Annotated in this window: 41 protein-coding genes and 3 pseudogenes; 20 read left to right on the plus strand and 24 right to left on the minus strand. The window is 67.3% G+C overall.

From position 1 onward, the window contains the following. Both WA944_RS21150 and WA944_RS21155 read right to left on the minus strand, forming a co-directional pair. Positions 1 to 251, minus strand: a 251-nt coding sequence (locus WA944_RS21150; RefSeq protein ID WP_526373861.1) for an SRPBCC family protein, incomplete at its 3' end; no start/stop codon positions are given. After that, positions 251 to 1,099 (minus strand): 1-acyl-sn-glycerol-3-phosphate acyltransferase, encoded by an 849-nt coding sequence (locus tag WA944_RS21155; RefSeq protein WP_526611090.1) that lies wholly within the window; start codon positions 1,097 to 1,099, stop codon positions 251 to 253. The genes WA944_RS21155 and WA944_RS21150, both read right to left, overlap by 1 nt. A 202-nt stretch (positions 1,100 to 1,301) precedes the next feature. Here WA944_RS21155 and WA944_RS21160 point away from each other — a divergent pair, with 202 nt between their 5' ends. Then, positions 1,302 to 2,303 (plus strand): glycosyltransferase family 4 protein, encoded by a 1,002-nt coding sequence (locus WA944_RS21160; protein WP_526373862.1) that lies wholly within the window; start codon positions 1,302 to 1,304, stop codon positions 2,301 to 2,303. A 33-nt stretch (positions 2,304 to 2,336) separates the two neighbouring features. Here WA944_RS21160 and WA944_RS21165 read toward each other — a convergent pair whose 3' ends face one another. Beyond that, entirely contained in the window at positions 2,337 to 2,696 is a 360-nt protein-coding gene (locus WA944_RS21165; RefSeq protein ID WP_526373863.1) for an Rv2640c family ArsR-like transcriptional regulator, read from the minus strand. Between the two features lie 97 nt (positions 2,697 to 2,793). On the opposite strand from WA944_RS21165, the gene WA944_RS21170 reads away from it, so the two are divergent. From WA944_RS21170 to WA944_RS21190, 5 genes and pseudogenes are all read left to right on the plus strand, one after another. Then, entirely contained in the window at positions 2,794 to 3,261 is a 468-nt protein-coding gene (locus tag WA944_RS21170) for an ArsI/CadI family heavy metal resistance metalloenzyme (RefSeq protein WP_526369740.1), read from the plus strand. A 119-nt stretch (positions 3,262 to 3,380) separates the two neighbouring features. Continuing rightward, positions 3,381 to 4,264 (plus strand): annotated as a pseudogene (locus tag WA944_RS21175) (SDR family oxidoreductase). Positions 4,265 to 4,493: 229 nt separating this feature from the next. Beyond that, complete coding sequence (locus tag WA944_RS21180; RefSeq protein ID WP_526647321.1) at positions 4,494 to 5,180, plus strand: EamA family transporter; 687 nt, start codon at positions 4,494 to 4,496, stop codon at positions 5,178 to 5,180. After that, a complete protein-coding gene (locus tag WA944_RS21185; RefSeq protein ID WP_526611084.1) occupies positions 5,177 to 6,229 on the plus strand; it encodes a phosphotransferase in 1,053 nt (350 codons plus the stop codon). Before WA944_RS21180 ends, WA944_RS21185 begins: the two co-directional genes overlap by 4 nt. Before the next feature lie 21 nt (positions 6,230 to 6,250). Continuing rightward, a complete protein-coding gene (locus WA944_RS21190) occupies positions 6,251 to 7,675 on the plus strand; it encodes an SDR family NAD(P)-dependent oxidoreductase (RefSeq protein WP_526611082.1) in 1,425 nt (474 codons plus the stop codon). A gap of 132 nt (positions 7,676 to 7,807) precedes the next feature. On the opposite strand, the gene WA944_RS21195 is transcribed toward WA944_RS21190, so the two are convergent. Both WA944_RS21195 and WA944_RS21200 read right to left on the minus strand, forming a co-directional pair. Next, the gene (locus tag WA944_RS21195; RefSeq protein ID WP_526373929.1) at positions 7,808 to 8,050 is read right to left on the minus strand and encodes an acyl-CoA thioesterase family protein; all 243 of its coding nucleotides are present in this window, start codon (positions 8,048 to 8,050) and stop codon (positions 7,808 to 7,810) included. Beyond that, positions 8,047 to 8,283, minus strand: a complete 237-nt coding sequence (locus tag WA944_RS21200) for a hotdog family protein (protein WP_526373930.1) — start codon at positions 8,281 to 8,283, stop codon at positions 8,047 to 8,049. The genes WA944_RS21195 and WA944_RS21200 overlap by 4 nt, the downstream gene beginning before the upstream one ends. A gap of 90 nt (positions 8,284 to 8,373) precedes the next feature. On the opposite strand from WA944_RS21200, the pseudogene WA944_RS21205 reads away from it, so the two are divergent. Further along, positions 8,374 to 9,334: pseudogene (locus WA944_RS21205) on the plus strand (LmeA family phospholipid-binding protein). A gap of 81 nt (positions 9,335 to 9,415) precedes the next feature. Here the strand turns inward: WA944_RS21205 and WA944_RS21210 are convergent. Then, positions 9,416 to 9,889: an Lrp/AsnC family transcriptional regulator gene (locus WA944_RS21210; RefSeq protein WP_163888970.1), complete on the minus strand. Its 474-nt coding sequence runs from the start codon at positions 9,887 to 9,889 to the stop codon at positions 9,416 to 9,418. A 140-nt stretch (positions 9,890 to 10,029) separates the two neighbouring features. On the opposite strand from WA944_RS21210, the gene WA944_RS21215 reads away from it, so the two are divergent. After that, positions 10,030 to 13,485 carry an indolepyruvate ferredoxin oxidoreductase family protein gene (locus WA944_RS21215; RefSeq protein WP_526375188.1) on the plus strand — a complete coding sequence of 1,152 codons (3,456 nt, stop codon included), beginning with the start codon at positions 10,030 to 10,032 and terminating at the stop codon, positions 13,483 to 13,485. On the opposite strand, the gene WA944_RS21220 is transcribed toward WA944_RS21215, so the two are convergent. Further along, positions 13,468 to 14,151 carry a cutinase family protein gene (locus WA944_RS21220; protein WP_526375210.1) on the minus strand — a complete coding sequence of 228 codons (684 nt, stop codon included), beginning with the start codon at positions 14,149 to 14,151 and terminating at the stop codon, positions 13,468 to 13,470. The two genes, WA944_RS21215 and WA944_RS21220, sit on opposite strands and share 18 nt — an antisense overlap. Before the next feature lie 88 nt (positions 14,152 to 14,239). Continuing rightward, a complete protein-coding gene (locus WA944_RS21225; RefSeq protein ID WP_526375190.1) occupies positions 14,240 to 14,461 on the minus strand; it encodes a hypothetical protein in 222 nt (73 codons plus the stop codon). Positions 14,462 to 14,713: 252 nt separating this feature from the next. On the opposite strand from WA944_RS21225, the gene WA944_RS21230 reads away from it, so the two are divergent. Together WA944_RS21230 and WA944_RS21235 are read left to right on the plus strand one after the other, a co-directional pair. Beyond that, a complete protein-coding gene (locus WA944_RS21230) occupies positions 14,714 to 15,601 on the plus strand; it encodes a universal stress protein (protein WP_526375192.1) in 888 nt (295 codons plus the stop codon). Continuing rightward, positions 15,601 to 16,479, plus strand: coding sequence for a universal stress protein (locus WA944_RS21235; protein WP_526375194.1), 879 nt, complete (start codon positions 15,601 to 15,603; stop codon positions 16,477 to 16,479). Before WA944_RS21230 ends, WA944_RS21235 begins: the two co-directional genes overlap by 1 nt. A 14-nt stretch (positions 16,480 to 16,493) precedes the next feature. Here WA944_RS21235 and dosR read toward each other — a convergent pair whose 3' ends face one another. After that, positions 16,494 to 17,141, minus strand: a complete 648-nt coding sequence (gene dosR / locus WA944_RS21240; RefSeq protein ID WP_526375196.1) for a hypoxia response regulator transcription factor DosR/DevR — start codon at positions 17,139 to 17,141, stop codon at positions 16,494 to 16,496. A gap of 91 nt (positions 17,142 to 17,232) precedes the next feature. Beyond that, positions 17,233 to 18,228: an Acg family FMN-binding oxidoreductase gene (locus WA944_RS21245; RefSeq protein ID WP_526375212.1), complete on the minus strand. Its 996-nt coding sequence runs from the start codon at positions 18,226 to 18,228 to the stop codon at positions 17,233 to 17,235. Positions 18,229 to 18,353: 125 nt separating this feature from the next. On the opposite strand from WA944_RS21245, the gene WA944_RS21250 reads away from it, so the two are divergent. Together WA944_RS21250 and WA944_RS21255 are read left to right on the plus strand one after the other, a co-directional pair. After that, positions 18,354 to 19,817 (plus strand): bifunctional aminoglycoside phosphotransferase/ATP-binding protein, encoded by a 1,464-nt coding sequence (locus WA944_RS21250; protein ID WP_526375198.1) that lies wholly within the window; start codon positions 18,354 to 18,356, stop codon positions 19,815 to 19,817. Between the two features lie 46 nt (positions 19,818 to 19,863). Then, positions 19,864 to 20,664: an HPF/RaiA family ribosome-associated protein gene (locus WA944_RS21255; RefSeq protein WP_526375200.1), complete on the plus strand. Its 801-nt coding sequence runs from the start codon at positions 19,864 to 19,866 to the stop codon at positions 20,662 to 20,664. 13 nt (positions 20,665 to 20,677) lie between these two features. Here WA944_RS21255 and WA944_RS21260 read toward each other — a convergent pair whose 3' ends face one another. Further along, entirely contained in the window at positions 20,678 to 21,556 is an 879-nt protein-coding gene (locus WA944_RS21260) for a universal stress protein (RefSeq protein WP_526375202.1), read from the minus strand. A gap of 198 nt (positions 21,557 to 21,754) precedes the next feature. Here WA944_RS21260 and WA944_RS21265 point away from each other — a divergent pair, with 198 nt between their 5' ends. Continuing rightward, complete coding sequence (locus WA944_RS21265) at positions 21,755 to 22,351, plus strand: Rv1733c family protein (protein WP_526375204.1); 597 nt, start codon at positions 21,755 to 21,757, stop codon at positions 22,349 to 22,351. A 28-nt stretch (positions 22,352 to 22,379) separates the two neighbouring features. On the opposite strand, the gene WA944_RS21270 is transcribed toward WA944_RS21265, so the two are convergent. From WA944_RS21270 to WA944_RS21295, 6 genes are read right to left on the minus strand one after another with little or no spacing between them, the layout of a single operon-like run. After that, complete coding sequence (locus tag WA944_RS21270) at positions 22,380 to 22,628, minus strand: acyl carrier protein (protein WP_526375206.1); 249 nt, start codon at positions 22,626 to 22,628, stop codon at positions 22,380 to 22,382. Between the two features lie 9 nt (positions 22,629 to 22,637). Further along, a complete protein-coding gene (locus WA944_RS21275) occupies positions 22,638 to 23,819 on the minus strand; it encodes a 2-oxo acid dehydrogenase subunit E2 (protein ID WP_526611078.1) in 1,182 nt (393 codons plus the stop codon). After that, on the minus strand, positions 23,816 to 24,793 hold the full coding sequence (locus tag WA944_RS21280) for an alpha-ketoacid dehydrogenase subunit beta (RefSeq protein WP_526373806.1): 978 nt from the start codon (positions 24,791 to 24,793) through the stop codon (positions 23,816 to 23,818). The genes WA944_RS21275 and WA944_RS21280 overlap by 4 nt, the downstream gene beginning before the upstream one ends. Further along, positions 24,790 to 25,785 carry a pyruvate dehydrogenase (acetyl-transferring) E1 component subunit alpha gene (gene pdhA / locus WA944_RS21285; protein WP_526373805.1) on the minus strand — a complete coding sequence of 332 codons (996 nt, stop codon included), beginning with the start codon at positions 25,783 to 25,785 and terminating at the stop codon, positions 24,790 to 24,792. The genes WA944_RS21280 and pdhA overlap by 4 nt, the downstream gene beginning before the upstream one ends. Further along, positions 25,782 to 27,608, minus strand: a complete 1,827-nt coding sequence (gene acsA, locus WA944_RS21290; RefSeq protein WP_526373804.1) for an acetate--CoA ligase — start codon at positions 27,606 to 27,608, stop codon at positions 25,782 to 25,784. Before acsA ends, pdhA begins: the two co-directional genes overlap by 4 nt. Then, positions 27,605 to 27,865, minus strand: a complete 261-nt coding sequence (locus WA944_RS21295) for a hypothetical protein (RefSeq protein ID WP_526373803.1) — start codon at positions 27,863 to 27,865, stop codon at positions 27,605 to 27,607. The genes acsA and WA944_RS21295 overlap by 4 nt, the downstream gene beginning before the upstream one ends. A 200-nt stretch (positions 27,866 to 28,065) precedes the next feature. Here WA944_RS21295 and WA944_RS21300 point away from each other — a divergent pair, with 200 nt between their 5' ends. Continuing rightward, positions 28,066 to 28,470, plus strand: coding sequence for a nitroreductase family deazaflavin-dependent oxidoreductase (locus WA944_RS21300; RefSeq protein WP_526373802.1), 405 nt, complete (start codon positions 28,066 to 28,068; stop codon positions 28,468 to 28,470). Between the two features lie 11 nt (positions 28,471 to 28,481). Here WA944_RS21300 and WA944_RS21305 read toward each other — a convergent pair whose 3' ends face one another. Both WA944_RS21305 and WA944_RS21310 read right to left on the minus strand, forming a co-directional pair. After that, positions 28,482 to 29,303 carry a universal stress protein gene (locus WA944_RS21305; RefSeq protein WP_526373801.1) on the minus strand — a complete coding sequence of 274 codons (822 nt, stop codon included), beginning with the start codon at positions 29,301 to 29,303 and terminating at the stop codon, positions 28,482 to 28,484. A 171-nt stretch (positions 29,304 to 29,474) separates the two neighbouring features. Further along, entirely contained in the window at positions 29,475 to 31,814 is a 2,340-nt protein-coding gene (locus tag WA944_RS21310) for a heavy metal translocating P-type ATPase (RefSeq protein WP_526373800.1), read from the minus strand. Positions 31,815 to 31,927: 113 nt separating this feature from the next. On the opposite strand from WA944_RS21310, the pseudogene WA944_RS21315 reads away from it, so the two are divergent. Beyond that, positions 31,928 to 32,912, plus strand: a pseudogene (locus WA944_RS21315) (magnesium transporter). A 114-nt stretch (positions 32,913 to 33,026) separates the two neighbouring features. Continuing rightward, positions 33,027 to 33,284, plus strand: coding sequence for an Rv2628 protein family (locus tag WA944_RS21320; RefSeq protein ID WP_526373799.1), 258 nt, complete (start codon positions 33,027 to 33,029; stop codon positions 33,282 to 33,284). A gap of 5 nt (positions 33,285 to 33,289) precedes the next feature. Here WA944_RS21320 and arcC read toward each other — a convergent pair whose 3' ends face one another. The 5 genes from arcC to WA944_RS21345 all read right to left on the minus strand — a co-directional run bounded on the left by arcC (position 33,290) and on the right by WA944_RS21345 (position 38,450). Continuing rightward, positions 33,290 to 34,198, minus strand: a complete 909-nt coding sequence (arcC, locus tag WA944_RS21325) for a carbamate kinase (RefSeq protein WP_526373798.1) — start codon at positions 34,196 to 34,198, stop codon at positions 33,290 to 33,292. Positions 34,199 to 34,204: 6 nt separating this feature from the next. After that, positions 34,205 to 35,209 (minus strand): ornithine carbamoyltransferase, encoded by a 1,005-nt coding sequence (locus tag WA944_RS21330; RefSeq protein WP_526373797.1) that lies wholly within the window; start codon positions 35,207 to 35,209, stop codon positions 34,205 to 34,207. A gap of 12 nt (positions 35,210 to 35,221) precedes the next feature. Then, the gene (locus WA944_RS21335) at positions 35,222 to 36,481 is read right to left on the minus strand and encodes an arginine deiminase (protein ID WP_526647320.1); all 1,260 of its coding nucleotides are present in this window, start codon (positions 36,479 to 36,481) and stop codon (positions 35,222 to 35,224) included. After that, on the minus strand, positions 36,478 to 37,959 hold the full coding sequence (gene arcD / locus WA944_RS21340; protein ID WP_526374019.1) for an arginine-ornithine antiporter: 1,482 nt from the start codon (positions 37,957 to 37,959) through the stop codon (positions 36,478 to 36,480). Before arcD ends, WA944_RS21335 begins: the two co-directional genes overlap by 4 nt. Positions 37,960 to 38,099: 140 nt before the next feature. Further along, a complete protein-coding gene (locus tag WA944_RS21345; RefSeq protein WP_526374020.1) occupies positions 38,100 to 38,450 on the minus strand; it encodes a cupin domain-containing protein in 351 nt (116 codons plus the stop codon). Between the two features lie 143 nt (positions 38,451 to 38,593). Here WA944_RS21345 and WA944_RS21350 point away from each other — a divergent pair, with 143 nt between their 5' ends. The 4 genes from WA944_RS21350 to WA944_RS21365 all read left to right on the plus strand — a co-directional run. Then, on the plus strand, positions 38,594 to 40,405 hold the full coding sequence (locus WA944_RS21350; RefSeq protein ID WP_526374021.1) for an NAD(P)H-dependent oxidoreductase subunit E: 1,812 nt from the start codon (positions 38,594 to 38,596) through the stop codon (positions 40,403 to 40,405). Continuing rightward, on the plus strand, positions 40,402 to 41,115 hold the full coding sequence (locus WA944_RS21355; RefSeq protein ID WP_526374022.1) for a 2Fe-2S iron-sulfur cluster-binding protein: 714 nt from the start codon (positions 40,402 to 40,404) through the stop codon (positions 41,113 to 41,115). The genes WA944_RS21350 and WA944_RS21355 overlap by 4 nt, the downstream gene beginning before the upstream one ends. Next, the gene (locus WA944_RS21360) at positions 41,112 to 41,729 is read left to right on the plus strand and encodes an NADH-quinone oxidoreductase subunit B family protein (RefSeq protein ID WP_526374023.1); all 618 of its coding nucleotides are present in this window, start codon (positions 41,112 to 41,114) and stop codon (positions 41,727 to 41,729) included. The genes WA944_RS21355 and WA944_RS21360 overlap by 4 nt, the downstream gene beginning before the upstream one ends. A 14-nt stretch (positions 41,730 to 41,743) precedes the next feature. Next, on the plus strand, positions 41,744 to 42,603 hold an 860-nt coding region (locus tag WA944_RS21365), incomplete at its 3' end, for a Ni/Fe hydrogenase subunit alpha (protein ID WP_526374024.1).

A 42,603-nucleotide genomic window follows, 5' to 3' on the forward strand; every position in this document is an offset into this window, starting at 1 on the left:
ACCCCGGTGATGCTGACCCATGCCAGATCGCGCGCGGGGTCGAACTCGACGAGCTCGATCACTCCGCCCACCGGTGCCGCGCCGATCTTCCAGTGCACGGTGTAGCGGGACCCGATGCCGGCGGGACCGTCGGTGACGGTCTCCCAGCGTTCCAGGTTCGGCATGAAGTTCGGGTAGTGGTCGGGGTCGCTGACAAGCGACCACACAGTGTGGCGGTCGGCCCGCAGGATCCGGTGGCGTTCGACGCGCATCAGCCGATCACCGGGAACCTGCGCTCGGCCGCCAGTCGGTCCACACCGGCCTGCAGGCTGGCTCGGACCGCCTCGTCGACCGTGTCGTCGTCCGCGTCGACATCGATCGGATCCTGGACCTCGATGGTGATCTTCGCGGGCAGCGGCACATGCCCGGCCAGATCACTGATGTTCAGACCCCACGGAAGGGCCAGCGAGATCGGCACGCTCTTGAGCCGCAGCCGCTTGTCCACCCCCAGCAGTCTGGCCAGCCATTGTCCGCGGTCCAGGAACAGCGCGGTCTCCTGGCCGCCGACGCTGGCCACCGGGACGATCTGCACCCCCGCTTCACGGGCGAGCTGGACGTAGCCTTTGCGGCCGTCGAAGTCGACGACGTTGCGCTGCCACGACGGGCGGAAGACCTCGTAGTCACCACCCGGGTAGACCAGCAGCGCACTGGCCTGCCCGGCTTGCAGCGCCAGGCGGGCGTTCTCCGGGGTTGCGGCCACGGTGCCGAACTTCCGGAGCCAGCCCAGCCCGGGGGCGGACACCACCAGATTGTGGGCGAGCTGGAAGAACGGCCGCTCCACGCCGAAGTAGGAGCAGAAGGCCAGCGTGAACACAAAGGTGCCCGGCGGGACGTTGCCGCCGCTGTGGTTGCCAACCAGCAGTACCGGTTTGTCGGCCGGAATCCGGTGCAGGCCACGAACATCGGCCCGGAAGTACAGCGATGCGAGCAGCCAGGTCCCGGGCAGTCGGTCGCGGATGTAGTCGGGATCGCGATGGTCGAGGTCCGCCTCGGGGACTTGTGGCGTGACCTGCTTTTTCGCCCATCCGACCGCATCGTCGATCAGGGAACGCGCCGACATCGTCACGCGGCTCCGGTGACTGCGACAACCATCCTGGCGAACCCCCTCATCCCTTGCCCCTCTCATCGCGACGCACCGGCGGCGCACCTCAGTACTGCCCCGATATTTCCGGCGTCAAACTGGCGGCGGCGCGACGACCGGTGGCGGGTAGCCTGAGGCCATTGCCATCCCACGTGAGCCCGGCGGCCCGATCCGCGTTGCGGTGCTGGCACCGATCGCGTGGCGGACGCCGCCGCGGCACTACGGGCCGTGGGAGCAGTTCGCCTCCCTGCTGACCGATGGTCTGGTGGCGGCCGGTCACCACGTCACCCTGTTCGCGACCACGGACTCGATCACCACCGCGGCCCTGCACGCGACCGCGCCAACCGGATGGTCCGAGGACGAGACGATCGACCCCAAGGTCGCCGAGTGTCTGCACATCGCGTCGGTCTTCGAACGCGCCGCCGAGTTCGACGTCATCCACAACGGGTTCGACTTCCTGCCGCTCACCTACAGCGCCCTGGTCGCGACGCCGGTCGTGACGACCATCCACGGCTTCTCGTCGGAGCGGATCGTTCCGGTCTACGAGCGCTACGACAGCACCACCACCTACGTGTCGATCAGCGACGCCGACCGCCACCCGAACCTGACCTATGCCGCCACCATCCACCACGGCATCAACACCGGCGCGTTCGCCACCCACCCCGAACCCGGCGAGCATCTGTTGTTCTTCGGGCGGATCCACCCCGACAAGGGCACCGCTGACGCGATCGAGGTCGCCCGCCGTTGCGGCCGCCGCCTCGACATCGCCGGAATAGTCCAGGACGAGAGGTACTTTCGTGACCAGGTCGCTCCGCACATCGACGGCGACCGGGTGCGCTACCTCGGTGCCGTCGACGCCGCCGGCCGTGCCGAAGTGCTCGGTGGCGCGCACGCACTGCTGCATCTGATCGACTTCGACGAGCCGTTCGGTTACAGCGTGGCAGAGGCGATGGCCTGCGGCACCCCGGTGATCGCGAACGCGCGAGGGTCGATGAGCGAACTGATCATGCACGGCGTCACAGGCGCTCTGGTCACCGACATCGACTCCGCGGTCATCGCCGTCGCCGCTGTCGCAGACCTGGACCGCAGCCGGATCGCCGCGATCGCCCACGAACGCTTCGCCGTGGCGGCGATGGTCGAGAAGTACGTGGACGTGTACCGCGCGATCACCGACCGACGGTGAAATCGCCACCGGAGTACTGGAACTTGTTGTCGTTCAGGTGCAGCAGTCGGGGTTGAGCACCGCGCACAACGCGCCGACCGCGTCGGTGGCCGGGCGGTGGTAGACGTTCATGCCCCGCCGGTCGGATTCGACGAAACCGGCACGGCGAAGTTGGGCCAGGTGATGGCTGACGGTGGATTCGCTGAGGCCGAGGACCACGGCGAGGTCTCCGCTGTTCTCCGCGCCGGCCGTCGAACTGTAGAGCAGCGACATGATCTTCACCCTTGCCGGGTCCGCCAGCGCCTTGAGGCGCAGTGCCACTTGCAGCGCATCGTCGTCGCTCATCGGCCCGGCCGCCACGGGTGCGCAGCACACCGGTGCGGAGATGTCGATGGTCGGCAGTGTCTTGGGCACGATTCGATTCTGCCAGAGGATTGACATATATCAAAAAGGTGGCATGGTGGCGGTAGCGCGCTAATTCGATATAAGTCACACAGGTATGGAGGTTCTCATGTCCCGAGTCCAACTCGCCCTCAACGTCGACGACCTCGACACGGCGATCACGTTCTATTCCAAGCTGTTCAACACCGCCCCCGCCAAGATCAAAGACGGTTACGCCAACTTCGCGGTCGCCGAGCCGCCGCTCAAACTGGTTCTCATCGAGAACCCGGGCAAAGGCGGCTCGATCAACCACCTCGGCGTGGAGGTGGCGACGAGCGAGGCCGTGCACGCCGAGATCGGCCGGCTCAGCACCGAGGGTCTGTTCACCGAGGAGGAGATGAACACCACCTGCTGCTTCGCCACCCAGGACAAGGTGTGGGTCACCGGGCCCGCAGGGGAGAAGTGGGAGGTCTACACGGTGTTGGCGGACTCTGACGCGTTCGGCACCAGCCCACAGCATGCCGAAGGCGGCACCGGGGAAACCGACGTGTGCTGCGGCGCCGGCGCGGAGGACAAGGCGGAGAACGTTTGCTGCTGACGAATACCGTGATCTGCTGCGGACCCGGCGGCAGCGCCATAGATTGATAGCGAGCTCGGCCACGCCACGCGCCGACCCCGGCAGAGGTGCAGGCTGTGATTCCGAATTTCAAGAGGGCGATGCGGCTGGCCGGAATGCGCCTCCTGCCGCGATGGCCCGCCCGTTCAGCGGTCGACCTCGCCGGCAAGCGGATCCTGTTGACCGGTGCATCGTCGGGAATCGGTGCGGTCGCCGCGCAGAAGCTCGCCGCCGAAGGTGCCACGGTCATCGTGGTCGCGCGCCGGCAGGCCCTGCTGGCCGAGGTGGTCGACCGGATCACCTCGGCCGGCGGGCAGGCCCGCGCCGTCGCCGTGAACCTGGCCGACCTCGACCAGGTCGACGATCTCGTGAAAACAGTGGGCCCCGTTGACATCCTGATCAACAACGCGGCCAGGTCGATCCGCAGGCCGCTCTCGGGATCCCTGGACCGCTGGCACGACATCGAGCGGGTGATGGCGCTGAACTACGACGCGCCGCTGCGACTCATCCGGGTCTGGCCCCCGGGATGATCGAGCGGGGCGACGGCCACATCATCAACATCGCCACCTGGCGGGTGCTGCCCGAGTCGTCCCCGATGTTCGCCGCCTACAACGCCTCCACGGCGGCGTTGAGTGCCGTCAGTCGCGTCATCGACACCGAGTGGGGCGAGTCCGGGGTGCACTCCACGACCATCTACTACCCGTTGGTGGCGACGGCGATGATCGCACCGACCCGCGCCTACGACGGGGTGGCGGCGCTCACCCCGCAGGAGGCGGCTGACTGGATGGTGACCGCCGCGCGCACCAGGCCGATCCGCATCGCGCCGCGCAAGGCGCTGGCGCTGCGTGCGCTCGACGTCGTCGCACCCCGCACACTCAACAACATCCTGGCACGCGAGACCGCTCGGATGAACGCCCGAGCGAGCAGCGTCGCTGTCGCCGAACCCCCTGCGGGCGCGGTCATCCCGCTCGCCCGTCCGTCGTAGGACTGCGTCATGTCCGGCACCGGGACCGGCCACCGGCCCGACAACCTGGTCCTGGCGGCGGTCCTCACCACGGTCGCGTTCTTCTGCGTCGCGCTGGTGGGCGCCCTGGCGAAGTACACGGGCCAGTACACCTCCACCGGGGTGTTGGTTGCGGCCCAGAACCTGATCTGCCTGCTTCATCACCCCGGTCGCGCTGCGCGGTGGCGCGTCTGCGCTGCGCACCGGCAAGATCGGTCTGCACGTGCTCCGGGCGGCGACCGGCACCGCATGCTGGTATGCGCTGTTCTTCGCGATCACCCAGATACCGCTGGCCAACGCGACACTGCTCACCTACAGCGCCCCGCTGTGGATCCCGCTGATCGCGTGGTGTGTCACGCGCCAGCGGGTCTCGGCCCCCACCTGGATCGGTGCCGGTGTCGGCTTCGCCGGGGTGATCCTGGTGCTGCAGCCGCAGGGCCACAGCTTCGGCATCGGTGAAATGTCAGCGGTTGCGGGCGCGGTGTTCCTGGCTGTCGCCATGATGTCGGTGCGTTGGCTCGGCGCGACCGAGCCGATGACCCGGATCCTGTTCTACTACTTCCTGCTGTCGACGGTCATGGCGATCCCGCTGGCTGTCATCGACTGGCAACCGTTCCCGGCCCGAGCGTGGGGCGGGTTGATCGGTCTCGGCTTCGCCCTGTTGTTCTCGCAGGTTTTCATCGTGCTGGCCTACCGGTACGCATCGGCGGAGAAAGTCGGCCCGTTCATCTACACCGTGATCGTGTTCACCGCGCTGATCGACTGGATCGTCTGGGACCACCGTCCCACGCTGACAACGTATCTCGGGATGGCGCTGGTCATCGGCGGTGGCCTGGTGGCGGTGCGCAGCAGAAATCGCGTTCCCGCGGGCACACCGGCCCTGGTGTCCCCGCCATGACCGTGCCGATTCGTCCCGACGACATCACCACCGAGGTGTTCCGATCGTTGACGGGCCTGGACCAGGTCACCGACGTGCACCTCACCGGTGCCGATCACGGCACCGCCGTGCGGGCACGCCTGGAGGTGACGGGCCCACCGGGCACACCGCGGCGGGTGTTCGCGAAGCTGACGCCCACCCGGCCGGTGGAGCGGCTGTTCGACAACATGATGCGGTTGGGGCGCAACGAGGTCGAGGTCTACCGGCGGCTGGGACCGGATCTCGGCGACGTGGCACCGGCGGTATACGGTGCCGCGTCTGGCCTGGGCAGGGCCGTGCTGTTGATGGAGGATCTGGCGCAGGCCGGCGCGCGCTTCGGCGACGTCGCCGGTTCGTGCACGCGCGACGAGGCCGTCGCGGTGGCCAGGGCGCTGGCCGGATTCCACGCCATGTTCTGGCAGTCGCCCCGGTTCGCCGCGGATCTGGCAGCGTTCACCCCACCGGCGGCCCGGTCTGTGACGTGGGGTCCCCAAACGTGGAGGCTGGTGGCCCTGCTGCCCCGCCGGTACCACGACATCGTCCCGGCGGCGGTCCGCGCCGACGCCGTCATCCTGCGCACCCGGCGCAGGGCCGTCGCCGCGGCGCTGCGCGACTTCCCGCTGACGTTCCTGCACGGCGACACCCACCGCGGCAACATCTGTTTTGTCGGCGACCGTCCCGTCCTGTTCGACTGGCAGGTCGCCGCGCAGGGCCCCGGCCTCAAGGATCTCGCCTACTTCGCCGTCACGTCGCTGGAGCCCGAGCTGCGGCGCAGCATCGAACGGGAACTGCTCACCGAGTACCTCGACGCGCTGTCCGCGCGGTCCGGGCCGCGGCTGGAGGTCGCAGCGGCCTGGGCCGACTACCGGATGCTCGCCGTCACCGCCTACATCGCGGCCGCGGTCACCGCCGCTTTCAGTGGACGGCTGCAGGGGGAGGACGTGACCCGCGCCGGGCTCGACCGCGGCGCGCAGGCCGTGCAGGACCTCGAATCGTTCGCCGAGCTCCGGCGACGCATCGGCGACCGGTGAAAAGCCCCGTACTCTTCCACCGTGACCGCGATCGATCCCGACAAGCTCAGCACGTGTCTACAGGTGCTGGCCGACATCGAGTCGTTGCCGCCCGAGCACCCCGACGCCGTCGCCGTCCGACTGGCCACGGCGGGGATATTCAAGTCGGTGAAGAAAGCCCGCCGGCTCGCCAAGCGCGACGCGGTGGCCGCCGCTGACCGTGCCGTCATCGCCGCCACCGCCACCGGGGCGCCCGGACGCATCGACGACGAGACCGCCGGCCTGCCGCTCGTGTCCGCCGCGGCGGGAGCCACCGCAGGGACCCTGCTGCGGTCCCGGGCCTGCTACATCTGCAAGAACCACCACACGGTGGTCGACGCGTTCTACCACCAGCTCTGCCCGGGATGCGCCGCGCTCAACCGGGCCAAGCGCGACGCCCGCACCGACCTCGCCGGCAGGAGCGCCCTGCTCACCGGAGGCCGCGCCAAGATCGGGATGTACATCGCGCTGCGGCTGCTGCGCGACGGCGCCCACACGACCATCACCACCCGTTTCCCCAACGACGCGGTGCGCCGCTTCGCCGCGATGGACGACAGCGCCGACTGGTTGCACCGGCTGCGCATCGTCGGCATCGACCTGCGCGACCCGGCTCAGGTGGTCGCGCTGGCCGACAACGTGGCCGCGCAGGGTCCGTTGGACATCCTGATCAACAACGCCGCCCAGACCGTGCGCCGTGCTCCGGGTTCGTACACAGCGCTGGTCGAGGCGGAGCGCACCTCGCCGGCCGAACTCGCGGACGTCGACGTGGTCACGTTCGACCGGGTCAGCGACGCCCATCCGGCGGCGCTCGCCGGGAGCCTGGCCGACCACCCGGATCCGCACGCCGTCACCGAGCTCGCACTCACCGCGCGCAGCGCATCCCCCGACCGGATCGCCGCGGGCACCGCGATCGACGCGGGGGGCCTGCTGCCCGACACCGCCGCGGTGAACAGCTGGACCCAGCGGGTGCACGAAGTGGACGCGATGGAACTGCTCGAGGTGCAGCTGTGCAACCAGACCGCACCGTTCATCCTGGTGAGCCGGTTGCGCCCGGTCATGGCCGCGTCACCGGCCCGCCGCAAATACGTCGTCAACGTCTCGGCGATGGAGGGCCAGTTCAGCCGCGCCTACAAGGGCCCGGGGCATCCGCACACCAACATGGCCAAGGCCGCGCTGAACATGCTCACCCGCACCAGCGCCGCCGAGATGCTGGAGCAGGACGGCATCCTGATGACCGCCGTCGACACCGGCTGGATCACCGACGAGCGCCCCCAACCGACGAAGCTGCGGCTCGCCGACGAGGGGTTCCACGCTCCGCTGGATCTGGCCGACGGCGCCGCCCGCGTCTACGACCCGATCGTGCGCGGCGAGGCCGGTGAAGACCTGCACGGCTGCTTCCTCAAGGACTACTCGCCGACGAACTGGTAGCCGCCAGCCCTGGCTTGGCTCCCGCTTGGCCACCGCGAGCAGACACAAACTCACACGAATACTGAGAAATCTGTGCGAGTTTGTGTCTGCTCGCGGCAGGGGCGAGCAGCGCATCGACGAAATGCCGGTCTGTCAATTCACCCCCAGTCGCAGCGACGCAAGGCGGGCGCGGGCATCGTCCGGGATCGGTGTCGGCCCGCTGTCGTCAAGCAGCACCAGCACTGTGTCGCACAGGCTGATACATGCGTCGTCGTGAAACAGGGCGGTGGAGGCGACGAACGACGTCGTCCCCACGTGGCCGATGCCGATGGCGGTGTCGATCGCTGCCGGCCAGGGCGCCTCGTGCAGATAGTGCACGACGATCGTCGACGTCACGATGCGAAGAGTCGCGCAGTGCGCGCATACACGTCAGGGAACACCTGCCGGTTGAGGCCGGCCCGGGTGTTCTCGTGCAGCGATTCCAGCGCGACGTTGTTGAGGTGTCCGTTGGCGTCCATGTCCCCGAATCGGGCGTCGATCAGCTGGTGGACCGGGTACGCCGTCGTCTCCAGCCGTGCCGGGTGCGGTCGCGGCACGGAGCTGATCAACGGGTTCGGTCCAGATTGCATGAGGTGAAACTAGCGCCTCGGTCATGTCGGGTTTGCCAGGCGCTGAGGAGTCGGACCCGGCGCTGAGGTCGATGAGGCAGACTTGCGCAGGTGACGAACCCGCCGCAGCGACCCGGGCAGCCTGGCCGGCGCGACCGGGGTGCTCCGCCGTCCGACCCGGCGACTCATCGGCTCCCGCGTCCGGGCCGCCACGATCAGCCGACCGAGAAGATCCGTGCGCCATCTGCGGATGCGGTGCCCACCGAGCAGTTCCGGCGGCCGCCGCCACCGCCGCCGCCACCTCCTGCTGTGGACCGTGCGCAGCGGCCCGCCGCCCCCGGGCGCGGTGCCAGTTCCCGTCACCGGCAGACGAACATCCTGATCGCGGTCATCGTGGTCGCCCTGCTGGTCGGCGGCCTGGCCCTCGGCGAGCTCTACGCCAGGCATCGCGCCGACGGCATCCTGGTCGGCGTGGCCGAATGTGTCGTCGAGGACGGCGCGACGATCTCCTACGGCGTGAACCCGCCGTTCCTGTGGCAGCACCTCACCGGTCGCTACACGAACATCTCGGTACGCACCGCGGGGGACCGGGTGCAGTCCGCAGAGGGTATGACCGCGGTGGTCACCCTCGAAGACGTGCGACTGCAGGACTCCGGCGACTCCAAAGGCACCATCGGGTCGCTGGATGCCACGCTGAACGTGGACATCGGCGGGCATCAGGGACACCGTCGCCGACAATCTTCCCGGTGTCGGCAGTCTCGTGACCGGCGTCGTGACCAACCCGGCGGCGGGCACCATCGTGCTGCAGGCGGGCGAGAACAGCGTCACGGCCAGGCCGGTGGTCATCGACGGCGATCTCGAGCTCGAGGTGCTCGATGTCGTCGGCCCGTTTCCGCGCGACGCCGTGCAGAGCGCACTCGACGACCTCACCACGCGGCTCAACGACAACTACCCGCTCGGAATCCAGGCCGACAGCGTCGCGGTGACCGACGCCGGCGTTGTCGAGGAGTTCTCCAGCCGCAACGCGTCGATCCCGCAAGAGGACACCAATCCCTGCTTCGCAGCACTCTGAGCACCTACCCGCCGGAACGGTATTCCAGCAGAGAAATCGCGAGTGGTGGCGTGCTGGAATACCGTTCCGGCGGAGGGCGGTTCACCGCCCGCGGGCCAGCTGCTCCAGCAGCGGCCGCGTCCGGTAGGCGACGACCTCGTGCATTGCCACCGACATCGTGGTGCGCTGCACGCCGGGCACCGCGAGCACCAGTCCGGCGAGGCGGTACAGGTCGTCGGCGTCGGTGGCCACCACCGCGATCAACAGGTCGGCCGCACCGGAAAGCCCCGTCACCTGGGTGACCTGAGCGATGGTCTCCAGCGCCGCAAGGACGTCTTCGAGCTGATGCTGGTCGACGACGGCGGTGATGAACGCCTTGAGCGGATAGCCGAGATCACGCGGTGACACGCAGCGGTCGATCGGCGCGAGCACCTTCTCCTGCTCCCAGCGCGACAGCCGCGCCTGCACGGTGTTGCGCGCGAGGTTGAGCGTGGCCGCCAGTTGCACCCCGGTTGCCCGGGGTGCATCACACAGCGCCAGCAGCAGACGGGCATCGGTGCGGTCCAGCTTCGTCATGCCGCGCAGTATCGCACGTCACGCTCCGTCGGAAATGGGCAACATGCTCAATACGATCGTCGTTGCTTGCTCAGTCTGTATGTCGGTGCCACCCTGGAGGCAGCAACACACCCATCAAACGGCGAGGTGGTGAGGCCCCGATGACCGATCTGGACATCCGCCGACCGGACCCGAGTCCGTACAGACTCGGCGACCGCTACCGCGCCGGGTCGGGCCGGGTTCTGCTGACCGGGGTGCAGGCCATCGCCCGGGCGCTGATCGAACAACACGAGCGCGACGCCCGCGCGGGCCTGCGGGTGGCGACGTTCGTGTCGGGTTACCAGGGCAGCCCGCTAGGTGGTGTCGATCGGATGCTGTCCGGGATGCCTGAGGTGCTGCAGGCGCACGACATCACCTTCGTGCCCGGCCTCAACGAAGAACTCGCGGCGACGTCGGTGTGGGGCAGCCAAGCCGTCCTGCCTGCCGGCAAGGCACTCTACGACGGCGTGGTGGGGGTCTGGTACGGCAAGGGGCCCGGCCTGGACCGGGCCACCGACGCCCTGCGGCACGCGAACATGTACGGCACCAACCCCCGCGGCGGGATGCTGCTGCTGGTCGGTGACGATCCCGCGTCGAAGTCCTCCACCGTGCCCGCGGCCAGCGAGCGTTCGTTGGCGGCGCTCGGTATCCCGGTCCTCTTCCCGCGCAACGCCCGCGAGATCGTCACGATGGCCATGCACGGCGTGGCGCTGTCGCGGGCGTCGGGCTGTGTGGTCGCACTCAAGATCGTCGCCGACGTGGCCGACGGCGCCTGGTCCGTCGACGCCGGTGACGTCGACATCAACATCGTCACGCCCGAAGTGCTCTGGGAGGGAAAGCCGTGCGTCTACCGGCAACGTCCGATGGCGGCACCGGCCGCCAGCCTCGATGCCGAGGCGGACCTGTACGGACCGCGGGCGGAGGTGATCCGTGCCTACGGCTCCGCCAACGGTCTGGACGTCATCGAGCTCGACCCGCCGCACGCCAGGATCGGGATCGCCGCCACGGGAACGACGTTCGACTCCCTACGGCAGGCACTGCACGACCTCGGCGCCGACGACTTCGCACTGCACCGTGGTGGTGTCAGGCTGTTGCGGATCGGCATGCCCACCCCGCTGGGGCCCGACCGCGTCACCACCTTCGCCGACGGTCTCGACGAGATCCTGGTCGTCGAGGACAAGACGGCGTTCATCGAGAGTCAGGTTCGGGAGATCCTCTACGGCCTTGCCGGCGCCCCGCGAATCGTCGGCAAGAAGGACGCCGCCGGGAAACCGCTGGTGCCCGCCGGCGGCGAACTGACCGCCGGGCGGCTGATGGCTCCACTGCGACGTGTCCTCGACGGGCGGTTGGCGCTCACCAAGGCGTTGCCACCGGCTCTGTCGCTGGAAGTGCTTCCCGCGCAACGGCGTGCGTACTTCTGCAGCGGCTGCCCGCACAACCGGTCGACCGTCGTGCCGGAGGGCTCACTGGCGGGCGGCGGGATCGGCTGCCACACCATGGTGACGATGTCCGGCCGCACGGACACCGCCGTCACCGGGCTCACCCAGATGGGGGGAGAAGGCAGCCAGTGGATCGGCCAGGCACCCTTCACCGACGTCCCTCATCTGTTCCAGAACATCGGCGACGGAACGTTTTTCCACTCCGGTCAGCTAGCGGTGCAGGCCTGCGTCGCGGCAGGCGTTAACATCACCTACAAGCTGCTGTTCAACGACGTGGTGGCGATGACGGGCGCCCAACACGCCGAGGGTGCGCTCTCGGTGGCCGAGCTGACGCACAAACTGACCTCCGAGGGCGTCAAGCAGATCATCATCTGCGCCGAGGATCCCAGGCGCCACCATAAGCGTGCCCTGGCCCCCGGAACCGTCGTCTGGCACCGTGACCGCCTCGACGAGGCGCAGAAACGTCTCCGTGCCGTCAAAGGTGTCACCGTGTTGATCTATGACCAGCACTGTGCCGCCGATGCGCGCAGACAACGCAAGCGCGGGACGCTGCCCGCCCGCACCACCCGGGTGCTGATCAACGAAGCAGTGTGCGAGGGCTGCGGGGATTGTGGTGTGAAGTCCAGTTGCCTGTCGGTGCAACCGGTGGACACCGAGTTCGGTCGCAAGACGCGCATCGACCAGAGCTCCTGCAACACCGATTACAGCTGCCTCGACGGTGACTGCCCGTCGTTCGTCACCGTCGAGGTGCAGCCCGCGAGGGCGTCGCGCCGTACCCGGCCCCGGCGGGAGCCGCCGGTTCTGCCCGATGTCGAGCTGGAACCCGTGGCCGGCACGCACAACGTACTCTTCGCCGGGATCGGCGGCACCGGCATCGTCACCGCGAACCAGGTGCTCGCCACCGCGGCGCTGCGCACCGGCTACGACGTGGCGAGCCTGGACCAGACCGGGCTGAGCCAGAAGGCCGGCCCCGTCGTGTCCCACCTGCGGTTCGCTGCGGGCACGATCGACCCCGCCAACCGGCTCGCCCCCGCCGGCGCGGACTGCATCGTCGGCTTCGATCTGCTGGTCGCCGCCGACGCCAAGAACCTCGGTTACGGGGATCCAGCCAGAACCGTCTGCGTGGTGTCGACGAGCAAGACGCCCACCGGAGAGATGGTGTACGACAAGACGATCGCGTACCCGGAAACGGCCTATCTACTCCACCGGTTGGATCAGGTGTCACGCAGTGTGCACTCCTTCGACGCCCTGGCGGTCTCCCGCGCCCTCTTCGGTGACACGGCCCCCGCCAACTTCCTGCTCATCGGTGCCGCTCATCAGAGCGGTGCGCTGAGGATTCCGGCCGAACACGTCGAGGAGGCCATCGCGATCAACGGTGTTGCCGTTGAGTCCAACATCGCGGCGTTCCGCTGGGGCCGGCTGGCGGTCGCCGACCCCGCGCGGTTCGGTGAACTCGTCGCGCCGGCGTCTGCGCCGACCAGGGCGGTGGTCGCCCCCCGGGTCCTGGACGGCACCACGTTCTTCGGGCACGTCGGTGACCTCATCACCCGGCGGGCGGCAGACCTCATCGCATTCCAGAGCGAGACGGTCGCCCGCCGCTATGTCGCTGTGCTCGAATCGGTCTGGACGGCGGAGCGCGCGGTGGGGGAGCGGACCGAGTTCAGTGAGACCGTCGCCAGGGGTCTCTACAAGTTCACCGCCTACAAGGACGAGTACGAAGTGGCACGGCTGCTGACCGACCCACGGTTCCTGTCGTCGGTGCACGAGCAGTTTCCGACCGGCGAGAAACTGACCTACCAGCTGCACCCACCGGCGCTGCGGGCGATGGGCCTGCAGAAGAAGATCGGTCTCGGCCCGCACAGCCACGTCGTTCTGCGCATGCTGGCGAAGGGAAAACGGCTGCGGGGGACCAAGTTCGATCCTTTCGGCTACGCCCACGTGCGCAGGGTCGAGCGTGGGCTGCTGACCGAGTACATCACCGTGGTGCGCCGGCTGGCCGCCGAGTTGGAGCCGTCCAACTATGACCGGGCCGTGGAGGTGGCCGGCCTGGCGGACATGGTGCGGGGTTATGAGGACGTCAAACTGGCCAGTGTGCAGGCTTATCACGACCGACTGCGGGAACTAGGAGTTCGCAGTTGACGGCTCCTGCTGCTGGACGTGCCTGGTGATCCACTGCGCGGCGAGCTTGACCAGGCCGGACTGTGGGTAGCGGCGGTGGGCGTCGAAATCGTCGCCACGCGAACAGATCGGGTCGTTGGTGTTGCACAGGTCGGCGGTGCGGGCGCCGAAGTCCGGGCTCAGGATCGTCAACGGTCGACCGAGTCGTGCCGCGGGGTTGCCGAACACCGCGACGGCGGCGACGTGGGGAACCACCGAGGCCGGTAACGGCGCGTTGTAGCCGAGCGCGGCGACCGGTGATGTGGTGACCACGTCGATGACGGCGGCACCCTGCGAGTAACCGCCGAGCACGATCTTGCTGTCGGGACAGGTGGCGGCGATGGACTGGATCCGTCTGCTGGCGTCATTGGCTCCCACCGCGACCTGAAGGAAGTCCCACGAAGCCGGGTACTTCACCGCATAGGACCCGATCGTCTGGTCCTCGATCATTGGCGTCAGGTTGTCCACCAGCGCTCTGCCCACTCTGCCGAGCCCGGCGGGCTCGTCGGTGCCCCGGGCGAACACGATCTCGATGTCGTTGCACTGCGGCGCGGCGACGGCGGTCGCGGGGCTCAGGGCGCTCAGGGCGCTCAGCCCGATGAGGACAGCAAGGGCTGACAAGGCGGCGCGCCGGGCGGCGGGGCGGATTGCCACGGTCTCTCCTCGACCTGAAGCGTGTGGGCGATCGTCCGCCAGTATCTACCCAGTTTTCACAGCTGTCACACCTGTAACACCGTCAGCGGAACAGCTTCACCCTCGAACCGAGCGCGAGGGCACGACGCCGCCCTCGAACGAGCTCGCGTGCCAGAACTCCGCACACCACGCCCGCCACGAAGATCCCGCGGGTGCGTCGTCTCGGCCGGCGGGTCACGACGGCCGCGAAGAAGCCGGACAGCGTTGCGACCACGGTGACCGCCAGCAACAGCGAGATCAGCTGTGCCGTCCCGAGCGAGTCCATACCGCAACCTCCGGGCCGTCGTCCGTGTCGGCGGCTCGCCCGATCCAAACACCCCTGCCACCGGATCCGGCTCGACGGTGATCGTTCGTGACCGAAGTGAGCGCCAACCGTTAGGACCGGTGGTCAGGGCCGTCGGGAGGTCTTTAGGCCTCTGCCGGCGGGACCAACGCCAGCAGACGTGCCGCGATCGCCGAGATAGCGTAAGGCCACGACGCAAACCATGCCTCGACCTCACCGTCGAAGGGAAATGTCATGTCCGACAATTCTTCGCACTACGGGATCGTGGTGGGGGTGGACGGCTCACCGCAGTCCGACGCAGCGGTCGCCTGGGCGGCCCGCGAAGCCGGGATGCGGGGCGCGCGGCTGACCCTGGTTCACGCACTGACCGATCCGACCGCCGCGGCATGGTTGGACGTCCCGTTGCCCGCGGAGTACTGGGAGGCGCAGCGCGCGCGGGGCGCAGTCCTGCTCGAGGATGCGACCCGGATCGCCCAGCAGGAGCTGCCGACCGACACCACGGTCTCGGTGGACCAACACGTCGCATCGGACAGTCCGCGCGCGGTGCTGGTGAATTTGTCGAAGGATGCCGAGATGGTCGTGGTCGGCTGCCGGGGTTCCGGCGCCATCCAGCGGGCGTTGCTGGGTTCGGTCAGCTCGGGGCTGGTACGCCATGCCCACTGCCCCGTGGCTGTCATCCACGACGACGACCCGACGCGGGACCGGCCTGCCGACGCCCCGGTCGTGGTCGGCATCGACGGCTCGCCGGCATCTGAGCGGGCGGTGCAGATCGCCTTCGACGAAGCCTCACGGCGAGGCGTCGACCTCGTGGCACTACACACGTGGCTGGAGAGCACCGACGACTTCATCGACGTCGGCTGGCCAAACGTCAGCGAGCGGGCCGAGGAGATACTCGGAGAACGACTCGCAGGCTGGCAGGAGCGCTATCCCGACGTCACGGTGCGCCGGATCGTCAAGATGAACAACCCCGTGCACGAACTGCTCGACCTGTCCGAATCCGCCCGATTACTGGTGGTCGGTAGCCATGGCCGCGGCGGCATCGCCGGACTGGTGCTCGGTTCGGTCAGTTCGGCGGTGGTTCAGGGAGCCCGGATTCCGGTGATCGTCGCGCGGCAGTCCTGATGCCGGAGAACGATCCACCCGTCGTCGTCGGGGTCGACGGCTCGGAAGGTGCAATCGCGGCGGCACGCTGGGCGGGGGTCATCGCCGCACAACTTCGCACCGGGTTGCACATCGTGCACGCGCTGCCCAGCATCGGACGCAACCTGACCGAGTCAGCAGCGGCAATCGCCGCCGCCGCGATGAGCTACCAGGACGACGCGGTCACGATCCTGCTCAAAGAAGCCGCCGAAGCGGTGCGCGCCGATCGTCCCGCGCTGTCGATCAGCACTGAGGCGCTTGACATTCCGGTCGACAAGGCATTGATCGACGCCAGTCGTGGCGCACGGTTGGTGGTGCTGGGCGGTGACGGGTTGACACCTGCGGTGGCATTGCTGGTCGGATCGACCACCGTGTCGGTGGCCACCCATGCCTGCTGTCCGGTCGTGGTCTGGCGTGGCGGACAGATGCCCGACGACGATCGTGCGGTGGTCGTCGGGTTCGACTTCACGCCGGCCGCGAGCAGCGCTCTGGACAATGCGTTCATGGTGGCCGACTGCCTCGGCGCACCGGTGCGCGTGGTGTATTCCTGGCCGATGCGCACACCCGCGGCGCCGGTCAGCATCCCGTTCCTGATCGACTGGGAGGCGTTGGAAGCCGCAGAGTGGAGTCGGCTGGCCGACGCCGTCAACCGAGCCAACAAGCGCTATCCGGGTGTCAGTGCCGAATTCCGCATCGAAGCGGCCAGCCCGGCCAAGGCATTGCTGGGACGTAGAGCCGACGCTCAGCTACTGGTGGTCGGCACCCGAGGCCGCAACACCGTCGCCAGCGCGCTGCTGGGCTCGACGAGCATGAATCTTCTGCAGCACAGCAGGATTCCGATCATGATCTGCAGGCCGTAGCACGCGGGCCGCCGTCACTCCGCGGGGTGGCGGGACTGATCCAGCTTGGAGACGAATATCGCCGCCTGGGTGCGCCGTTCCATGCCGAGTTTCGCCAGGAGCCTGGAGACGTAGTTCTTCACGGTCTTCTCGGCGAGAAACATCCGCGCCGCGATCTGCTTGTTGGTCAACCCCTCGCCGAGAAGGTCCAGCAACACCCGCTCCTGATCGCTGAGCGCGGACAGCGGATCGGAATGGTCGGCGTCGTGACGCAGTTTGGCCATCAACGCCGCTGCCGCTCTGTTGTCGAGCAACGAACGACCGGCGCCCACTTCCTTGATGGCTGCGGCGAGTTCCATGCCCTTGATGTCCTTGATGACATATCCGCTGGCGCCGGCAAGGATCGCGTCCAGCATCGCCTCGTCGGAGGTGAACGACGTCAGCATCAGGCATCGCAGGTCCGGGAGCAGCGAGAGCAGGTCTCGGCACAGCTCGATGCCGTTGCCGTCGGGCAGCCGGACGTCCAGGACGGCGACGTCGGGCGCCAGAGCCGGTATCCGGGCCAACGCCTGTGACACCGATCCTGCCTCGCCGATGACTTCGAGGTCGTCGTCGGCGCTGAGGAGGTCGACCAGCCCGCGACGAACCACTTCGTGGTCGTCGACGAGAAATACTCTCACCACACGACGTCCTCCCTGCCGATCACCCGCTACCCAGAGAGTACGTTCTGCAGTTCCCGGATGACGCCGAACCGGTCGGCTGGGTGAGGACAGGCTAATTCTGCGGGGCGACGCGCCGGACTTCGAAGACCTCGTCGATCGGCCGGCGCGGGGTCGGGGCAGGGACATCGGCGGCGGCCGGGGCGAGCCCGACCCGGACCAGGACCTGTGGCGTGTTCGACCCGCTCAGCGTCGCCACGATCTCCCGGGTAGCCGGCAACTCCATCAGGTGAGTCACCGTGCAGGTGGCCAGCCCTGCCATCGTGGCGTCGAGGAGAAGGGCGGACAACGCTTCTCCACACCGCAACACGCTGTCACGGGTGTCGTCGAACGTCGACAACACCACGATCTTGGAGCGGTCCTCGCTGACTTCTGCACGCCGGTGCGAGTCGCTGGTGACCGGAAAGCTGCGCCCGACGTCGACGCGGTCGCCTTCGGCCGCCGAGACCAGCGCGCTCTGCGGGATGCCTTCGTCGCGGGCCGCACCTGAGGTCCACCAATGGATTTCCTTGTGGTAGGACGAGTCGTACAGACGCAGCGACTCGACAAGATCAGAGGCCTGCGCGAGTTGTGGTCGATGCTCCTCCGCGACCACCGCGACCGGCACCGCTGCGGTATCGAGCGTGGCGCGCAGTTCCGACTCGAACAGCTTCCAATCCGGTGGCGCGGCGAACGGGAGCCTATCGGTGCGCCTGGCCAGGATCGCCTCGGCGCGACGGCGATGCCCCTCTGTGACGAACGTGTTCGCGCTGAAATCGATCGAGGCCAGATAGTCGAGGTCATTGGGGTTGGGAAAGCGTTCGACGTGGGCGGTCCACCCGGACGCGGCCATCGCCACCCGGAAGTGGTCGAGGACCGCTCCGCAGCTGATCAACGCCTCCCGGCCGGAACGGTCGGTGGACGGGGCGACGTGGTCTGGATCGATGAACAGATGGACGGCATCACCCTCGAGTGTCCAGCGCCAGGGCTGGCTGTTGTGCACCGACGGCGCCCGGCAGGCCAGCTGCACCGCGCCTTTGATGATCTCGGCATCCACCGGAAAGTCCCGCATCGGTACTACCTCCTCATTCATCACCATCGTGGTCCGACCCTGTGGGGCAGGCCAGGGCCAATGGTCCTCTGTGCGGTGGCCTATTGCTCTGGCGACACCGATGCCCGTGGTCGAGCCTTGAGGGCATGAACGGTGACCTGGCCGCGCAGGTGCGAGAAACACACACCGGCGTCGTCCTGCTACTCGGTGACAAGGCATACAAGGTCAAAAAGCCGGTGGCGACCGACTTCCTGGACTTCAGCACCACTGCCGATCGGGAACGCGCGTGCCAGCACGAGCTCACCCTGAACAGGCGGCTCGCGCCGGGCAGCTACCTCGGGGTGGTCCATCTGAGCGATCCGCAGGGCGGCCAGCCGGAACCGGTGATCGTCATGCGGCGACACCCGGATTCGGCACGGCTGTCAACGCTGGTCAACAGCGGGCGACCGGTCAGCGACGAACTGCTCGCCATCGCGGGCGTGCTGGCGCGCTTCCATTCGACGGCGGAGCGCGGACCCGCAATCGACAGCCAGGGTTCTGTCGAGGCCGTCTGGGGACGATGGCAGCAGAACCTGCGCGAATTGGAGGCGTTCACCGAGCACGTGCTGCCGCAGGACTCGGTTCGGGAGGTGACGCGCCTGGCCGGTCAGTTCGTCGCAGGCCGTGAGGAGCTGTTCACCCGTCGCATCGAGGAGGGCCACATCCTCGACGGACACGCCGACCTGCTGTCCGACGACATCTTCTGTCTGCCCGAGGGGCCCGCGCTGCTGGACTGCCTGGAGTTCGACGACCGACTCCGCTACGTCGACGGCATCGACGATGCCGCGTTCCTCGCGATGGACCTGGAGTTTCTCGGAAGGCGTGACCTCGCCGACCACTTCCTCGCTCGGTACACACAGCTGGCTCGGGCCCCCGCACCGAGCTCGTTGGTCGACTTCTACGTCGCCTACCGTGCACTCGTCCGCGCCAAGGTCGACTGCGTGCGGGTCTCGCAGGGCCACCCCGAGGCAGCCGACGACGCCCGCCGGCATCTCGGCATCGCCGTGCAGCGGCTGCGCGCAGGCGCCGTTCGGCTCGTCATCGTCAGCGGCGGTCCAGGAACCGGAAAAACTACTCTGTCAACAGCTTTGGCTGCGCAGATGGCAGCCCACGTCGTCTCGACCGACGCTGTGCGTCGGCGGTTGCAGGAAGACGGCGTGATCTGTGGCGCGGCCGGCGAGCTCAACGCCGGTCTGTACTCACCGGAAAACGTTGCCGCGGTGTACCACGCGGTACTACGCGAGGCCCAGGCCTGGTTGCGCACCGGGCATTCGGTGATCCTGGACGGCACGTGGAGAGAGGCCGGGCAGCGGGACGGCGCACACGACCTCGCCGGCCGGACATCGGCAGCACTGGTCGAATTCAACTGTTCCGTACCGATCACCGAGGCATCGGCCAGGATCGAGCGCAGACCGCGGTCGGACTCGGATGCCACGCCGCAGATCGCCGCGGCCCTCGCCGATGCCGGTTGCGATCGCAGCGGTGCCCACGACATCGACACCTCCCGACCCCTGGCGGACTCGGTGAAGGAAGCCACAGAGATCTGTTGCCGGACAACGGAGTCGCAGTGACCTTTGGCCCTCCCCGCAGCCGTGGCAGCGGCGTAGGAAGTAGAGCATGAGCAACAAAGCCGACCTGCCGGATACCATCGATGTCACCGTGACGACCGACGGTCGGCTGCCAGGCGCCGCCGAGTACGCCCGCAACCGAATCAGCGAGATCGCCAGGTTCACCGGTCGGCCGGTGCTGCACGCACGTGTCAGGCTCACCCGGCACACTGACCCGGCGGTGCGACGACCGGTTGTCGCTCAGGCCAACCTCGACGTCGACGGCCGGCTCATCCGGGCCCAGGTGGATGCCGCCACCGCGCGCGAAGCCATCGATCAGCTCGACGAACGGTTGCGGCGCCTGCTGGACAAGACGGCCGAGCACTGGGAAGCGCGTCGCGGCCGGCTGCCCGAAAAGGCCCCGCACGAGTGGCGCCATCAATCCGAGCCCACCCAGCGGCCACACCATCATCCCCGGCCTGCTGAGGACCGCCAGATCATCCGCCGCAAGTCGTTCACCATGGCAGCCTGCACCATCGACGAAGCCGCCCTCGAAATGGAGCTGCTCGACTACCAGTTCCACCTGTTCGCCGAGCAGGGCAGCGGTATCGCCAGTGTGCTCTACCGCACCGGTCCGACGGACTACCGGCTCGCCCAGGTGGTAGCGGTGTCGCCGGACCAGCTGGCACCGTTCGAACTGCCGGTGACGTTCAGTTCGCAGCCGGCTCCCTGCATCACGGTCGAGGAAGCGACCGAACGGCTCGGGATCCTCGACTTGCCGTTCCTGTTCTTCATCGACGCCGCTCAAGGCCGGGCCAACCTGCTCTACCACCGCTACGACGGCCACTACGGGCTCATCACCCCGGCGTGACTATCGGGAGTGTCTAGCTGCGGACGACGGTCACCGGCGCGTGTGCGGCCCGGGCCACCGCAGCGCTCACCGAACCCAGAAGCATCGAGGTGAACCCGCCGCGACCGCGGCTGCCCACGACGACCAACCCTGCGTTCTGGGATTCGTCGATCAACCACCGACCGGGCCTGTCGCACACGATCCGCCGGTGAACGTCGACGTCGGGATACTGCTCCTGCCAGCCGGCCAGACGTTCGGCCAGCGCTTCGTGGCCCTGGTCCTCGTACTGATGCCAGTCCTCGCCGAGGATCGGGAAGACGCCGACGTCACTCCACGCGTGCAGCGCAACAAGATCCACACCCCGGCGGGATGCCTCGTCGAAGGCGAACGCAGTGGCCGCTTCGGATGCGGGTGAGCCGTCGATGCCCAGCAACACCGGCGACTCCGGATCAGTGGGGCGGCCGTCGTCGTGGACGACGGTCACCGGGCAGCGGGCATGGTGCAACAATCCACCGCTGACCGCGCCCAGCACCGCACGGCCGACGCCGCCGATGCCGCTGCTGCCCACGACGACCATCCAGGCGTTCGGTGTGGCGTCGACGAGCGCCGTGAGGGCGCCCGCGTATCGGATCTCGACGCGCACCTGCTGCAGTTCGCCCTCGGTTGCACTGGCGTACAAGACCTTCTGCGACGCAGCGATGACCGCGCGCGCGTTGTCCTCCTGCCATTCGGCGATGTTCGCCTGGACCGGACCCATCGGCCAGCCCACGATGACGGGCGTGACGACGTGCATCAGTGTCAGCGGCAGAGCGCGCATCACGGCTTCGTGCGCTGCCCATCGGACAGCTGAATCGGACTGCGCCGACCCGTCGACACCGACGACGATTCCGTACCCGGCCGCATTCTCTGACATCGTGCCCCCACCTGTTCGGCTGAGTGGAGACTAAGGGCTGGCTCCGTCGATGACCAGGGTCGTTCGTCACCGATGCCGAGGCCCGCGGTCCCTTCGTCCTGTGACCGTCGTAAGGCCGTTCGCCCCTGGGGCGACGGCGCCGTCGTTGCCAGGATCGATGTATCAGCAGGCGCGTGACGGCGGCACAGGAGGCATCTGATGGACACCGTGACGTTCTACCTCCGACGGAGTTGGTTGGCGCGCGCCTTCGGGAGCAGCCCCTTGGTTCGGACCAATGACCGAGTCGAAGCCCTGGTGCTGGTCCTGGCGTTCACGGCCGTCGTCGTCGTCACGCCGATCGCCGGCGCGATCGGCACCGCCGTCCACGAAACCCGCGCTCACCTCTACTCCGAGGAGGCCCGCAGTCATCAGGCGGTGGTCGCCACGGTGACGGGCAGCCCGGCGTCGAACATGCAGTCCGACCGTGTGGTCATCACCGCGCCGGTCGAATGGCGTGTCGGCGACGTCGAGCGGCGCGGCGAGGTCGAGGTCGGCTCTGCGACGGAAGTCGGTGACCACCTGCAGCTCTGGGTGGACGAGGACGGCGACCAGGTCAGGCAGCCGCCCCCGAAGTGGCGGGCGGGAGCTGACGCCCTGGCCGTGGCGGCCGGGTTCTGGCTGAGCGTGGTGGCGTCGGTGGCGGGTCTGACCGTGTGGCTGCGCCTGCGCCTGGCCCGGCAGCGTGACGCTGCCTGGGAGCGTGCCTGGAAGTCAATGATCGACGACGGCGGCGGTCGGACGGGCAGCCAAGCCTGACGGCCCCACGCCCGGGTGAGCGCGCTCGTCAGCGGGCCGCGTGCTGGGCGACGTATCGCACGATGTCGTCGAGGGTCCGCAACGACGCGTAATCGGATTCGGGGATGTCGATGTCGAGTCGCTTGTGGAGTCCGACGAGGAAGTTCAGCCAGTCCATCGAGTCGAGATCGACCTGATCACGAAGCAGGAGATCGTCACTGATGTCGTCGGGTTCGACTTCAGGGGCGATCGTGGTCAGCACGGACAGGACTTCGCCGCGGACATCGTCGTGCTCCATGGTCGGGCCTCACTTCTCGAGTTCATCTGGTTGCTGCAGCAGTTGGTTGATCGCGTCCAGGAACAACGCGCCCCGGTGGCCGTCGCTGGCGCGGTGATCGGCGGCGAGCGACGCCTGCACCGTGGTGGCGATCCGGATGCCCCCGTCGATCGCACACACCCGTTGCGCGGCTTTGCCGAAACCGACCAGAGCGACCTGCGGGGGGTAGATCACCCCGAACACGGTGTCGACGCCCTTGTCACCAAGGTTCGTGACGGTAATGGACGGATCCGACATCTCCGAGCTGCGCAGCGACCCTGCCCTGGCGCGGGCGACCAGATCGGTGAGGTCCGCCATCAACTCATCGAGATTCTTCTCCGGCACATCATGGATGGCGGGCGCCACCAGTCCGCCTCCGCGCAACGAGATCGCGACGCCGACATGCACCCCGGCCGCAGCGTCGTAGCCCTGCTCACGCCAGAATCCGTTGAACTCGCCGTAGCGTGCTGCCGCGACGGCCACGGCTTTGAGTTGCAGCACGGCCGGCAGCACGCGTTCGGTGATCGGCCGCTGCGCATTGCGCTCGGTCAGCCAGGTCAGTGCCCGGTCCATGAGGATCTCGTCGGCCAGGTAGTAGTGCGGGATCTCCCGCTTCGATCGGCTCATCGCCGCTGCGATGGACTTACGCATCTGAGCGGCACGGTCGGAAACCGCGGTGGCCTTTGGCTTCTCGCGGGGAGCCGCCGCCGCCGCGTGCTCCACGTCGCTGAGGGTGACCGCCCCTTGCGGGCCGCTGCCGGTCAGCGCGTCGACGTCGACGCTCAGTGAGGCGGCCAGCCGGCGCGCAGCGGGGGATACCCAGCGGCGCCGGTGGAACGCACCTGATGGGCTCGGTGGGACCGCGACGGCCGGCTCCACGACGGCTGGCCCCGCGGCTTCCACGGCCGGCTCCGACCGGGTGCCGCCGTCGGTTTCGTCGGAACCCACCAGGGTCGCCAGCGGCGTGCCCACCTGAACTGTGTCACCGACCGGTACCAGCAGATCCTGAACCGTTCCGGCGTGCCAGCATTCGATCTCCACTGCGGCCTTGGTCGTCTCGACGACGGCGACCACCTGGCCGCGAGCCACCTGGTCGCCCGGTTTGACGAGCCATTCCTGCAGGGTGCCCTCGTCCATGTCCGAGCCGAGGGCCGGCATCTTGAACTCGATCATGGTCGGCTACCGAAGAGGCTCTTCACGGCCGCGACGATCGTGGCGGGTTGCGGCAGTGCAGCCTGCTCCATGTGTTTGGCGTACGGCATCGGTACCTCGGCGCTGCAGACCCTGCCGATCGGCGCGTCGAGTTCGAAGAATGCGTTCTCGACGATGCGGGCGCTGATCTCCGCCGCCAGGCTGCCGGTGCGCCACGCCTCGTCGACGATCACCGCGCGGTGGGTCTTGCTCACCGACGCGACGACGGTGTCGGTGTCCAGGGGGCGCAGCGACCGCAGATCGACGACCTCGCAGTCGATTCCGGCCAGGGCCAACTCATTGGCCGCATCCAGGACCTTCGGTAGGCAACCGCCATAGGTGATCACCGAGACATCGGCTCCGCTGCGACGGACCGCGGCACCGGACAGTTCGGTGGGCCCCAGCGTCTCGATGTCTGTCGCCGTGTTGTAGAGCTGGACGTGCTCGAAGATGATGACCGGGTCCGGGTCGGCGAGTGCGGCGCCGAGCATTCCGTAGGCGTCCTCCACGGTCGCCGGGGCCACCACCTTGATGCCGGGGATGTGCGCGTACCACCCCTCGAGGCTGTGTGAGTGCTGCGCTGCCAGCTGCCGGCCAGCGCCGGTGGCCATCCGCACCACGAGTGGAACCGAGAACTGGCCGCCGGACATGTGGCGCAGTGCCGCAGCGGTGTTGACGATCTGATCGAGCGCCAACAGGCTGAAGTTCACGGTCATCACCTCGACGATCGGGCGCAGCCCGCCCAGGGCAGCCCCGATGCCGATTCCCACGAAACCCAGCTCCGACAGGGGGGTGTCGCGCACCCGATCCGGGCCGAACTCGTCGAGCAGACCCTTGGACACGGCATACGTTCCCCCGTAGCGGCCGACGTCTTCCCCCAGCAACACCACCCGAGTGTCCGCGCGCATGGCGTCGCGGATCGCGTCGTGGATCGCGGTGCGATAGGTCGTCTTCACGAGACCATCTCCGAGGGTGGTGTCACCACATCGCGTTCGAGATCGTCGACGCTCTCCCATGTTCCGGCCTCGGCGAACGCCACCGCGTCGGCGACCTCACGGTCGGCCTCGGCCTCGATGGCGCCGACGTCCTGCGCGGTCAGGGTGCCATCGGAGAGGCATTTCCCGCAGAACGCGGCGATGGGGTCGCGGTGGCGCCATACCTCGACTTCGGCCTTGTCCCGGTAGAGCTCGGGGTCGAACATCGAGTGCGCACGGAATCGATACGTGCGGAACTCGATGAAGAACGGGCCGCCGGAGTTGCGGATGTGGTCGGCACCCTGTCGGGCGGCATCGTGGCAGGCGGCGACGTCCATCCCGTCCACCGCGAGGGTGGGGATCCGGTAGGACGCCGCCTTCACCGTGAGGTCCGGCTGTGACTGCTCCAGCTCCAGCGCGGTGCCCATCGCATACCGGTTGTTCTCGCAACAGAACAGCACCGGCAGCTGCCACAGCTCGGCCATATTCAGCGATTCGTGGAACGCACCTTCGGCGACCGCCCCCTCGCCGAAATAGCAGGCCGTCACCCGGTATTGGCCGAGCATCTTGTCGGCGAACGCCAACCCCGCCGCGACCGGCAGGCCGCCGGCGACGATGGCATTGCCGCCGTAGAACCGGGTGGCGGCGTCGAACAGATGCATCGACCCGCCACGGCCTCGAGAGCAGCCCTGCTGCTTACCGAACATCTCGGCCATGATCGATTTCATCGGGATGCCCCACAACAACGCATGTGCGTGCTCGCGGTAGGTGGCGACCACGGCGTCGCCGGCGGCCAGGGCACGCAAGGAGCCGGCGGCCACCGCCTCCTCACCGACATAAAGGTGCAGGAATCCGCGAATCTTGCCTTCGCCGTATAGTTCTGCGCATTTCTCCTCCATGCGCCGCACCCGCACCATGTCGGAGAGCAGTGCCCGGGCCAGCTCGGTGTCGGTCGTGGTCTCGGTGTCGGTCATAGTGCGGCCTCTGTCACGTGGGTGTCGGGCGCCGATTCGATGGTGGACGTGTCACCTTCGGGCAGGCCCAGTTCGCGGGCCTTCAACAGGCGGCGCATGATCTTGCCGCTGCGGGTGTGCGGCAGCGAGTCGACGAACTCGATGTGCTTGGGCGCCACCGCAGCTCCGAGCCGTTTGCGGGCGTGCCCCAGCAACTCCAGTCGCAGCGCGTCGTCGGCGTCGTGCCCGTCCTTGACTGTGACGAATGCCTTCACCACCTCGCCGACGGTCGGATCCGGAATTCCGATGACGGCCGCCTCTGCTACCGCGGGATGATCGGTCAACGCGCTCTCCACCTCGAACGGACCGATGAGATGTCCGGCTGATTTGATGACGTCGTCGGCGCGACCGACAAACCAGAAGTAGCCGTCGGCGTCGCGTTTGACGAGATCACCCGTCAGGTACATGCCGTCGGTGAAGGATTTCCGGTAGCGCTCCTCCTGGTGCAGGTAGCCGCGGAACATCGACGGCCATCCCGTTTTCAGGGCCAGCTCACCCTCGACATCGGGCTCGTCGACAACCGACACGGAGCCGTCCTCACCGCGGCGGACGACGAAGGCGTCGACGCCGGGCAGTGGCCGGCCCATCGAGCCCGGCTTGATATCGAAGGCCGGGGTGTTGGCGATCATGATGCCGCCGGTCTCGGTCTGCCACCAGTTGTCGTGGATCGGCAGGCCCAACACACGTTCTCCCCACCAGACTGCTTCGGGATTGAGGGGTTCGCCGACGCTGGCGATGAACCGCAGCCGGGGAAACCGATAGTCCCGGGCCGCTTCGGGTCCCGCTTTGATCAGCATGCGGATCGCCGTCGGCGCGGTGTACCACACGCTCACGTTCTGGTCCTGCAGGATCCGGTACCAGCGGTCGGCGTCGAACTCCGCCTCGTCGACAATCGAGGTGACACCGTGCAGCAGGGGAGTGATCACGCCGTACGACATGCCGGTGACCCATCCGGGATCGGCGGTGCACCAGAAGATGTCGTCAGGGTGCAGGTCGAGAGCGTAGGACCCGGTGACGAAATGCATCACCACGGCGCCGTGGACGTGGATGGCGCCCTTGGGCGTGCCGGTGGTGCCGCTGGTGAAGTGCAGCAGGGCAGGGTCGTCGGCCGTGGTGGGCTCGATGGGGGCGAGGTCGTCGACGGCGTCCATCCGGTGCCAGAAATCCAGCGGTGCGTCCTGAGATCCGTCCTCACCGCCGGCGTCGACGCCTCCTGCTTTTCCGTCGTCTCCGACGAGGATCACATACCGGACCGAGGCCAGCCGGTCCCGGATCTTGGCGATCTTGCGCCGGTAGAGGGCCCTGGTGGTGACCAACACGTCGGCTTGGCCGATGTCGATCCTGGTGGCGATCGGTTCGGGGCCGAACGCGGAGAACAGCGGGGACACCACGCTACCGTTGCGCAGCGCACCGAGGATGGTGATGTACAGCTCGGGAACGCGGTCCATCATGGTGAAGACCCGGTCGCCTTTCCCGATGCCCAGCGAGCGCAACACATTGGTGAATCGCGCAGTGAGGCGGGCGAGTTCGGCGTACGTCAGATCGCGTGTGACCGGTGCGCCGTCCCGATCCGATCGAGTAACGAACCGCAGCGCGGTGCGGGCCGCCGTGGGGCCGTCGACGTGCCTGTCGACCGCGGCGTAGGCGATATTGCATCCGCCGGAGGTCATACCGGCACAGACGTCGGGAACCTCGGCCCAGTCGAAGGCCGCCCGGGTCTGCTGGTAGTCGGAGAAGTTGGGCGGCAGGCGCCACGTTCCCGGGGTCTTGTGAATGATCGTCATGACGGAACCTGGTCTTTCGGCGGACTCAACACTCCGCGACGGAGCGCGGGACCGATGTTCGCCATCACCCGCTCCAACAGGGCGGCGCATGCGGTTCCGTCATCGGCGATCGCAGCCAGTCCGTGATGGTGAAGGTAGACCTGGAGCCGCCGGTCGATCGACCACCCGGCGTAGGTGGGTCCGGTGAACTCGGACTCGAGGAAGTCCCACGAGATGGACTCCAGGTCCTTGTCCATCGAGGTGCTCGGCGGCATCATCGGTGATCCCTTTCGGTCGCTGCAACCCATCGTTCGCGAACCCGGATGGGGGAAATAGAGACGAAAGTCACTTACGCCGCCGGCGGTTGTCTTCGCGATATCGCAGCTACCCGGCAGCTTCTCGCAGATGCCTTAAGTCACTTCGGTTCCGGTCCGGTCGGCTCTGTCCGACCATTCCTTCGGAGCACGACAATCGCCAGATGTCTGTCAACAGGATGATTCGGGACGCGGTACGGACCTTCAACATGCATGTGTTGAACCCGGCGATGTTGCTGTTGGCAGGCCGCGAGCACTGGTATGCCGCGGCTCTGCAGCACACCGGGCGGCGCTCCGGAAAGACCTACACCACGCCGGTGGTGGCCGACCGGGTAGTGGACGGTGTGATCGTGCCGTTGCCGTACGGCACCGGAATTGACTGGCTGCGCAACGTGGTCGCATCCGGGCACGCCACGATCACCGTCCACGGGCGGACCTATGCGGTCACCGATCCGCAGCTCATCGACGCCGAAACAGCCGGACCGCAGCTGTCAGCTCGGCGACGGCGCGTATTCGAACGGTTCGGCGTCGACTGCTTCGTCAAACTGCGGTGGGATGAGCAGCGATAGCGCACGTCCCGTCAGGGGCGGACGACCAGGACGGAACATTCGCTGTGGTGGAACCACGGATGACCGGCCGGCCCGACGATCTCCGCCAGCTGGCCCGACTTCGCGCCACCGATCACGGCCAGCCCGACCCGCTGGTCGAAGTGCTTCAGGAAATACGCGACATCCGCCTGGTCGGCGACCGGATAGATGTGCACGTCGGGATGGCATTGTCGCCATTTGGTGACCGCGGCGTCGAGGCCTTCCCCCGATCCGAGGTGGGTTTTGTGTTCCCCGATGGCGAGCACCGGTGCGTCACGGAGCTTCGCCTCCCGCAACGCGTGCTCGACGACGTTGCGGTTTTCGGGTTCGTCGTTGACCCCGACGACGATCCAGTTGATCTCTCGTGACGACTTGTCGTCTGTGTGCGTGCGGATGATCGCCACGGGGCAGTGGGCCTTCTCGGCCAGATCGGTTGCCGTCGATCCCAGTATCGACCGGACGTAGCGTCCGATCCCGACCGAGCCGACGCAGACCAGGCCGGCATCATCGGATTCGGCGACCAGAGCAGCTCCGGGAGGGCCGGTGACGATGGCGGTCTCGACCTTCACCGGACAGCCGCCGGCTTCGACGGCGGCCTGTGCCGTGCGTAGCGACGCCTTGCCGTGCTGCACGTCGCTTTCGTAGTCCTCGGCCGACGGGTGGGTGGCCTTGGTCACGTAGACCAGCCGCAGCGGCACGTCTCGGCTGACGGCTTCGTCGACCGCCCACAGGGCCGCCTGCACTGCCGTTTCGGAACCGTCGATGCCTGCGACGACCGGCGCGGCGGGGTGGTTGTCGTTCATCGTCTCACCCATTCCTCTCCACTTCGTGTCCCAACGGTATTGGGAGTCAGCACGAGCGGATTGAGGCGAAAGTCCCTGCATCTGAGCCGATGGTCCTCTCAGTGTGAGCAGCGCGGAATTCCTGCGTGGCCAAGTGCGGTGGGTGGGGCAGACTCACACGGTGATGGCACGGTGATGGCTTGGTCAGTCGTCGGTAAGGGTGAAGTAATTCTCCTCTTCTTGCAGGAAGTGCAGGCGCAGCAAGGTGTAGAGCCCATACAGGCAGGCGAGCAGATCGTCGACCTGATCAGGCTGAATACCGTCGGTCGTCTGGGCGAGCGCAATGTGGGCGCCGATGCGGTCGGACAACCGCTGGATCTCGGAGTGGGTCCGACTCATGGTGGCGGTCGCCTCGCCGGTGCCCAGGGGCCGGGCCAACGCGGGATAAAGGAGGGTTTCCTCGGCGTGTTCATGTGGCAGGAGTTGTTCGGTCAGGAACGCGTACGCCCGGGACAGAGCCTCCAGCGCGGCGGCGTCGGATCCGACAACCAGCCGATCGGCGGCGTCGCGGAGTAACCCCACGGTATCGCGAAGGGTGTCGTGCTCGGCCGCGAACTTGCGCAACATCTCTTCTGTGTCTGCGGGCAGCACGACGGCCAGAGCCGGATTGCCCCGCAACGCGCGCAACGCGTTGAGGATGACCGCGACGTCGATACCCTCCTGAAGAAGAGCGCCCGCGGCGGGGGGCAACCAACCGAACGCGGCGATCACCATGGCTAGAAGAGAAAGCGTCATGCCCACCGCGGCGCTCTGCACCGCGATGCGCCGTGACCAGCGAGCGATGTCCATCGCATCGGCGAGTCGATCGAGGCGATCAGTGGTCAGGACGACGTCGGCTGCCTCCGATGAGGCGGTCGCGCCGCGCGCTCCCATTGCGACCCCGACAGTAGCCGCGGCCAACGCCGGCGCATCGTTGACTCCGTCGCCCACCATCACGGTCACTGCGCGATCGCGTTCGGCGCGTACCGCGGCGACCTTGGCGGCCGGGCTCTGGTGGGAGTAGACCTCGTCCAGTCCGAGCACCGTGGCGACTTCGCGCGCCGGTTCAGGGCGGTCACCCGTGAGCATGACCAGGCGGTTCAATCCGGCGGCGCGCAAGCGCCGAATGGTACGAGGTGCGTCACGGCGCAGTGGGTCACGCAGCAACACAGCGCCCACCGGTTCGTCGTCCACACACACCCAGGCGATCGCTGCCGAATCCAGGCGCGCCCGGTTGACCGCGGCCCGGGCCCATCCCGCATCCACCTTTCCGCCGACCAACTTGCCGACGTGTACCCGCTTGGTGTCGATCGTCGCGGTCACGCCCTCTCCGGGCTGTTCGACCACGCCGCTGGGCAATGTCAGCGGGAGGCCGCGAGCCAGTGCCTCGGTGACGATGGCCTCGGCCAGCACGTGTGGCGACATCTGTTCGATCGATGCCGCCAGTCGCAGCACCGCTGCCGTCTCCCGGCCCGGCGCGGCCGCGATCTCGACGACGACCGGACGTCCCATGGTGAGAGTGCCGGTCTTGTCCATCATCAGGGTGGTGGCGTGACCGAGGTTTTCCAGCGCGGCACCGCTACGGATCACCACGCCCTGTCTGGAAGCGCGGGACAACCCGGAGACGATCGCAACGGGGGCGGCGAGCAGCAGCGGGCATGGAGTCGCGACGACAAGCACTGCGACGGCGCGCACGGCCGACCCGCTCATCACCCACGCGACCGCCGCGATCGCAAGCGTCAGCGGCAAGAACCACGCGGCGTACCGATCAGCCAACCGGACTATCGGTGCGCTCTCTGCGTTGGCCTGTTCGGCGAGTCTGACGATCCCGGCGTACGTGCTCTGGTCGGCCGTTGCGGTGGCACGCAACTCAAAAGCGTTGCCCGCGTTCACCACACCACTACGGACAGGTTCCCCGACGCCACGCTCCACCTGTAATGGTTCTCCGGTCAACACCGATTCGTCCAGCACGGCCACGGTGTCGACAACGCGGCCGTCCACCGGTACCACCTCCGCCGGCCCGACGAGCAGGAGGTCATCGACCGCCACGTCGGCAAGTGGTATCACCGCGACCTCGGAGCCCATCCGCCGGCGGGCGAAACGCGGCGCGTGTTCGAGCAGCGCGCGCAGATCATGAGAGGCCCTGCGCTCCGCGGTTGCTTCCAGAGCGCGTCCGCCCGCCAGCATCACCGCTATCAACGAACCCGCCAGATACTCGCCCACCAGCACGGTCCCGACCAGCGACAGCACTGCGATGAGATCGACGCCGGCGTGCCCGCGGCGCAGCGCGGCGAGCACCCACAGTAACGCCGGCACCAACGCGATGGCTGTGCCTGCTATCCAGCACCCGTCGGCGAGCGTGGGCCGGCCGGCGAGCCACGCGAGTCCGCCCGCAGCCAACGCACCGACTGTGAGCACCACCAGCGCAAGTTCGAGATGCGGTCGCCACCGTGCCACGGACCGTCGTCCTGCCGCCACCAGGCGACCGATCACCTGCTCAGGCATGCCGCCCACCACCGCGTCGCATTGTCGAGAGCCCTCGGTCGGGCTCAAGGTAAGGATCGCAGACGATTTCGGTCAGCACTGTCCGAACTCTCCGGTCGGTAGAGTCCGGTCGCATGGCGCGCGATCTCATTCTCGACCCGATCGGAGCCACGGGCACCGCATTGTCGCATGCCTCGATGCGGGTTCCCACCGCCGCAGCCGGCGACCCGGTGGCCATAACGCTGGAGCGAATGCGCGGCGTGAGGTACGACAGTGCTGCGACGGTGGCGGTGCTCGACAACGGCCGCCTGGTCGGCATCGCCACCATCGAGAGCATGTTCGCCGCGCCCGATGGCGCCATGCTGGCCGACGTCATGGATGCCACGCCGCCGGTGGTGGCGCCCGACACCGACCAGGAGCAGGCGGCGTGGCACGCGGTGCAGCGTGGTGAACCTGGCCTCGCAGTGGTCGACGGCGAAGGGCGATTTCGCGGTCTGATCGCCCCTCAGCAGTTGCTCACGGTTCTGTTGGCCGAGCACGACGAGGACATGGCCCGGTTGGGTGGCTTTCTGCACGCGGTCCAAGAGGCGAGAACGACCACGGTGGAGAGTGTCAGCCGGCGGCTGTGGCACCGGATGCCGTGGCTGTTGGTAGGGCTGGTCGGTGCGATGGTCGCCGCGGGGCTGATGGCGGCGTTCGAGGCTCGGCTCGACGCGACGCTCGCGGTCGCGTACTTCGTGCCGGGGATCGTCTACCTGGCTGACGCCGTCGGCACGCAGACCGAGACCGTCGCGATCCGCGGGCTGTCGGTGGGCGTGGGTATCCGCCACATCCTTGGCCCGGAAGTCCTGACCGGACTGCTCGTGGGCGTGCTATTGGGTGTTGTCATTCTGCCGATGGCGGGTCTGATGGTCGGAGACTGGATGCTTGCGTGCGCGGTGTCCATCGCGCTGCTGGCCGCCAGCGCGATCGCCACCGTGGTGGGCGCTGGTGCTGCCGTGGGTTTTCAACCGGTTGGGAAAGGATCCCGCGTTCGGGTCGGGACCGCTGGCCACCGTGATCCAGGATCTGCTGTCGATCGGAATTTACCTCGTGGCGGTGACGCTGCTGCTTTCGTGACTGCCGAAAGTCCTTCTCACCGCGGGACCAAAGAAGCACGACCGCGTGCCTTCGCCCCTCGCCCCCGGTCCGTCGCAGATGGTCTGATCAGGGGGTAGTACGAGGGGGCTGTTCATGAGATCACTGACTTACCGGGGACGTGCGCACCCGGACACCGCGCCGACTTACCAGCTGACGGACCGCTTACATGAGGGACGCACTGCTCGCGTGTCGGTTGACGGCATCGCCGGCACGGTTTCGGCCTGGCTTGTCGAGTTCGGCGTGTACAGCCCGTTGGCCGAGGATCTCGCACAGTCGGTGCGCGACGGACAGTGGGCGGCTGCGTACGCCATCGGTGACCGCCTCTCGGTCGACGTGTCAATCACCGTGTAGAGGGGCTAACGCACCCGGATGCGTGTTCCCGTGCTGCCGTCGACGATCCTGGTGATGTCGCTGAGCGACCCGATGACGGCTTCGTTGCCGGTGTGGCGCGTGAAGTCGCATGCGGCTTGGACTTTGGGGCCCATCGATCCTGCCGGAAAGTCCACACCCGCGAGGTCGTCGGGAGTGATCCGGCCCAGGCGCCTCTGGGTGGGGGTGCCCCAGTCGAGGTAGACGCCGTCGACGTCGGTGGCGATGACGAGCAGGTCGGCGTCCAGTTGCTCGGCCAGCAGCGCGGAGGCGAGGTCCTTGTCGATGACGGCTTCGACGCCACGCAGGTCGCCGCGTTCGTCGTACATGGTCGGAATACCGCCACCACCGGCGCAGATGACGATCGTGCCGTGCTCCACCAGGGTGCGGATCGGTTCGATCTCGAAGATCCGCTTGGGTTTCGGGCTGGGCACCACCCGGCGGAACTTGTCACCATCGGCCGCGATGGTCCAACCGCTGGCGGCCCGCAGCTGCTCTGCTGTTGCCCGGTCGTAGACCGGCCCGATCGGCTTGGTGGGGTGTTCGAACGCGGGGTCGTCGCGGTCGACCTCGATCATCGTGAGCAGGGTGGCCAGCGACTGGTCGACCGGCAGCAGATTGCCCAGCTCCTGCTCGATGACGTAGCCGATCATCGCCTCGGTCTGGGCCCCGAGCACATCGAGCGGGTAGGGCGCCACCTCGTGGTAGGCCGCGGCCTGCAGCGCCAACAGCCCGACCTGGGGCCCGTTGCCGTGGGCCACGACGATCTCGTTGCCCGCGGTGATGGCGGCGATGCACTCGGCGGCGACGCGGATGTTCGCCCGTTGATTGTCCGCGGTCATCGGTTGGCCGCGCTTCAACAGCGCGTTCCCGCCCAGCGCGATCACGATCCTCACGTCGGGTCAGCTCAGCGCCGAGACGAGCACGGCCTTGATGGTGTGCATCCGGTTCTCCGCCTGCTCGAAGGCGATGTTGACCGGGCTCTCGAAGACATCCTCGGTGACCTCGATCCCGTTGGACAGCACCGGGTACTGGGCCGCGATCTTCGCGCCGAGCGTCGTCTCGCAGTTGTGGTAGGCCGGCAGGCAGTGCATGAACTTCACCCGCGGGTTGGCGGCAGCCTTGATCAGCGCCGAGTTCACCTGGAAGGGGAGCAGCATGTCGATCCGCTCACCCCACGTCTCCAGCGGTTCCCCCATCGACACCCAGACATCGGTGTGGATGAAGTCGACCTCGCTGACCGCCTTGTCGGGATCGTCGGTGACGGTGATCCTCGCCCCGGACGCGGCGGCGAACTCCTGGCACATCGCCACGTGGGCATCGCTGGGCCACAGTTGCTTCGGCGCACCGATGCGGACATCCATGCCGAGCTTGGCCCCCACCAGCAACAGGGAGTTCGCCATGTTGTTGCGGCCGTCACCGACGAACGCATACGAGATGTCGTGCAACGGCTTCGGGCAGTGCTCGGTCATCGTCAACACATCGGCGAGCATCTGGGTCGGGTGGAACTCGTCGGTGAGCCCGTTGAACACGGGCACACCGGCGTACTCCGCGAGTTCGTCGACGGTCTCCTGGGCCGCGCCGCGGTACTCGATGGCGTCGTACATCCGGCCCAGCACCCGTGCGGTGTCCTTCATCGACTCCTTGTGCCCGATCTGGGACGACGTCGGATCGATGTAGGTGACGTGGGCGCCCTCGTCGTACGCGGCCACCTCGAATGCACAGCGGGTGCGGGTCGACGTCTTCTCGAAGATCAGCGCGATGTTCTTGCCCGCCAGGCTGTTCCGCGGGCCGCCCGAGTATTTGGCCCGTTTGAGGTCGCGTGCCAGGTCGAGCAGATAGTGCAGATCCCGGTCGGTGTGGTGAACCAGGCTGAGCAGGCTGCGGTTTCGGGTGTTGAATGCCATGGCAGATGTCCTTCAGGTGTAGAGCGGGTCGCGCAGGATCGGACACGTCATGCACCGGCCACCGCCGCGGCCGCGGCCCAGCTCGCTGGCGTCGATGGTGACGACCTCCACCCCGGCCTTACGCAGGGCGGTGTTGGTCAGGGTGTTGCGGTCGTAGCCGATGACCACGCCCGGCTCGAGCGCGACCACGTTGTTGCCGTCATCCCACTGTTCGCGTTGGACGCCGTAGACGTCGCCGGCGGTGGTGACGACCCGGAACTCCACACCGACCGCGTCGCCGATCGTCTCGATCAATCCCCGGGGTTCGCGCCGGACGTCGAGGCCGGACGGTGCGGCGTCGTCGGGCCGTAGGCTGATCGGCACGATCCCGTCGACGATGGGTGCGAACACCGTTACCAGGTCGCGGTCACAGAAGGTGAACACCGTGTCCAGGTGCATCGCCGAGCGGGTTTTCGGCAAGCTGGCGACGATCACCCGTTCGGCCGCCCCGGCGGCGAACAGGTTGCGGGCAACCTGCGTGATCGCCTGGTGGGAGGATCTCTCGCCCATGCCGATGACCACGAGCCCTTTGCCGATCGGCATCACGTCGCCGCCCTCGAGGGTGGCCAGACCACGGTCGGCGGGCAGTCCGTCGGGGTCGCCCAGCCACACGTCGTACTCCTGATCGGCGAAGGCAGGGTGGAACCGGTAGACGGCGGTGGTCAGCAGCGTCTCGCGGCGCCGCGCCGGCCAGTACATCGGGTTGAGTGTCACACCGCCGAAGATCCAGGCGGAGTTGTCGCGCATGAACTGCGTGTTCGGTAGCGGCCGGACGACGAACCCCGCGGGGTCCAACGTGTTGAACAGTGACAGGAAGCCGCTGTTCACCTCGTCGATCACGTCCTGGTAGGCGACGCCGCCGATCAGGAACTCTGCCAGCCGGTCCGGTGACAGTTCGGTCAGCCAGGACCGGATCTCCTGGGTGAGCCCCGGTCCGACGAGGTCGTCGGTCACCGTGCGATCCAGCACCCACTCGCGGGCGTCGGGCTTGGCCACGACGTCGGCGAGCAGATCCTGGAGCTCGAGCACCTCGACGCCGCGGTCGACCATCTTGGCGACGAAGTCGAAGTGGTCACGTCGAGCCTGCTGCAGCCAGATGACGTCGTCGAACAGCAGCTCGTGACAGTTCTCCGGAGTGAGTCGCTGATGGGCCAGGCCGGGGGCGCAGACCATGACACGGCGCAGCTTGCCGGCCTCCGACCAGACGCCGAGGCGGGAGTCGGTCGCGCTCACAGGACCGACAGGTTTCCGGTAGCCATCAGCACGGCGGCCAGCACCGAGGTCAACGCCACCACGGCCACCACCGCGAATTCGGGCTTGCTGAACGCGGGCAGCCGGCTTTCCCGTCGCGCCCACAGGTACAGCGCGGTGCCCGCGAGGTAGAACATCGCCGCCACCAGCAGGTACTGCCACCCGCCCGCATACACCAGCCACACCGCGTACCCCAGCGCGACGACACCGATGAGTAGATCGCGGGTGCGTCCGCCGCCGGACGCGTACGTCTCGCCGCGCACCGCCAGCAGCACTTGGTAGGCGGCCGACCACAGGTAGGGCAGCAATATCAGCGAGGTCGCCAGGTACACCAGGTTGGTGTAGGTGCTCGCGTTGGCCAGGGTCCACAGCAGCAGGGCCTGGACACAGATGTTGGTCAGCCACAGAGCGTTTGCCGGTGCGCCGTGGGAGTTCTCGCGAGCAAGCGCCCGCGGCATCACATGCTCGAGGGCGGGTAGCCGCAGGATCTCGACACACAGCATCACCCACGCGATCAGGGCACCGAGCAGTGAGACGACCAAACCGATCGAGATGAAGGCCGCGCCCCAGGCGCCCACCTCGTTCTCCAGCACGCCGGCCATCGACGGGTCGGCCACGCCGGCGAGCTCGGCCTGGGTCATCAAGCCGTACGACAGCAGGTTGACCATGAGCAACAGGGCCAACACACCGACGAAGCCGAGCACCGTGGCGCGGCCGACATCTCGACGCTTGGCGGCGCGCTGGGAGTACACGGCGGCACCCTCGATGCCGATGAACACCCACACGGTCACCAGCATCATGTTCTTGACCTGGGTCATCGTGTCACCGAGCGGTGCCCCGTCGATCTGCACCGCGCGGCCCCAGAAGTCGGCGCTGAAGAGTCCAGCCCGGAAACCGACGGCGGCGATCGCGATGAACACCAGGATCGGGACCACCTTCGCGATGGTCACCACGACGTTGACGGCCGCGGCCGTCTGGATGCCGCGAAGCGTCAGGAAGTGCACGACCCACAACACGATCGAGGCACCGATGATCGCGGGAACGGTTGCGCCGCCCTCGAACCCGGGGAAGAAGTAGCCCAGTGTCGAGAACAACAGCACCAGATAGGCGACGTTGCCGACCCACGCCGAGACCCAATAGCCGAATGCCGAGGTGAACCCGATGTAGTTGCCGAAACCGGCTCGGGCGTACCCGTAGACACCGCCGTCGACGTCCGGTTTCCGGCTGGCCAGCGTCTGAAAGACGAATGCCAGGGTCAACATGCCGACCCCGGTGATCGCCCAACCGATGAGCAGCGGGCCGGGGGCGGCACTACCGGCCATCTGCGAAGGCAGCGCGAAGATTCCACTGCCGATCATCGAACCGACGACGATCGCGGTCAGGGCGGCCAGCCCCAGGCCGGGTTTCGCGCCGCCGGCGGAGCGGGCTTCAGGGGGCGGAGACACCAGTGTCTCGGACATCGTTGTCCTCCATGCTCGAGTGGTGTGTCAGATCACACCGCGCCACCGACGCTATGGACACCACCGGCGTGCAGAGAGGAGGCTTTGGTCCTCGGTTTCGGACGCTTAGGTCACCTACCGGCGCCTGCCCCTCACCCCGACTACGAGCCAGCTTGTGGGGAAGTGGATTTCGCCACGGTCAGCAGCACAGTGGAGCCCTCGACGGCCTCCAGTGAGTGGCGGGAATTGGGCACGATGATGAGATCACCGGCGGAACCCTCCCAGCTGTCCTCGCCGGCGACCAGCCGTACGCGTCCGTGCAGGACGTGGACGGTGGCTTCGCCGGGGTTCTCGTGTTCGTCCAGCTTCTGACCCGCCACCAGTGCGATCATGGTTTGCCGCAGGACGTGTTCGTGGCCTCCGTACACGGTGTGTGCGCTGCGCCCGCTGGAGGCACGTTCAGCGTCTGCCAGCTGCTCTCGGGCCAGCGCAGTCAGCGAGATCTTGTTCATGGACTCTCCTTAGTTAGTCGGATAGTGCCCGGACAGTCGTCGAACTGTTCACCGTAGCTCTTGCCCGAGACCAGTTCCGGCGTGATGTCGCAAAGTGACCAAATGCCCTGGTCAGTCATCGGCAGCGGAGGATGATGGTACCGGTGAACCGGGACATCGACGCCGTGCTGCGGCGATACCGCTTCGACGGCACCCGACTGATCGACATCCTCTGGGATATCCAGAATCGGTACGGCTACATTCCCGGTGAACATCTGCCGCAGATGGCAACCGCGTTGAACCGGACCGCACGGGACATCGCGGAGACGGCGTCGTTCTACCACTTCTTCCACACCAGGCCGTCCGGCCGGTACCGGATATTTCTGAGCAACACGGTGATCGCCAAATCACGTGGATACCAGGCCGTGTACGACGCGCTCGAGCGCGAGACCGGGGTCCGATTCGGTGAGGCCGGGACAGGGATGTTCGGCTTGTTCGAGACTCCGTGCATCGGGCTCAGCGACCAGGAGCCGGCGATGCTGCTCGACGAGGTGGTGTTCACCCGGCTGACGCCCGGTAGCGTCGCAGACATCATCGGCCAGTTGAAGGCCGGCAGAGCCCCCGCCGACATCGCCAACCCCGTCGGGCTTCCCGCTGACGACATCGGCTATGTCGACAGCCTGGTCGAGTCCAACGTCCACACCCGGGGCCCGGTGTTCTTCTGCGGCCAGGTCGATCACCAGGTGACACTGAAGCGCTGCCTCGCGGGCGCCCCTGAGCAGACGATCGACACCATCACCGAGTCAGGGCTGCGTGGTTACGGCGGCGCAGGCTTCGCCACCGGCCTCAAGTGGCGGCTGTGCCGCGCTGCGCCGGGCGTCGACAAATACGTCATCTGCAACGCCGACGAGGGTGAGCCCGGCACCTTCAAGGACCGGGCTCTGCTGACCCGCTCACCCAAGGACGTCTTCACCGGTATGGTCGTCGCCGCCTATGCGATCGGCGCCAGGCACGGGATCGTTTATCTGCGAGCCGAATACATCTATCTCAGGCGCTATCTGGAACGGCAGCTACAGGAGCTCCGGGATGACGGGCTCCTCGGATCCAGCATCGGCGCGCTGCCCGGCTTCGATTTCGACATCCGCATCCAGATGGGCGCCGGCGCCTACGTCTGTGGCGAGGAGTCCGCGCTGATCGAATCCTGCGAGGGCAACCGGGGAACGCCGCGGCTGAAGCCGCCCTACCCGATCCAGCAGGGATACCTCGGCAACCCCACCTGTGTGAACAATGTCGAAACCTTCGTTGCCGCAAGTCGGGTCACGGCCGAAGGCGCTGAATGGTTCCGCAGTATGGGCACTCCCACCTCTGCGGGCACGCGTCTGCTGAGCGTCGCCGGGGATTGTGACCGACCGGGCGTCTACGAGGTCGAATGGGGCATCACCCTCGACGAGGTGCTGACCGTTGTCGGCGCGCAGGATGCGCGTGCGGTCCAGATCAGCGGCCCGTCGGGGGAGTGCCTCTCGGTGCAGGCCGACGGTCACCGGCGGATCGCGTACGAAGACATCCCCTGCAACGGCGCCGTCACCGTTTTCGACGCCACCCGGGATCTGCTCGACTGCGTCAAGGACTACACCCGGTTCTTCCGCGACGAATCCTGCGGTATCTGTGTGCCGTGCCGGGCGGGCACCGTCGATCTGCAAGCGAAGATGGAGCGCATCCTCGCGGGCGTCGCGGTCCAGAGCGACCTGGACGACGCGGCCAGTTGGGGTGCCCTGGTCCGCACGACCAGCCGGTGCGGACTCGGGGCCACCGCAGCCAATCCGATCCTGACGAGTCTGACCAAGTTTCCGGAGATGTACCGCAGCAGGCTGCGGGACGGGGAGACAGACGTCCTGCTGCCCTCATTCGACCTCGAGGCGGCCCTCGCCGGCTACGGCGACGCACTCACCGAATTGGGAACGGACACGACGACATGAGCATCCGAATCGAGATCGACGGAACTCCGGTGTCCACCGAGGAGAACCGCGTGCTGGTCGACGTCGCCGCGGAGGCCGGTGTGTACATCCCGACACTGTGTTACCTCGAGGGCAAACCGTGCCTGGGGACGTGCCGGGCGTGCTCGGTCAAGGTGGACGGCGCTGTGGTCGCGGCGTGCACGGTTCGGGTGCGCGACGGGATGACAGTCGAGGTCGACGAACCGGAAACCAAAGACATGCGGAAGGCATTGGTGGAGTTGCTCTTCACCGAGGGCAACCACAACTGTCCGAGTTGCGAGAAGAGCGGCCGCTGTACTCTTCAGGCGGTCGGCTACGAGGTGGACATGCTGGTGTCCCGATTCCCGTACCGGTTCCCGGCGCGCGAACGCGACCACGCGTCCGAGCGGATCTGGCTCGAGCGGGATCGCTGCATCTTCTGCCAACGGTGCGTGGAATTCGTCCGTGACGACGCCGGACAGAAGATCTTCAGCATCAGCCACCGCGGCCGCGAGTCATGCATCGAAGTTGATGCCGAACGGGCCGACGCCATGCCGATCGAGCAGGTCCGCTACGCGGTGGAGATCTGTCCGGTCGGCGCCATCCTGGAAAAGGGGGTCGGATACGACGTGCCCATCGGCCGCCGCAAGTACGAAGTGAAATCCGTTCGCGACCGGGCCCTCGACCCGGCAGAAGAGTCAGAGGCACCGTGACCGAGGAAACCAGGTCGGACCAACTACCCAAGACGCCACCCGATCCCGCCCTGTCGGCGGGCCGCGACGGCAAGATCAACGTCGCGATGATCAGTCTGTGCGGCTGCTGGGGATGCACCCTGTCATTTCTCGACATGGACGAGCGGATCGTGCCGCTGTTGACGAAGGTCACCATTCACCGCTCCTCGCTCACCGACATCAAACGGATCACCGAACGCTGCGCCATCGGGTTCATCGAAGGCGGTGTCGCCAACGAGGACAACATCGAGACACTGCGCCATTTCCGGGAGAACTGTGATGTCCTGATCTCCGTCGGCGCCTGCGCCGTCTGGGGCGGCATCCCGGCGATGCGCAATGTCTTCGAGTTGAAGGACTGTCTGGCGGAGGCCTACCTCGACTCGCCGACAGCGGTCCCGGGCGCTGAACGTGTTGTCCCTTCACATCCGGACATCCCCCGGATCACGACCAAGGTCCACCCCTGTCACGAGGTGGTCGAGATGGACTACTTCATCCCCGGCTGTCCACCGGACGCGGACGCCATCTTCACCGTCCTCGACGATCTGATACATGGTCGACCGGTGCTGTTGCCCCGCTCGCTGAACCACTACGACTGATCTCGGAGACTTGCGTGAGCAGAAAACTCGTCATCGACCCGGTGACCCGCATCGAGGGTCACGGCAAGGTGACCGTGCACCTCGACGACGACGGCAACGTCGTCGACGCCAGGCTGCACGTCGTCGAGTTCCGTGGGTTCGAGAAGTTCGTTCAGGGCCACCCGTACTGGGAGGCGCCGATGCTCATGCAGCGCATCTGCGGAATCTGCTTCGTCAGCCACCACCTCTGTGGCGCAAAGGTGCTCGACGATATCGTCGGCGTCGGTGTGCACTCGGGGGCTGGAGTCACCCGGACCGCGGAGAAGATCCGCCGTCTCGGCCACTACGCGCAGATGCTGCAATCCCATGCGACGGCGTACTTCTACCTCGTCGTCCCCGAGATGATGTTCGGGATGGACGCAGCGCCCGAGCAGCGCAACCTGCTGGGCCTGGTCGAGGCGAATCCCGAACTGATGCGGCGGGTGATCATGCTGCGTAAGTGGGGTCAGGAGGTCATCAAGACGGTTTTCGGCAGGAGGATGCACGGCATCAACTCGGTGCCGGGTGGTGTCGACAAGAACCTCAGCCGCGCCGAATGTGACCGGTTGCTCAACGGCGAGGAGGGGTTGCCGTCGATGGACGAGGTCATCGACTACGCACAGGACGGCCTTCGCCTCTTCTACGACTTCCACGAGAAGAACCGAAGCCAGGTGGACGGTTTCGCGAATGTGCTGGCTCTGAACATGTCCCTCGTCGACGCCGACGGCAACGTGGACTACTACCACGGGGCGCTGCGGATCGTCGACGACAAGAAGCGCATCGTCCGGGAACTCGACTACCACGACTACCTCGACCATTTCTCGGAGGCTGTCGAACCGTGGAGCTATATGAAGTT

This window comes from Mycobacterium sp. (assembly GCF_049683355.1).
Taxonomy (GTDB): domain Bacteria; phylum Actinomycetota; class Actinomycetes; order Mycobacteriales; family Mycobacteriaceae; genus Mycobacterium.

What these genes read in the sequence shown, in the direction of transcription:
- WA944_RS21155 (WP_526611090.1), bottom strand. Translation starts at nt 1,099, where the DNA reads ATGTCGGCGCGTTCCCTGATCGACGATGCGGTCGGATGGGCGAAAAAG.
- WA944_RS21170 (WP_526369740.1), top strand. Translation starts at nt 2,794, where the DNA reads ATGTCCCGAGTCCAACTCGCCCTCAACGTCGACGACCTCGACACGGCG.
- WA944_RS21185 (WP_526611084.1), top strand. Translation starts at nt 5,177, where the DNA reads ATGACCGTGCCGATTCGTCCCGACGACATCACCACCGAGGTGTTCCGA.
- WA944_RS21200 (WP_526373930.1), bottom strand. Translation starts at nt 8,283, where the DNA reads ATGCAATCTGGACCGAACCCGTTGATCAGCTCCGTGCCGCGACCGCAC.
- WA944_RS21210 (WP_163888970.1), bottom strand. Translation starts at nt 9,889, where the DNA reads ATGACGAAGCTGGACCGCACCGATGCCCGTCTGCTGCTGGCGCTGTGT.
- WA944_RS21215 (WP_526375188.1), top strand. Translation starts at nt 10,030, where the DNA reads ATGACCGATCTGGACATCCGCCGACCGGACCCGAGTCCGTACAGACTC.
- WA944_RS21225 (WP_526375190.1), bottom strand. Translation starts at nt 14,461, where the DNA reads ATGGACTCGCTCGGGACGGCACAGCTGATCTCGCTGTTGCTGGCGGTC.
- WA944_RS21230 (WP_526375192.1), top strand. Translation starts at nt 14,714, where the DNA reads ATGTCCGACAATTCTTCGCACTACGGGATCGTGGTGGGGGTGGACGGC.
- WA944_RS21235 (WP_526375194.1), top strand. Translation starts at nt 15,601, where the DNA reads ATGCCGGAGAACGATCCACCCGTCGTCGTCGGGGTCGACGGCTCGGAA.
- WA944_RS21245 (WP_526375212.1), bottom strand. Translation starts at nt 18,228, where the DNA reads ATGCGGGACTTTCCGGTGGATGCCGAGATCATCAAAGGCGCGGTGCAG.
- WA944_RS21250 (WP_526375198.1), top strand. Translation starts at nt 18,354, where the DNA reads ATGAACGGTGACCTGGCCGCGCAGGTGCGAGAAACACACACCGGCGTC.
- WA944_RS21255 (WP_526375200.1), top strand. Translation starts at nt 19,864, where the DNA reads ATGAGCAACAAAGCCGACCTGCCGGATACCATCGATGTCACCGTGACG.
- WA944_RS21260 (WP_526375202.1), bottom strand. Translation starts at nt 21,556, where the DNA reads ATGTCAGAGAATGCGGCCGGGTACGGAATCGTCGTCGGTGTCGACGGG.
- WA944_RS21265 (WP_526375204.1), top strand. Translation starts at nt 21,755, where the DNA reads ATGGACACCGTGACGTTCTACCTCCGACGGAGTTGGTTGGCGCGCGCC.
- WA944_RS21270 (WP_526375206.1), bottom strand. Translation starts at nt 22,628, where the DNA reads ATGGAGCACGACGATGTCCGCGGCGAAGTCCTGTCCGTGCTGACCACG.
- WA944_RS21275 (WP_526611078.1), bottom strand. Translation starts at nt 23,819, where the DNA reads ATGATCGAGTTCAAGATGCCGGCCCTCGGCTCGGACATGGACGAGGGC.
- pdhA (WP_526373805.1), bottom strand. Translation starts at nt 25,785, where the DNA reads ATGACCGACACCGAGACCACGACCGACACCGAGCTGGCCCGGGCACTG.
- acsA (WP_526373804.1), bottom strand. Translation starts at nt 27,608, where the DNA reads ATGACGATCATTCACAAGACCCCGGGAACGTGGCGCCTGCCGCCCAAC.
- WA944_RS21295 (WP_526373803.1), bottom strand. Translation starts at nt 27,865, where the DNA reads ATGATGCCGCCGAGCACCTCGATGGACAAGGACCTGGAGTCCATCTCG.
- WA944_RS21300 (WP_526373802.1), top strand. Translation starts at nt 28,066, where the DNA reads ATGTCTGTCAACAGGATGATTCGGGACGCGGTACGGACCTTCAACATG.
- WA944_RS21305 (WP_526373801.1), bottom strand. Translation starts at nt 29,303, where the DNA reads ATGGGTGAGACGATGAACGACAACCACCCCGCCGCGCCGGTCGTCGCA.
- WA944_RS21310 (WP_526373800.1), bottom strand. Translation starts at nt 31,814, where the DNA reads ATGCCTGAGCAGGTGATCGGTCGCCTGGTGGCGGCAGGACGACGGTCC.
- WA944_RS21320 (WP_526373799.1), top strand. Translation starts at nt 33,027, where the DNA reads ATGAGATCACTGACTTACCGGGGACGTGCGCACCCGGACACCGCGCCG.
- WA944_RS21330 (WP_526373797.1), bottom strand. Translation starts at nt 35,209, where the DNA reads ATGGCATTCAACACCCGAAACCGCAGCCTGCTCAGCCTGGTTCACCAC.
- arcD (WP_526374019.1), bottom strand. Translation starts at nt 37,959, where the DNA reads ATGTCCGAGACACTGGTGTCTCCGCCCCCTGAAGCCCGCTCCGCCGGC.
- WA944_RS21345 (WP_526374020.1), bottom strand. Translation starts at nt 38,450, where the DNA reads ATGAACAAGATCTCGCTGACTGCGCTGGCCCGAGAGCAGCTGGCAGAC.
- WA944_RS21355 (WP_526374022.1), top strand. Translation starts at nt 40,402, where the DNA reads ATGAGCATCCGAATCGAGATCGACGGAACTCCGGTGTCCACCGAGGAG.